The organism is Enterobacter sp. DC1 (genome assembly GCF_000568075.1).
GTDB lineage: Bacteria > Pseudomonadota > Gammaproteobacteria > Enterobacterales > Enterobacteriaceae > Enterobacter > Enterobacter asburiae.
The window spans coordinates 171559-228484 of record NZ_AZUA01000006.1 but is presented as its reverse complement, the minus strand read 5'-3'; the positions used below and the strand labels follow the sequence as shown (position 1 = coordinate 228484).

At 51.5% G+C, this 56926-nt stretch carries 55 protein-coding genes, 1 tRNA gene and 2 pseudogenes (1 of these 58 cut by a window edge); 42 read left to right on the top strand and 16 right to left on the bottom strand.

Going from position 1 to position 56926, the window contains the following annotated elements:
* Nucleotides 1-160: 160 nt before the first annotated feature.
* The 8 genes from P346_RS04930 (at nucleotide 161) to dinB (ending at nucleotide 7368) form a co-directional block, all read left to right on the top strand.
* Complete coding sequence (locus P346_RS04930; protein WP_032661707.1) at nucleotides 161-1504, top strand: Na(+)-translocating NADH-quinone reductase subunit A; 1344 nt, start codon at nucleotides 161-163, stop codon at nucleotides 1502-1504.
* 3 nt (nucleotides 1505-1507) lie between these two features.
* Nucleotides 1508-2743 (top strand): NADH:ubiquinone reductase (Na(+)-transporting) subunit B, encoded by a 1236-nt coding sequence (locus tag P346_RS04935; RefSeq protein ID WP_032661704.1) that lies wholly within the window; start codon nucleotides 1508-1510, stop codon nucleotides 2741-2743.
* On the top strand, nucleotides 2736-3530 hold the full coding sequence (locus P346_RS04940; RefSeq protein ID WP_032661702.1) for a Na(+)-translocating NADH-quinone reductase subunit C: 795 nt from the start codon (nucleotides 2736-2738) through the stop codon (nucleotides 3528-3530). The genes P346_RS04935 and P346_RS04940 overlap by 8 nt, the downstream gene beginning before the upstream one ends.
* Nucleotides 3523-4161: an NADH:ubiquinone reductase (Na(+)-transporting) subunit D gene (locus P346_RS04945; protein WP_032661699.1), complete on the top strand. Its 639-nt coding sequence runs from the start codon at nucleotides 3523-3525 to the stop codon at nucleotides 4159-4161. The genes P346_RS04940 and P346_RS04945 overlap by 8 nt, the downstream gene beginning before the upstream one ends.
* A gap of 6 nt (nucleotides 4162-4167) precedes the next feature.
* Complete coding sequence (gene nqrE / locus P346_RS04950; RefSeq protein WP_032661696.1) at nucleotides 4168-4764, top strand: NADH:ubiquinone reductase (Na(+)-transporting) subunit E; 597 nt, start codon at nucleotides 4168-4170, stop codon at nucleotides 4762-4764.
* Between the two features lie 10 nt (nucleotides 4765-4774).
* Nucleotides 4775-5998 (top strand): NADH:ubiquinone reductase (Na(+)-transporting) subunit F, encoded by a 1224-nt coding sequence (gene nqrF / locus P346_RS04955; protein WP_032661694.1) that lies wholly within the window; start codon nucleotides 4775-4777, stop codon nucleotides 5996-5998.
* On the top strand, nucleotides 5998-6201 hold the full coding sequence (gene nqrM / locus P346_RS04960) for a (Na+)-NQR maturation NqrM (protein ID WP_023615899.1): 204 nt from the start codon (nucleotides 5998-6000) through the stop codon (nucleotides 6199-6201). The genes nqrF and nqrM overlap by 1 nt, the downstream gene beginning before the upstream one ends.
* A 108-nt stretch (nucleotides 6202-6309) precedes the next feature.
* The gene (dinB, locus tag P346_RS04965) at nucleotides 6310-7368 is read left to right on the top strand and encodes a DNA polymerase IV (RefSeq protein ID WP_032661692.1); all 1059 of its coding nucleotides are present in this window, start codon (nucleotides 6310-6312) and stop codon (nucleotides 7366-7368) included.
* Between the two features lie 76 nt (nucleotides 7369-7444).
* Here dinB and pepD read toward each other — a convergent pair whose 3' ends face one another.
* On the bottom strand, nucleotides 7445-8902 hold the full coding sequence (pepD, locus tag P346_RS04970) for a cytosol nonspecific dipeptidase (protein WP_032661690.1): 1458 nt from the start codon (nucleotides 8900-8902) through the stop codon (nucleotides 7445-7447).
* A 260-nt stretch (nucleotides 8903-9162) separates the two neighbouring features.
* Here pepD and gpt point away from each other — a divergent pair, with 260 nt between their 5' ends.
* The 3 genes from gpt to crl all read left to right on the top strand — a co-directional run bounded on the left by gpt (nucleotide 9163) and on the right by crl (nucleotide 11429).
* Nucleotides 9163-9621: a xanthine phosphoribosyltransferase gene (gene gpt, locus P346_RS04975; RefSeq protein ID WP_010427903.1), complete on the top strand. Its 459-nt coding sequence runs from the start codon at nucleotides 9163-9165 to the stop codon at nucleotides 9619-9621.
* A gap of 104 nt (nucleotides 9622-9725) precedes the next feature.
* Entirely contained in the window at nucleotides 9726-10970 is a 1245-nt protein-coding gene (gene frsA, locus P346_RS04980; protein WP_032661687.1) for an esterase FrsA, read from the top strand.
* 57 nt (nucleotides 10971-11027) lie between these two features.
* A complete protein-coding gene (crl, locus tag P346_RS04985; RefSeq protein ID WP_032661686.1) occupies nucleotides 11028-11429 on the top strand; it encodes a sigma factor-binding protein Crl in 402 nt (133 codons plus the stop codon).
* Between the two features lie 160 nt (nucleotides 11430-11589).
* Here crl and phoE read toward each other — a convergent pair whose 3' ends face one another.
* A complete protein-coding gene (gene phoE, locus P346_RS04990) occupies nucleotides 11590-12642 on the bottom strand; it encodes a phosphoporin PhoE (protein ID WP_024909471.1) in 1053 nt (350 codons plus the stop codon).
* A 304-nt stretch (nucleotides 12643-12946) separates the two neighbouring features.
* Between phoE and proB the strand changes: the two genes are divergently transcribed.
* The 7 genes from proB to P346_RS05025 all read left to right on the top strand — a co-directional run bounded on the left by proB (nucleotide 12947) and on the right by P346_RS05025 (nucleotide 18703).
* On the top strand, nucleotides 12947-14050 hold the full coding sequence (gene proB, locus P346_RS04995; RefSeq protein ID WP_008501877.1) for a glutamate 5-kinase: 1104 nt from the start codon (nucleotides 12947-12949) through the stop codon (nucleotides 14048-14050).
* An 11-nt stretch (nucleotides 14051-14061) separates the two neighbouring features.
* A complete protein-coding gene (gene proA, locus P346_RS05000) occupies nucleotides 14062-15315 on the top strand; it encodes a glutamate-5-semialdehyde dehydrogenase (protein WP_032661683.1) in 1254 nt (417 codons plus the stop codon).
* Between the two features lie 111 nt (nucleotides 15316-15426).
* Nucleotides 15427-15502 (top strand) — tRNA-Thr (locus tag P346_RS05005).
* Nucleotides 15503-15668: 166 nt separating this feature from the next.
* On the top strand, nucleotides 15669-16883 hold the full coding sequence (locus P346_RS05010; protein WP_032661682.1) for a tyrosine-type recombinase/integrase: 1215 nt from the start codon (nucleotides 15669-15671) through the stop codon (nucleotides 16881-16883).
* Between the two features lie 146 nt (nucleotides 16884-17029).
* A complete protein-coding gene (locus P346_RS05015; RefSeq protein ID WP_032661679.1) occupies nucleotides 17030-17797 on the top strand; it encodes a hypothetical protein in 768 nt (255 codons plus the stop codon).
* Nucleotides 17798-17897: 100 nt separating this feature from the next.
* Entirely contained in the window at nucleotides 17898-18110 is a 213-nt protein-coding gene (locus tag P346_RS05020; RefSeq protein ID WP_032661677.1) for a helix-turn-helix transcriptional regulator, read from the top strand.
* Between the two features lie 20 nt (nucleotides 18111-18130).
* Nucleotides 18131-18703, top strand: coding sequence for a BRO-N domain-containing protein (locus tag P346_RS05025; protein WP_032661674.1), 573 nt, complete (start codon nucleotides 18131-18133; stop codon nucleotides 18701-18703).
* A gap of 48 nt (nucleotides 18704-18751) precedes the next feature.
* Here P346_RS05025 and P346_RS23615 read toward each other — a convergent pair whose 3' ends face one another.
* Complete coding sequence (locus P346_RS23615) at nucleotides 18752-18931, bottom strand: hypothetical protein (RefSeq protein WP_086519776.1); 180 nt, start codon at nucleotides 18929-18931, stop codon at nucleotides 18752-18754.
* Between the two features lie 129 nt (nucleotides 18932-19060).
* On the opposite strand from P346_RS23615, the gene P346_RS22720 reads away from it, so the two are divergent.
* The 10 genes and pseudogenes from P346_RS22720 to P346_RS23610 form a co-directional block, all read left to right on the top strand.
* Complete coding sequence (locus P346_RS22720; RefSeq protein WP_071531908.1) at nucleotides 19061-19249, top strand: host cell division inhibitor Icd-like protein; 189 nt, start codon at nucleotides 19061-19063, stop codon at nucleotides 19247-19249.
* Complete coding sequence (locus P346_RS05030) at nucleotides 19242-20117, top strand: tyrosine-type recombinase/integrase (RefSeq protein ID WP_032661672.1); 876 nt, start codon at nucleotides 19242-19244, stop codon at nucleotides 20115-20117. Before P346_RS22720 ends, P346_RS05030 begins: the two co-directional genes overlap by 8 nt.
* 115 nt (nucleotides 20118-20232) lie before the next feature.
* A complete protein-coding gene (locus P346_RS05035; RefSeq protein WP_020686326.1) occupies nucleotides 20233-20436 on the top strand; it encodes a hypothetical protein in 204 nt (67 codons plus the stop codon).
* A gap of 10 nt (nucleotides 20437-20446) precedes the next feature.
* On the top strand, nucleotides 20447-20761 hold the full coding sequence (locus P346_RS0121885) for a DUF4222 domain-containing protein (protein ID WP_032661669.1): 315 nt from the start codon (nucleotides 20447-20449) through the stop codon (nucleotides 20759-20761).
* Nucleotides 20758-22521, top strand: a complete 1764-nt coding sequence (locus P346_RS05040) for a DNA primase family protein (protein WP_032661666.1) — start codon at nucleotides 20758-20760, stop codon at nucleotides 22519-22521. Before P346_RS0121885 ends, P346_RS05040 begins: the two co-directional genes overlap by 4 nt.
* A 413-nt stretch (nucleotides 22522-22934) precedes the next feature.
* On the top strand, nucleotides 22935-23108 hold the full coding sequence (locus P346_RS23470; protein ID WP_014830800.1) for a hypothetical protein: 174 nt from the start codon (nucleotides 22935-22937) through the stop codon (nucleotides 23106-23108).
* Nucleotides 23105-23890: a hypothetical protein gene (locus P346_RS05045; protein ID WP_032661663.1), complete on the top strand. Its 786-nt coding sequence runs from the start codon at nucleotides 23105-23107 to the stop codon at nucleotides 23888-23890. Before P346_RS23470 ends, P346_RS05045 begins: the two co-directional genes overlap by 4 nt.
* 35 nt (nucleotides 23891-23925) lie before the next feature.
* Nucleotides 23926-24417 carry a DNA-binding protein gene (locus P346_RS05050; protein ID WP_032661661.1) on the top strand — a complete coding sequence of 164 codons (492 nt, stop codon included), beginning with the start codon at nucleotides 23926-23928 and terminating at the stop codon, nucleotides 24415-24417.
* Between the two features lie 517 nt (nucleotides 24418-24934).
* A complete protein-coding gene (locus tag P346_RS05055; protein WP_032661658.1) occupies nucleotides 24935-26482 on the top strand; it encodes an RNA-directed DNA polymerase in 1548 nt (515 codons plus the stop codon).
* A 397-nt stretch (nucleotides 26483-26879) separates the two neighbouring features.
* Nucleotides 26880-27304: pseudogene (locus P346_RS23610) on the top strand (tyrosine-type recombinase/integrase); the annotation flags it as partial.
* 169 nt (nucleotides 27305-27473) lie between these two features.
* On the opposite strand, the pseudogene P346_RS05060 reads toward P346_RS23610, so the two are convergent.
* Nucleotides 27474-27826: pseudogene (locus P346_RS05060) on the bottom strand (transposase); the annotation flags it as partial.
* 322 nt (nucleotides 27827-28148) lie between these two features.
* Here P346_RS05060 and P346_RS05065 point away from each other — a divergent pair.
* The 5 genes from P346_RS05065 to P346_RS0121880 are packed head-to-tail and all read left to right on the top strand — an operon-like array spanning nucleotide 28149 to nucleotide 33551.
* Nucleotides 28149-28670, top strand: coding sequence for a fimbrial protein (locus tag P346_RS05065; protein WP_032661653.1), 522 nt, complete (start codon nucleotides 28149-28151; stop codon nucleotides 28668-28670).
* A gap of 55 nt (nucleotides 28671-28725) precedes the next feature.
* Complete coding sequence (locus P346_RS05070) at nucleotides 28726-29397, top strand: fimbrial biogenesis chaperone (protein ID WP_032661758.1); 672 nt, start codon at nucleotides 28726-28728, stop codon at nucleotides 29395-29397.
* A 41-nt stretch (nucleotides 29398-29438) separates the two neighbouring features.
* Entirely contained in the window at nucleotides 29439-32012 is a 2574-nt protein-coding gene (locus P346_RS05075) for a fimbria/pilus outer membrane usher protein (protein ID WP_084492167.1), read from the top strand.
* 26 nt (nucleotides 32013-32038) lie between these two features.
* Entirely contained in the window at nucleotides 32039-33034 is a 996-nt protein-coding gene (locus tag P346_RS22990; protein WP_084492166.1) for a fimbrial protein, read from the top strand.
* Between the two features lie 13 nt (nucleotides 33035-33047).
* Nucleotides 33048-33551, top strand: a complete 504-nt coding sequence (locus P346_RS0121880; RefSeq protein ID WP_050597642.1) for a fimbrial protein — start codon at nucleotides 33048-33050, stop codon at nucleotides 33549-33551.
* 52 nt (nucleotides 33552-33603) lie between these two features.
* Here P346_RS0121880 and P346_RS23335 read toward each other — a convergent pair whose 3' ends face one another.
* The 8 genes from P346_RS23335 to P346_RS05110 form a co-directional block, all read right to left on the bottom strand.
* Nucleotides 33604-33897 (bottom strand): hypothetical protein, encoded by a 294-nt coding sequence (locus tag P346_RS23335; protein WP_152537871.1) that lies wholly within the window; start codon nucleotides 33895-33897, stop codon nucleotides 33604-33606.
* 175 nt (nucleotides 33898-34072) lie between these two features.
* Entirely contained in the window at nucleotides 34073-34771 is a 699-nt protein-coding gene (catA, locus tag P346_RS05080) for a type A chloramphenicol O-acetyltransferase (RefSeq protein ID WP_032661651.1), read from the bottom strand.
* Nucleotides 34772-34833: 62 nt separating this feature from the next.
* The gene (locus P346_RS05085) at nucleotides 34834-36765 is read right to left on the bottom strand and encodes a putative bifunctional diguanylate cyclase/phosphodiesterase (RefSeq protein WP_032661649.1); all 1932 of its coding nucleotides are present in this window, start codon (nucleotides 36763-36765) and stop codon (nucleotides 34834-34836) included.
* 17 nt (nucleotides 36766-36782) lie between these two features.
* The gene (locus tag P346_RS05090; RefSeq protein ID WP_032661646.1) at nucleotides 36783-37277 is read right to left on the bottom strand and encodes a molybdopterin-dependent oxidoreductase; all 495 of its coding nucleotides are present in this window, start codon (nucleotides 37275-37277) and stop codon (nucleotides 36783-36785) included.
* Nucleotides 37278-37943: 666 nt separating this feature from the next.
* Nucleotides 37944-38639 (bottom strand): potassium channel family protein, encoded by a 696-nt coding sequence (locus P346_RS22190; protein ID WP_050597641.1) that lies wholly within the window; start codon nucleotides 38637-38639, stop codon nucleotides 37944-37946.
* A gap of 445 nt (nucleotides 38640-39084) precedes the next feature.
* A complete protein-coding gene (locus P346_RS05100; RefSeq protein WP_032661641.1) occupies nucleotides 39085-40629 on the bottom strand; it encodes a DHA2 family efflux MFS transporter permease subunit in 1545 nt (514 codons plus the stop codon).
* Nucleotides 40630-40642: 13 nt separating this feature from the next.
* Nucleotides 40643-41785: an HlyD family secretion protein gene (locus P346_RS05105; RefSeq protein ID WP_032661638.1), complete on the bottom strand. Its 1143-nt coding sequence runs from the start codon at nucleotides 41783-41785 to the stop codon at nucleotides 40643-40645.
* Nucleotides 41786-41834: 49 nt separating this feature from the next.
* Nucleotides 41835-43322 carry an efflux transporter outer membrane subunit gene (locus P346_RS05110; protein WP_193743816.1) on the bottom strand — a complete coding sequence of 496 codons (1488 nt, stop codon included), beginning with the start codon at nucleotides 43320-43322 and terminating at the stop codon, nucleotides 41835-41837.
* Between the two features lie 188 nt (nucleotides 43323-43510).
* Here P346_RS05110 and P346_RS05115 point away from each other — a divergent pair, with 188 nt between their 5' ends.
* Nucleotides 43511-44155, top strand: a complete 645-nt coding sequence (locus P346_RS05115; protein WP_029739731.1) for a TetR/AcrR family transcriptional regulator — start codon at nucleotides 43511-43513, stop codon at nucleotides 44153-44155.
* A gap of 123 nt (nucleotides 44156-44278) precedes the next feature.
* Nucleotides 44279-44683, top strand: a complete 405-nt coding sequence (locus tag P346_RS05120; RefSeq protein ID WP_029739732.1) for a helix-turn-helix domain-containing protein — start codon at nucleotides 44279-44281, stop codon at nucleotides 44681-44683.
* 12 nt (nucleotides 44684-44695) lie between these two features.
* Here the strand turns inward: P346_RS05120 and P346_RS05125 are convergent, their stop codons facing one another.
* Both P346_RS05125 and P346_RS05130 read right to left on the bottom strand, forming a co-directional pair.
* A complete protein-coding gene (locus P346_RS05125) occupies nucleotides 44696-46480 on the bottom strand; it encodes a sensor domain-containing diguanylate cyclase (RefSeq protein ID WP_032661634.1) in 1785 nt (594 codons plus the stop codon).
* Between the two features lie 120 nt (nucleotides 46481-46600).
* On the bottom strand, nucleotides 46601-47710 hold the full coding sequence (locus tag P346_RS05130) for an AI-2E family transporter (RefSeq protein WP_032661632.1): 1110 nt from the start codon (nucleotides 47708-47710) through the stop codon (nucleotides 46601-46603).
* 167 nt (nucleotides 47711-47877) lie between these two features.
* Here P346_RS05130 and P346_RS05135 point away from each other — a divergent pair, with 167 nt between their 5' ends.
* The 7 genes from P346_RS05135 to tauD all read left to right on the top strand — a co-directional run bounded on the left by P346_RS05135 (nucleotide 47878) and on the right by tauD (nucleotide 54858).
* A complete protein-coding gene (locus P346_RS05135) occupies nucleotides 47878-48261 on the top strand; it encodes a GFA family protein (protein ID WP_032661629.1) in 384 nt (127 codons plus the stop codon).
* Nucleotides 48262-48514: 253 nt separating this feature from the next.
* Nucleotides 48515-49915 (top strand): S-methylmethionine permease, encoded by a 1401-nt coding sequence (mmuP, locus tag P346_RS05140; protein ID WP_032661626.1) that lies wholly within the window; start codon nucleotides 48515-48517, stop codon nucleotides 49913-49915.
* Entirely contained in the window at nucleotides 49902-50834 is a 933-nt protein-coding gene (gene mmuM / locus P346_RS05145) for a homocysteine S-methyltransferase (protein WP_032661624.1), read from the top strand. The genes mmuP and mmuM overlap by 14 nt, the downstream gene beginning before the upstream one ends.
* Before the next feature lie 611 nt (nucleotides 50835-51445).
* Nucleotides 51446-52408 carry a taurine ABC transporter substrate-binding protein gene (gene tauA, locus P346_RS05150; RefSeq protein WP_023293188.1) on the top strand — a complete coding sequence of 321 codons (963 nt, stop codon included), beginning with the start codon at nucleotides 51446-51448 and terminating at the stop codon, nucleotides 52406-52408.
* A gap of 10 nt (nucleotides 52409-52418) precedes the next feature.
* Nucleotides 52419-53186: a taurine ABC transporter ATP-binding subunit gene (tauB, locus tag P346_RS05155; protein ID WP_032661621.1), complete on the top strand. Its 768-nt coding sequence runs from the start codon at nucleotides 52419-52421 to the stop codon at nucleotides 53184-53186.
* The gene (gene tauC / locus P346_RS05160) at nucleotides 53183-54010 is read left to right on the top strand and encodes a taurine ABC transporter permease TauC (protein WP_032661617.1); all 828 of its coding nucleotides are present in this window, start codon (nucleotides 53183-53185) and stop codon (nucleotides 54008-54010) included. The genes tauB and tauC overlap by 4 nt, the downstream gene beginning before the upstream one ends.
* Entirely contained in the window at nucleotides 54007-54858 is an 852-nt protein-coding gene (gene tauD / locus P346_RS05165; protein WP_032661615.1) for a taurine dioxygenase, read from the top strand. Before tauC ends, tauD begins: the two co-directional genes overlap by 4 nt.
* Before the next feature lie 79 nt (nucleotides 54859-54937).
* Here the strand turns inward: tauD and P346_RS05170 are convergent, their stop codons facing one another.
* Both P346_RS05170 and hemB read right to left on the bottom strand, forming a co-directional pair.
* Nucleotides 54938-56638 (bottom strand): lysophospholipid acyltransferase family protein, encoded by a 1701-nt coding sequence (locus P346_RS05170; protein WP_032661612.1) that lies wholly within the window; start codon nucleotides 56636-56638, stop codon nucleotides 54938-54940.
* A 127-nt stretch (nucleotides 56639-56765) separates the two neighbouring features.
* Nucleotides 56766-56926, bottom strand: the end of a protein-coding gene (gene hemB, locus P346_RS05175; protein ID WP_024906774.1) for a porphobilinogen synthase. Its footprint extends 814 nt past the window's final position; the window shows 161 of its 975 coding nt (coding positions 815-975); its start codon lies beyond the right edge, outside the window; the stop codon is at nucleotides 56766-56768.

Sequence of the window (56926 nt, the reverse complement as noted above, 5' to 3'; positions counted from 1 at the left end):
AGTTTTACTTTATAAACCATCAAAATTGCGTTGGCTCCAGGAACTTTGCGCATTAGGTCGCAGTTTGGCGCGCGCGACGGCGGATTCCCTGCCCGCGGGAAGGGGAAAATGTTACACTTTGTGCCCACTGGATTGTTGTTCATGGAAACCTGCTAACCACATGTTTAAAATTAAAAAAGGACTTGATCTGCCGATTGCAGGCGTGCCAGCGCAGCACGTTTCGACAGGCGCAAGTGTCCGTCATGTCGCCATTTTGGGCGAAGACTACCTGGGTATGCGTCCTTCAATGCTGGTACAGGAGGGCGATCGCGTTATCAAAGGACAGGCACTCTTTGAGGACAAAAAAAATCCCGGCGTGATGTTCACGGCCCCCGCGAGCGGCACCGTTGTGGCCATCAACCGTGGCGAACGGCGCGTTCTGCAGTCGGTGGTTATCCGCATTGAGGGCGATGACAAGCGTGAATTTGCCCATTACGACACCGCAGAACTCGCGTCGCTGAACCGTAACGCCGTTCAGGATCAGCTCCTGGCGTCCGGTTTATGGACCGCGCTTCGTACGCGTCCCTTCAGCAAATCCCCTGTTCCGGGCACGGAACCCGCCGCGATTTTCGTCACGGCCATCGACACCAATCCGCTCAGCGTGGACCCGGAGCCGGTTATTCTGGCGCAGCGAAAAGCTTTTGATGCAGGACTCTCTATTCTTACCCGCCTCACGTCCGGAAAAGTGCACGTTTGCCAGGCTGGCGGCGGCAAGCTTGGCGGCCATCCGCTGGGGCAGGTCACGTTTAATGAGTTTTCTGGCCCGCATCCGGCGGGGCTGGCAGGAACCCATATTCACTTTCTTGAGCCAGTCAGCCTGACGAAACAGGTCTGGCACCTTAATTATCAGGACGTCATCGCCATCGGTAAGCTCTTTACTACGGGTGAACTCTGCGCTGAACGGGTAATCGCTATCGGCGGACCGCAGGCTTCAAACCCGCGCCTGGTGAAAACGCTGCTGGGCGCCGACATCAATGAACTGCTGGTGGGGGAAACGAAAGAGGGCGAAAACCGCCTGATTTCCGGCTCGGTCCTCAGCGGCCGCCATGCTGCCAATGCGCACGCGTACCTGGGACGCTTCCATTTGCAGGTCAGCATTGTGCAGGAAGGGCGTGAGAAAGAGCTGTTTGGCTGGGTTCTGCCAGGCGCAGAAAAATACTCCGTCACCCGAACCACGCTGGGCCACTTCCTGCGTAATAAGCTGTTTAGCTTCTCAACCAGCACGCACGGCGGCGAGCGCGCCATGGTCCCGATTGGCAACTACGAGCGCGTCATGCCGCTGGATATTCTGCCCACCGTGCTGTTGCGCGATTTGCTTGCCGGTGATACCGACGGCGCGCAGGCGCTGGGCTGTCTGGAGCTTGACGAAGAAGATCTGGCGCTCTGTACCTATGTCTGTCCGGGCAAATACGAATATGGACCGGTATTGCGCGAGGTGTTAACCCGCATTGAGCAGGAAGGATAACCGATGGGCTTAAAACACCTCTTTGAAAAAATTGAGCCGCACTTTACCGAAGGGAAGCTCAAAAAGTACTACCCGCTGTATGAAGCAACGACGACCATTTTCTACACGCCGGGGCTGGTGACGAAAGGGGCGGCGCACGTTCGCGACGCCATCGACCTTAAGCGGATGATGATCCTGGTGTGGTTTGCGGTCTTCCCGGCGATGTTCTGGGGAATGTACAACGTCGGCCTGCAAACTCTTCCGGCGCTGCACCACATGTACGATGCACAGCAGCTGGCGCAGGTGATCCAGTCCGACTGGCACTACCGTCTGGCCCAGTCGTTAGGGATGAGCTTCGCCGCAGACGCGGGCTGGCTGAGCATGATGACGCTGGGCGCGGTGTTCTTCCTGCCAATTTACATTACGGTATTTGTCGTGGGCGGCTTCTGGGAAGTGCTGTTTGCCATTATCCGTAAACATGAGATCAACGAAGGCTTCTTCGTGACCTCTATTCTGTTTGCCCTGATTGTTCCCCCGACGCTGCCGCTCTGGCAGGCGGCGCTTGGCATCAGCTTCGGCGTGGTGATTGCCAAAGAGATCTTCGGCGGCACCGGGCGGAACTTCCTCAACCCGGCGCTGGCGGGACGCGCGTTTCTGTTCTTTGCGTATCCGGCACAGATCTCGGGCGACCTGGTCTGGACGGCGGCAGACGGTTTTTCCGGCGCGACGCCGCTTTCACAGTGGGCGGCACACGGCGGCGAAACGCTGGTTAACAACGCGACAGGTCAGCCGGTCACCTGGTTTGATGCCTTTATTGGCAACATTCCGGGCTCCATCGGAGAAGTCTCCACGCTGATGATTTTGCTTGGCGGCGCGATCATTCTTTTTGGTCGCGTGGCCTCCTGGCGGATTGTTGCGGGCGTGATGATCGGCATGGTGCTGACCGCCACCCTGTTCAACCTTATCGGCTCGACCACCAATCCGATGTTCTCCATGCCGTGGTACTGGCATCTGGTGCTGGGTGGCTTCGCGTTCGGCATGATGTTCATGGCGACGGATCCCGTCTCTGCCTCGTTTACAGACAAAGGTAAATGGAGCTATGGCGTGCTCATTGGCGCGATGTGTGTCCTGATCCGCGTGGTCAACCCGGCGTATCCGGAAGGGATGATGTTGGCCATTCTGTTTGCCAACCTGTTTGCGCCGCTCTTCGATTATCTGGTGGTGCGGGCCAACATTAAGCGGAGGAAGGCGCGTGGCTGAGGTTAAAAATATCGACAGCATCAGCAAAACGCTGCTGGTGGTGCTGGTGCTCTGTCTGGTCTGTTCCATCGTCGTGGCCGGTTCTGCCGTGGGGTTAAAACCCCTGCAGCAGGAGCAACGCGCGCTGGATAAACAGCGCAACATTCTGGCCGTCGCCGGGCTGATGCAGGAAGGAATGAGCGCAGACGACGTTTCGGCCGTCTTTACTGAACGTATTTCGGCGCGTCTGGTGGATTTAAAAACGGGTGAACTGCTGGATAAAGACCCGGCAAAATTCAACCAGGCGCTGGCGCTGAAAGATCCGCAGATGAGCCTGACGCTGGAGGCATCGCAAGATCCCGCCGGGATCAAGCGTCGCAGCAACCTGGCCGAAATCTATCTGGTTCGCGATCCCCAAAAACGCATTCAGGAAGTGGTGCTGCCTATTTACGGTAACGGTCTGTGGTCAATGATGTATGCCTTTGTGGCTCTTGATACCGATGGCCGCACGGTCAAAGGCATTACGTATTACGACCAGGGCGAAACGCCGGGGCTGGGTGGCGAAGTTGAAAACCCTAACTGGCGGGCACAGTTTGTCGGCAAGAAAGTGCTCGACGATAACGGCCTGCCTGCGCTGAAGGTGATGAAAGGGGCGGCACGTCCCGGTGACGACTACGCCGTTGACGGGCTTTCCGGCGCCACGCTCACCTCAAAAGGCGTGCAGCACAGTTTTGATTTCTGGATGGGCGAGCTGGGCTTTGGTCCTTTCCTGAAAAACGTACGTGAAGGAGCGCTGAACAATGGCTGATACCGGTGAACTGAAAGAAGTTAAAAAGGTGCTCATTGGCCCACTGTTAGCCAATAACCCGATCACGCTCCAGGTGCTGGGTGTCTGTTCTGCTCTGGCGGTAACGACCAAGCTGGAAACGGCGGTGGTGATGACGCTGGCGGTAACGCTGGTCACGGCGTTCTCCAGCATGTTTATCTCGATGATCCGCCACCACATCCCCAACAGCGTGAGGATCATCGTTCAGATGGCGATCATCGCCTCGCTGGTGATCGTGGTCGATCAGCTGCTGCGCGCCTTCGCCTATGAAAACTCCAAACAGCTCTCGGTGTTTGTCGGGCTGATTATCACCAACTGTATCGTCATGGGGCGTGCGGAAGCCTACGCCATGAAAATGCCGCCGCTGGCGAGCTTTATGGACGGTATCGGCAACGGCCTGGGCTACGGCGTGATCCTGCTGACCGTGGGGTTCCTGCGAGAGCTGATTGGCAGCGGCAAGCTGTTTGGCATCACGGTGCTGGACACGGTGCAGAACGGCGGCTGGTATCTGCCAAACGGCCTGTTCCTGCTGGCCCCTAGCGCATTTTTCATTATCGGTTTGTTGATCTGGCTGATTCGTACGCTGAAGCCAGAACAGCAGGAAAAGGAGTAACCGACGATGGCTCATTACCTGAGTTTGTTTGTGCGCGCGGTGTTTGTTGAAAACATGGCGCTCGCGTTTTTCCTCGGCATGTGCACGTTCCTTGCCGTGTCTAAAAAGGTCTCCACGGCATTTGGCCTGGGCGTGGCGGTTACCGTTGTGTTGGGGCTTTCGGTTCCGATTAACAATCTGGTGTACAACTTTGTGCTACGGGACGGCGCGCTGGTGGAAGGAATCGATCTCAGCTTCCTGAACTTCATCACCTTTATCGGGGTGATCGCGGCGCTGGTGCAAATCCTCGAGATGATCCTCGATAAGTATTTCCCGTCGCTCTACAACGCGCTGGGGATCTTCCTGCCGCTGATCGCAGTGAACTGCGCCATCTTTGGCGGCGTCTCGTTTATGGTTCAGCGTGATTACAACTTCAGCGAATCCGTGGTGTACGGTTTTGGTTCCGGCATCGGCTGGATGCTGGCGATTGTCACCATGGCGGGGATCCGCGAGAAAATGAAATATGCCAACGTGCCTGCGGGTCTGCGTGGCTTAGGGATCACCTTTATCACCACCGGCCTGATGGCGCTGGGCTTTATGTCCTTCTCCGGTGTGCAGCTATAAGGGCTAACAGATGGAAATTATCCTTGGCGTGGTGATGTTCACGCTGATTGTACTGGTGCTGTCAGGGCTTATTCTGGCGGCGCGCGCAAAGCTGGTGAATTCCGGCGACGTGGTCATTGATATTAACGACGAGCCGCAGAATCAGATCCGCACGCCAGCGGGAGACAAGCTGCTCAACACGCTCTCCGGTAACGGCATTTTTGTCTCCTCAGCCTGCGGCGGCGGCGGTTCCTGCGGGCAGTGCCGCGTGACGGTAAAAGAGGGCGGTGGCGATATTCTGCCAACCGAGCTGGCGCATATCACAAAGCGTGAGGCAAAAGAGGGCTGTCGTCTGGCCTGCCAGGTCGCGGTGCGTCAGAACATGAAGATTGAGCTGCCGGAAGAGATCTTCGGCGTCAAAAAATGGGAGTGCGAGGTTATCTCTAATGATAACAAAGCCACCTTTATTAAAGAGCTGAAGCTGCGGGTGCCGGAAGGGGAAGATGTTCCGTTCCGCGCCGGTGGATACATTCAGATTGAGTGTCCTGAGCATACCGTGTCCTATGCGGACTTCGACGTGCCGGATGAATACCGCGCCGACTGGGACAAATTCAATCTCTTCCGCTTTGTATCAGAGGTAAAAGAGCCGACGCTGCGCGCCTACTCGATGGCCAACTACCCGGAAGAGAAAGGTATTATCATGCTCAACGTGCGTATCGCCACGCCGCCACCGAATGTGCCGGACGCGCCGCCGGGCGTGATGTCGTCATACATCTGGTCTCTGAAGCCGGGAGATAAGGTGACCATCTCCGGCCCGTTTGGGGAGTTCTTCGCGAAAGATACCGACGCGGAAATGGTCTTTATCGGCGGCGGTGCCGGTATGGCCCCTATGCGCTCGCACATCTTTGACCAGCTCAAGCGGCTGGGTAGTCAGCGTAAGATCAGCTTCTGGTACGGGGCACGCTCGCTGCGCGAGATGTTCTATGAAGATGAGTTTGAACAGCTGGCGCGTGAAAACCCGAACTTCACCTTCCATATGGCGCTTTCCGATCCGCAGCCGGAAGATAACTGGACGGGCTATACGGGGTTCATCCACAACGTGCTGTACGAAAACTACCTCAAACAGCACCCGGCGCCTGAGGACTGCGAGTTCTATATGTGTGGTCCGCCGATGATGAACGCCGCCGTGATTAAGATGCTGAAAGATCTCGGCGTTGAAGATGAGAACATCTTGCTCGATGACTTTGGAGGCTGATGATGCTGACGTTTCTGGCAACCTTTGTGGTTTTTGTGCTTGTCATCTTCGGCATGTCGTTAGGCTGGATCGTTAAGCGGAAAAGCATTCAGGGCAGCTGCGGCGGTATTTCCTCTATTGGGATGGAAAAGGTCTGCGACTGCCCGGAACCGTGTGATGCGCGGAAGAAAAGGATGGCCCGCGAGCAGCAGCGCATTATTTAATTTTTTGTAGGCCGGGTAAGGCAAAGCCGCCACCCGGCGTTCTCACATCTGCTTCTCAATCCTCATTTGTTTACTGTATACTTATCCAGTAATGAGTGAGGGCTTACTATGCGCAAAATAATCCATGTCGATATGGACTGCTTTTTTGCCGCAGTGGAGATGCGTGACAACCCGGCGCTGCGGGATATTCCCATCGCCATTGGCGGCAGCCGCGTTCAGCGTGGTGTCATCAGCACCGCCAACTATCCTGCGCGCAAATTTGGCGTGCGCAGCGCGATGCCGACGGCGATGGCCTTAAAGCTTTGCCCTCATCTCACGCTTCTGCCCGGCCGGTTTGAAGCCTATAAAGAGGCTTCCCTCCATATTCGGGAAATCTTCTCCCGCTATACCTCTCTGATAGAGCCGCTGTCGCTGGACGAAGCCTATCTGGATGTGACCGACAGCGTGCACTGCCATGGCTCCGCCACGCTGATGGCGCAGAAGATCCGCCAGACGATTTTCAACGAGCTGAATCTGACGGCTTCGGCGGGCGTCGCGCCCGTTAAATTCCTTGCCAAAATCGCCTCCGATTTAAATAAGCCCAACGGTCAGTTCGTCATCACGCCTGACGAGGTGCCGGCGTTTTTGAAAACGCTGCCGCTTGGCAAAATACCCGGCGTGGGAAAAGTCTCCGCCGCAAAGCTGGAAAGCATGGGGCTACGGACCTGCGAAGACGTGCAGCGAAGCGATCTCGCGATGCTGCTCAAGCGCTTCGGGAAGTTTGGCCGCGTACTGTGGGAGCGCAGCCAGGGGATTGACGATCGCGATGTGAACAGCGAGCGGCTGCGGAAATCCGTCGGCGTTGAGCGCACACTTATTGAAGATATTCATGACTGGTCCGAATGCGAAACCATTATCACGGAACAGCTTTACCCGGAGCTGGAACGACGCTTAAGCAAGGTGAAGCCGGATCTGCTCATCGCCCGTCAGGGTATCAAATTAAAATTCAACGACTTCCAGCAGACCACGCAGGAACACGTCTGGCCGCGTCTGAATAAAGAGGATCTTATCGCGACGGCGAAAAAGGCATGGGAAGAACGCCGGGGCGGGCGAGGGGTGAGGCTGGTGGGGTTGCACGTTACGCTGCTGGATCCGCAGTTAGAGCGTCAGCTGGTATTGGGATTGTAAAAAAGCCCGGTGCGCTACGCTTACCGGGCCTACGTTTTTCACCCTCTCCCTGTGGGAGAGGGCTGGGGTGAGGGTATTACTTAACAGGGATCGCTTTCAGCAGTTCAGTCAGCAGCGTCCAGTAGTGACCGACGCTTTCGATATGAACCTGCTCATCCGGCGAGTGCGGACCGGTAATGGTTGGCCCGATGGACACCATATCCATATCCGGATACGGTTTCTTGAACAGGCCACATTCCAGACCGGCGTGGATCACCTGGATGTTCGGGGTGCTGTTGAACAGACGCTGATAGGTTTCACGCACCAGCGCCATCACCGGAGAACTTGCATCCGGCTGCCAGCCCGGGTAGCTGCCTTTTGCAGACGTTTTCGCGCCCGCCAGCGTGCCCAGAGATTCCAGCATGCTCACCACGTACTCTTTACCGCTGTCGATCAGCGAACGGATCAGGCAGATGATTTCCGCACTGTCGTCGCTCATGGTCACCACGCCCACGTTCAGTGAGGTTTCCACCACGCCTTTTGCCACGTCAGAGTTGCGGATCACGCCGTTTGGCGTCGCGTTCAGCAGCTGAACGAAGGCGTCACGAGACTTCGCGGTCAGCGCGGCTTTATCCGTTGATACGGATTCCAGCACCACGGTCAGGTTTTTCTCTTTCGCCGACAGTTCGTTCTTCAGGATATCCAGGTATACGGTGGAGAGTTTTTTCAGCTCGTCCGCTTTTGCCGCCGGAACCGCTACGGTGGCGAAGGCTTCACGCGGGATCGCGTTGCGCAGGGTACCGCCGTTGAAGTCTACCAGACGCAGATCCAGCTCGGCCGCATGGCCTGCCAGGAAGCGCGCCAGCAGCTTGTTGGCGTTACCCAGACCCAGGTGAATATCGCCGCCGGAGTGGCCGCCTTTCAGCCCTTTCAGCGTCAGCTTGAAGGTCTGGAAGCCAGCAGGGATCGCTTCGCGCGACAGCGGCAGGGTAGAGATGAAATCAATCCCGCCCGCGCAGCCCATGTAGATCTCGCCTTCTTCTTCAGAGTCGGTGTTGATCAGGATGTCCGCCTGCAGCCAGTTCGCCTGCAGACCGAACGCGCCGTCCATGCCCGCTTCTTCGGTCATGGTCAGCAGCACTTCCAGTGGACCGTGCTCAACGCTGTCGTCGGCCAGCACCGCCAGCGCAGAGGCCATACCGATGCCGTTATCCGCGCCCAGCGTGGTGCCGCGTGCTTTCACCCAGTCGCCGTCGATGTACGGTTGAATCGGGTCTTTGGTGAAGTCGTGAACGGTGTCGTTGTTCTTCTGTGGCACCATGTCCAGGTGCGCCTGCAGCACAACCGGTTTGCGGTTTTCCATGCCTGCGGTAGCCGGTTTGCGGATCAGAATGTTGCCAACCTGGTCACGTTCAGCATGCAGACCTTTTTCCTTCGACCAGCCCATAATATGTTCGGCAAGCTGTTCTTCGTGGTAGGAAGGGTGTGGAATGGAGCAGATTTTCGCAAAAATATCCCACAGCGGCTGCGGAGATAATTGAGACAGTTCAGACACGATAAGTCTCCTTGTCGAGGCGCTGCAAACAGGGTTGCAGGTCACAGGGTTAGCAGGTTAATAGTTACCACAAGTCAGGCTTGCGAGATGAAACTGAGAATACCACTTTCTCTGCTGGCTGGTAGCATAAAGCATGTAAAAACTCAGGCAGAGGGCGCTAAACACTGGTTTTTAGTGCGTCAGATCTCTATAATCTCGCGCAACCTATTTCCCCCTCGAACACTTTTTAAGCCGTATAAAAACAGGCTGGGACACTTCACATGAGCGAAAAATACGTCGTCACCTGGGACATGTTGCAGATTCACGCACGCAAACTGGCTGCGCGTCTGATGCCTTCCGAACAGTGGAAAGGCATTATTGCCGTCAGCCGTGGCGGTCTGGTACCGGGGGCGCTGCTGGCACGTGAGCTGGGTATTCGTCATGTCGATACCGTTTGCATCTCCAGCTATGACCATGACAACCAGCGCGAGCTGACCGTGCTGAAACGTGCGGAAGGCGACGGTGAAGGCTTCATCGTTATTGATGACCTGGTAGATACCGGCGGTACTGCGGTCGCTATCCGCGAAATGTATCCGAAAGCACATTTCGTCACTATCTTCGCGAAACCTGCTGGTCGCCCGCTGGTTGACGATTACGTGATTGATATCCCGCAGGATACCTGGATTGAACAGCCATGGGATATGGGCGTGGTCTTCGTACCGCCTATTTCAGGCCGTTAATACCAGTACGTAACTTTACACGCCCGGCTATGTCGGGCGTTGTTCTTTTTGGCCTGCCACGCGTTACAATAGTCTTCATATGACGTATTCATGGAGGCAACGCAATGACGCAGGCGAATCTCACCGAGACTCTCTTCAAACCCCGTTTCAAACACCCTGAAACGTCGACGCTGGTTCGTCGCTTTAATCCGGGTACCCAGCCTGCCGTCCAGTCCGCGTTAGACGGCAAAAACGTGCCTCACTGGTATCGCATGATTAACCGCCTGATGTGGATCTGGCGCGGTATTGACCCCCGTGAAATCCTTGATGTGCAGGCACGTATCGTGATGAGCGAATCTGAACGGACCGACAGCGAGCTTTACGATACGGTGGTGGGCTACCGTGGCGGCAACTGGATCTATGAGTGGTCGAAACAGGCGATGCTCTGGCAGCAAAAAGCCAGCCAGGAAGAGGACGCCACGCGCAGCGGCAAGCACTGGCTGCATGCGGCCAATCTCTACGCCATTGCCGCGTATCCACATCTGAAAGGTGATGAGCTGGCGGAGCAGGCCCAGGCGCTGGCGAACCGTGCTTATGAAGAGGCGGCGCAGCGTTTGCCGGGCCAAATGCGCGAGCTTGAGTTCAGCATTCCAGGCGGCGCACCCGTCACAGGGTTCCTGCATATGCCGGAAGGCGGCGGCCCGTTCCCGACCGTGCTGATGTGCGGGGGGCTGGATTCGCTGCAAATTGATTATTACAGCCTGTATGAGCGTTACTTCGCACCAAAAGGGATCGCGATGCTGACGCTTGATATGCCCTCAATCGGTTTCTCATCCAAATGGAAACTGACGCAGGATTCCAGCCTGCTGCACCAGCATGCGCTCAAAGCGCTGGAAAACATTCCGTGGGTTGACCACACCCGCGTGGCGGCATTCGGCTTCCGTTTCGGCGCGAACGTCGCGGTGCGTCTGGCTTATCTTGAATCTTCACGCCTGAAAGCCGTCGCCTGCCTCGGCCCGGTCGTTCACGCCCTGCTCAGCGATCCTGCACGTCAGGGGAGCGTACCTGAAATGTACCTTGATGTGCTGGCCAGCCGTCTTGGCATGCATGATGCATCAGACGAAGCGCTGCGCGTTGAGCTCAATCGCTACTCGTTAAAAACGCAAGGATTGCTGGGACGTCGCTGCCCAACGCCGATGCTGTCTGGGTTCTGGAAAAACGATCCGTTCAGCCCGGAAGAAGAGTCGCGATTAATCACTTCGTCATCTGCGGATGGCAAATTGCTTGAGGTGCCGTTCAGCCCGATCTATCAGAATTTCGACAAATCACTGAAAGAGATTACGCGCTGGATCGCTCAGAGATTGTGTTAATAGATTGCTAAATTTCGCTGGTTTGGTAAAACAGTGGCTTCACAAAAGGAGATCGCAATGACGTTACCGAGTGGACACCCGAAAAGTAGACTGATTAAGAAGTTTATGGCTCTCGGCCCGTATATTCGAGAAGAGCAGTGTGAAGAGAATCGCTTTTTTTTCGACTGCCTGGCTGTATGCGTCAACGTGAAGCCTGCACCCGAAAAACGTGAATTCTGGGGCTGGTGGATGGAAATGGAAGCAGAGGAAAAACGCTTTACGTATAGCTACCAGTTTGGCCTGTTTAATAAAGACGGCAACTGGCAGGCCACCTCTATTAAAGATCAGGAAGTGATTGACCGCCTGGAATATACGCTAAAAGAGTTCCACGATAAGGCTCGCGCACTGCTGGCTAGCCTGGATCTCAAGTTCGAACCCGCGGATGACTTTTCCAGCGAAGCGGTGAAGCTGACTGCCTGATGGTGTCACAGCGCCGGGTGGCGGCTTCGCCTTACCCGGCCTACAAAAACTGATGGTTTTCTCCCTCTCCCTGTGGGAGAGGGCCGGGGTGAGGGCACCAGACCGCATGAATCCCCCAACAAAAAAACCGGCATCAAGCCGGTTTTTTTATTTCGCATCATCAGAACTGGTAGGTCATACCCAGTGCAACGATGTCATCGCTGCTCACGCCCAGTTTATTTTTGTCGTCAATCTGGTTGATTTTATAATCAACAAAGGTGGACATATTTTTGTTGAAGTAATAGGTCGCGCCAACGTCAATATATTTCACCAGATCTTCGTCGCCAATACCTTCGATATCTTTGCCTTTAGACTGGACATAGCCCAGGGAAGGGCGCAGACCAAAGTCGAATTGATATTGCGCGACAACTTCAAAGTTCTGCGCTTTATTTGCAAAGCCGCCGGAAATTGGCGTCATATTGCGGGTTTCAGAATACATTGCAGCCAGATAAATATCGTTTGCATCATATTTCAGACCGGTTGCCCAGGCTTCTGCTTTCTGGCCCTGGCCACGCGCCAGCAGGTTCTGAGCGTTGGTGCGGTCAGAGTTGGTGTAGGCACCGCTGACGGCGAAATCGCTGCCGCCGAAGTCATAGGTCAGAGAGGTACCAAAACCGTCACCGTTCTGTTTCTTGGCGTCACGGTTTTCGTTTTTCCCCTGGTACTGCAGCGTCATGTCCAGACCGTCAACCGCGCCGAAGAAGTCGGTGTTGCGGTAGGTCGCAAGGCCAGTAGCACGCTTGGTCATGAAGTTATCGGTCTGCGCGGAAGAGTCACCGCCGAATTCAGGGAACATATCGGTCCATGCTTCGACGTCATACAGGGCACCCAGGTTACGGCCGTAATCCAGTGAACCAAAGTTTTTCAGCTTCAGGCCAGCGAACGCCAGACGCGTCTTCTGAGAAGAGTCGCTCTCAGCTTTGTTACCTGCAAATTCAGATTCCCAACGACCATAGCCCGTCAGCTGATCGTTAATCTGAGTTTCGCCTTTAAAACCGAAACGAACGTAAGTCTGATCGCCATCTTTGGTGGCATCATCACTGATGTAGTGCATGGCTTTCACTTTGCCGTACACGTCCAGTTTATTACCATCTTTATTATAAACTTCAGCTGCGTGAACGGATGCAGAAGCCACTACGCCCATAACCATTAATGCCAGAGTGCTCTTTTTCATTTTCGATCCTGTCTTATAAACGCGCTAAAAAATTCGCTGGACGATAAGCTCATGCTTAAGTCCCGTGAAAAAACAGAAAGGGTTTTATCGTTCTGGAATGAAACTTTTATGACAAACTAAGAATAATTTTAAAAAACTGTGATTTATTATTTCGGTAATAAAAGTGTCAAACTTTCCCGCTAGGCTTCCTGATCCCGCGCAACAAAGTGTTTCGCGATGTGCTAAGGCAGTTGGCAACGGGGCTGACTCCTGTTAAAACGTTCGTTCGACATTACTTTCCCTTATCGTTGAACGGCAGAGAATCATGAGTGACAGCCAGACGCTGGTGGTAAAACTCGGTACCAGTGTTTTAACAGGCGGATCGCGCCGCCTAAATCGCGCCCACATTGTTGAGCTTGTACGTCAGTGCGCTCAGCTGCATGCCGCAGGGCATCGTATTGTGATTGTGACCTCCGGGGCGATTGCCGCCGGGCGTGAACACCTGGGTTATCCCGAACTCCCCGCGACGATCGCTTCCAAGCAGCTGCTGGCCGCCGTGGGGCAAAGCCGACTCATTCAACTCTGGGAACAGTTGTTCTCCATCTATGGCATTCACGTCGGGCAGATGCTGCTGACGCGTGCGGATATGGAAGACAGAGAGCGCTTCCTGAACGCCCGCGATACCCTGCGCGCGCTGCTGGACAACAATATTGTTCCGGTCATTAACGAGAACGATGCCGTTGCTACCGCTGAAATCAAAGTGGGTGATAACGATAACCTCTCGGCGCTGGCCGCGATTCTGGCCGGTGCCGATAAATTACTGCTTCTGACCGATCAGCAGGGGCTGTTCACCGCCGATCCGCGTTCTAACCCGGAAGCCGAGCTGATTACCGACGTTCACGGTATCGACGATGCGCTGCGCGCCATCGCCGGTGACAGCGTTTCAGGCCTGGGAACGGGCGGAATGGGGACCAAGCTGCAGGCCGCTGACGTAGCGTGCCGCGCCGGTATCGACACCATTATTGCAGCGGGCAGCCGCCCCGGCGTGATTGGCGACGTGATGGAAGGCATCTCCGTCGGCACCCGCTTCCACGCCCAGGAATCGCCGCTGGAAAACCGCAAGCGCTGGATATTTGGCGCACCTCCTGCTGGCGAACTCGTCGTCGATGAAGGGGCAACCGCCGCGATTCTGGAACGAGGAAGTTCATTACTTCCTAAAGGAATTAAAAGCGTGACAGGCAACTTCTCCCGTGGTGAAGTGATCCGTATCCGTAACCTCGAAGGCCGCGACATCGCCCACGGCGTAAGCCGCTATAACAGCGATGCCCTGCGCCGCATCGCGGGTCACCACTCGCAGCAGATCGACGCCATTCTGGGCTATGAATATGGCCCGGTTGCCGTGCATCGCGATGACATGATTATTCGTTAAGGAGCCAGAACATGCTGGAACAAATGGGCGCCGCCGCGAAGGCCGCCTCTTATAAACTGGCGCTCCTTTCCAGCCGCGAGAAAAACCGCGTGCTGGAAAAAATCGCTGATTATCTGGAATCCCAGTCTCAGGAAATTTTGCTCGCCAACGAGCAGGATCTGCTGGAAGCGCGTCGTAACGGCTTGAGCGAAGCGATGCTCGACCGTCTGGCGCTGAATCCGGCACGCCTGAAAGGCATCGCCGACGATGTGCGTCAGGTCTGCAATCTGGCTGACCCGGTAGGGCAGGTCATCGACGGCGGGCTGCTCGACAGCGGTTTACGCCTTGAGCGCCGCCGCGTGCCGCTCGGCGTTATCGGCGTTATTTATGAAGCCCGTCCAAACGTGACGGTGGATGTTGCGTCCCTGTGCCTGAAAACCGGTAACGCCGCTATTCTGCGCGGTGGGAAAGAGACATGGCGCACCAACGCCGCGACGGTGAAAGTCATTCAGCAGGCGCTGGAAGAGTGCGGATTACCGGCGGGTGCCGTACAGGCGATCGAGAGCCCAGACCGCGCGCTTGTCAACGAAATGCTGCGCATGGACAAATACATCGACATGCTGATCCCACGCGGCGGCGCGGGCCTGCACAAGCTGTGCCGCGAGCAGTCGACGATTCCGGTGATCACCGGCGGTATCGGCGTGTGCCATATCGTGGTCGACGACAGCGCTGAGATTGAACCGGCGCTGAAGATTATCGTGAACGCGAAAACCCAGCGTCCAAGCACCTGTAACACCGTAGAAACGCTGCTAGTGCATCAGGATATTGCGAACACCTTCCTGCCGGCTCTGAGCAAACAGATGGCAGAGAGCGGCGTGACGCTGCATGCTGACGCCAGTGCGCTCGCACTGCTTCAGAATGGCCCGGCTAACGTTGTTCCCGTAAAAGCGGAGCAGTACGACGACGAGTTCCTGTCACTGGATCTGAACGTGAAAATCGTTGCCGATCTCGACGACGCCATTGCGCACATCCGTGAACACGGCACGCAGCATTCTGACGCGATCCTGACGCGCACCCTGCGCAATGCCGATCGCTTCGTGAACGAAGTGGATTCTTCAGCGGTATATGTGAATGCCTCCACCCGCTTCACCGACGGCGGCCAGTTCGGCCTCGGCGCTGAGGTGGCGGTCAGCACGCAGAAACTGCACGCGCGCGGTCCGATGGGTCTGGAAGCGCTGACTACGTACAAGTGGATCGGCTTCGGTGACGATACGATTCGTGCGTAAATAATTACGGGTGATGCAAAAATAGCCGTTTGATTCAAAAGGGCATTGACGCATCACCCGGATAGATCTAACCTTTTGCCCCGTGGTTACCCTCGTAACCGGCCTCTCAGGGCCGATATAGCTCAGTTGGTAGAGCAGCGCATTCGTAATGCGAAGGTCGTAGGTTCGACTCCTATTATCGGCACCATTCTAACGTCTCCCCAAGTCTACTAAAGTTCACTGAAACCCTTTATACTCTGCGCTTTACAGCCCCTTTTAGTATTTCTCCGTCTACTAAAGTTCCCTGAAATCTACGGTCGTTTGGGGGTACTTATGGGGGTATATGCTGTTCGGTCTAGAGGAGGTACCCCCAAGTGAAACTAAACGCCCGGCAGGTGGATGCCGCCAAACCTAAAGATAAGCCTTACAAGCTGGCTGATGGTGGTGGTTTGTATCTCCTGATTAAACCTAATGGCGGCAAATACTGGCGGCTCAAGTATCGTGTAGCCGGCAAAGAGAAGCTGTTAGCGCTTGGTGTGTATCCTGAAGTCACATTGGCCGATGCTCGGGCAAAACGTGAAGAAGCGAAAAGGGGTATCGCTGGGGGTATCGATCCTATGGAAGCGAAACGGGAGGAGAAGATTGCCCGTGAAATTCAGTTAAACAACACCTTCAAAGATATTGCCCTTGAGTGGCACAGCAGCAAACTAAAAAAATGGTCTGCTGGTTATGCTTCAGACATCCTCGAAGCCTTCAATAAAGATGTGTTCCCATACATTGGCAAAAAACCAATAGCCGAAATCAAACCGCTTGAACTGTTGAATGTGCTACGGCGCATTGAAGGGCGCGGCGCTACCGAAAAGGCAAGAAAAGTTAGGCAGCGCTGTGGGGAAGTTTTCCGTTACGCAATAGTCACCGGTCGAGCTGAGTATAACCCCGCCCCGGATCTCACCAGCGCGATGCAAGGGCACGAGTCCAATCATTTTCCTTTCCTCACACCTAAAGAATTGCCTGATTTCTTCAATGCGTTGTCAGGATATTCAGGAAGCGAGTTAGTAGTTTTGGCTGCTCGTTTGCTGATTATCACCGGATTGCGTCCCGGCGAACTCCGTGGGGCATTTTGGGATGAAATCAATATCATTAAGGCGGTCTGGGAAATACCCGCCTCACGCATGAAAATGCGTCGCCCTCATGTGGTGCCGTTGTCCAGGCAAGCTCTTACGCTTATTGGTCAGATCCAAGAGCTAACAGGCAATTACCCGCTTGTGTTCCCAGGCCGTAACGATCCGCGAAAAACAATGAGTGAAGCCAGCATAAACCAAGTCTTTAAGCGGATTGGCTATAACGGAAAAGTCACCGGGCACGGTTTCCGGCACACCATGAGTACCATCCTGCACGAACAGGGCTACAACACCGCGTGGATAGAAACGCAGCTGGCACACGTCGACAAAAACTCTATTCGAGGCACGTACAACCATGCGCAGTATCTGGATGGTCGCCGCGAAATGCTCCAGTGGTATGCCGACTATATGGAAGCGTTAGAAAACGGCGAAAATGTCGTGCATGGAACGTTTGGGAAAAGCGCTTAACTGTATGTATAGACAGTGCTAATTGACAGTAGTAGACTTCTGTAGACGTATAAAGAATAAGGCTATGTCTAGGCTGATCCCCGAAAACCCGTACACCTCTGCGGGCTGACGTAGCCGCCAAAATTAGAGGACGCGAGGCGGCGTTAATGGTCAACTACGATAAAGAAAATTGTGAACCATTTCAGCGGTATTTTGCATATTACACCGTAGAACAGATGGCAATGTTGTGGTGTGGAATTGAACCAAATGACTTTAACGAAGTAATAGGTGAATGTACGTATCCTCGTAGGGCAATCCCTAAGCATCCGTATATATCATGCCTTGAATTTAGAGCCGCAGCCATAATGGACGCCATCGAAGCTAAAGAGGTGGCTGTGGGGCGTGATGGTAAATGCCATGCAATTAGTGATGATCACATAGCGCCTGAGCGGCGTACTGTGCTTCTCAAAGATTTTAAAGAGTGGTTAATCAAGACCTTCCCTAACGAGAAGCCAAAACTGATTTTTGATGAAATTGAGAGAAATTCTCATTCATCAATTACCGTCGAAGTTTATCAAACACTTCTCGCTGACCGTGATCATCTCCAGGTAAGGATTAACAACGCAGAAGAAGTGTTTAAGAAACAAAAAAGAGAATTAGAAGCCCTTAAGGGGGAAAATAGTTCGCTCAAACACATGGTCGATAATGGCGTAGGCGGCATGGATGCACGCAGCGAGCGGTCGTACTTAAATGTAATTGGTGGGTTGTTATCGATTATGTTAGGAGAGTCGCCTGGCGGGCAAAAATATTCGGTGTTTAATAATCAAGCGGCTATTATCAGCGCATTGCTTGGGCATCATGAAGGGAAGTACGGTATCAGCGCTACAAACCTTGATAAAAAATTTGCTGATGCCAATCGGAGTATAAAGGAGTAACCCCTATAGGGGGAGCTTTGCCCCCTATAGCAATGATTTGTTGTGCCCTATGTTTTCTAATTGCTCCTGTAGACGTCAATCAACTACAGGAGCAGTTAGAATGTCTAATACACTGATTCGCCTTCCCGAAGTTCAGCGCCGCACCGGCTACAGTAAGGCGTGGATCTACCGCCTTATTAGCCAAGACCGTTTTCCTTCAGCCGTTAAGATAGGCTCTCGCGCGATTGCATTTGTCGAAAGCGAAGTTGACGAATGGATAAGCCAGCGTATCGAAGAACGTGATGCGATAATTTCCACAAAACCTCAACTGTAACTTAGCCCGGGAAATTTATTATGACTAACAAAAATGCCCTAGCCGGGCAGGGTTTCGCTCAACCTGAAAACAGCAGCGATGATATTTCGGTCATTAAATTTGAGGCCGCGAAAGTCCGTATTGTTAAGATCAACGGTGAACCGTGGTTCGTTGCAAAAGATGTTTGCGCGGCGCTGGAACTATCCAATTCGCGCATGGCGTTGCAAGCTCTGGATGATGACGAGAGAAATACCGTAACTTTAACTTACGGTATTCGCGGGAACCCAAATCATAGCGCTGTCTCTGAATCTGGTTTCTACAAGCTGATCGCCCGCAGCCGTAAAGCTATTACGCCGGGCACATTCGCCCATCGTTTCAGTAATTGGGTATTTCGCGAGGTTATCCCTTCTATCCGCAAAACTGGCTCTTATGGTGTGCCGTTCGCGTTCCTGAACGACTTTAGCCGGCGCATGGCGGCTTATCAGCAGGAGGCTAGCAAACGCGGGTATAAGTTGCAGCAGTGTAAGGGGGCAAAAGAAGCTCTTGAACAAGAGGAGGTTCAGCTGTGGCGTAAGTATCAACCCGAGTTACTGAAGGAAGATAGCGATGAATAAAAAGGCAGGAAGAAGCCGGGATTTTTACCCGGCAGAGAGCATGCTTAATCAGCCCTTTGGCTCGATACCACGCTGCTGGAGTTCCTTGCGAATAATTCTCTTAAGCCATGCGGCTAGAGACTCATCACCATCTTGCTGTTGCGCTCGTTCCATCATCTCTCGAAGCTCTGGATCAAGCCGAAATTGGAATGGAGGATTGCCTCGTCTCTCGTTTTTGTGTGTTGACACGTCAATTACACCCGATGTAATGTGTTTATGTGTAATGACACATTACACACAGGAAATGAAAAAGACAACGCCCCGAAGTGCGGGAACACTTTCAGGGCGTCTAACCAAAACGTTAGTTGAGGTAACATTATGGCTTGCACTAAGTCTACCCAAACACGCCCTGAATTTACATGGCGTTTTCTCACCTTGGGTGAATTCACAAATCAGATCGTCAATGTTACTGCTTCCACCGAGCGCGAAGCCCGCGAAAAAACGCCAGAAGGATGTGTCTGTATTCTGGCGTGTCGTTTTCGCGTTGAGGAGGTACAGCATGTTTAACCTCCAGACCCTGACAGCAAAAGCACGCGAACTGCGCGGTAACGTGGTAAAAGCCACTACCACGAAGGGCACCCGCACCATGACCCCCGTTTACGAACGGGAAGAGCAGCGCAAACTGCGTGAACGCATCCAGCAGACTCAGCCGGACTGGGTTTTACTCTGGTGGGATATTGCGACCGTTACCGGCTGGCGTACCAGCGACGTGTGCAACTTCCGTTACTCCTGCATCAACTGGGAAACCGGCATTGCCACAATCATCGTAGCGAAGCAGACCAAAGCAGCGGAAGCCAGAGCGACCCGTAAGGGGATCGAGATTGTTCGCCAGCAGCGTAAGGACGCTGCCCGGCTTGCTGGCGATCACATTGCCTACATGCACTGGGATAGCGTGAACTGCGACGAACTGGCCGCCGGCATGACGGAAGAAGAACAGGCGATCGTGTTTGAGCTGGTGGCAAAGGCTGAAGTTAAGCACGATACCAAACAGCTGCCGCCGGGCATCATCAAGCGGCTGCGTGAACGCATGGAGCGCAATCTTATCGGGGACGACCTGGTATTTTCCCGCAGCCAGATTGAAAGTAACCGTTGCCAGTCTCTTGAAGGTAGCGTGAGCCGCCAGACAATCTGGAAGAAACTGCACAACGTCATGGTGTGGTTTACGCGCGTCGTAAACACGCGTCTGCGCCTGAGTGCCTACTCCAGCCGCAAAATTGCCGCCTTTAATCTCATGTCCGCCGGCGGCGAACAGGGTTTGCTGGTCGCCTCTGAAATGCTCGGGCACAGTAACCCGGCAATCACCCGAACTTACCTCCAGTTAGGCAGTAAAGCCTCCGCCATTCAATCCCGTCTGGCCATGGAGGTATCTGTATGACAACGGTTATCCCGATTTGCCGTCTCAGCGCTTTTCTAGATCACGTATCTGAGCAATTAAATAGTGCGCGATATTGTTTTACCAGCCAGTCATTAAGGGACGGGGAGGGGAAATTATGACTCCTGTTTACGATCTGGTTCGCCGGGCCGACGGCAAAAACGTTTTCAGTTTCCCGGCCGGCGGCCGCTATCTGGTGGACACGTCAAATGGTCTTCAGTCGATGCGCCCCCTTATGGACGACGAGATCATTTTTACGGTGGAGAGTGCCGCGCGCTTTCTGCGGAAAATTGGTTATCAGGTAATCCCGCCAGCGGCGTGAGGTAAAAAATATGACGATTAAAAATTCCGGCTTAGCTGCTGGTGGCCGCGCTCACCCTGAAATCAGGCCGGGCGATAAATGGAAGGACAGTCGGGGCAACATCGTAATTATCGAAAGTTACCGATTCGACAGAGTGACATATTGCCGCGAAGGGTACAGCTCACCGTGTTTTTGCACGCCAGAAAGACTGGTGCGGGAGTTTGAATTTGTTTCTTCCGCGCCGGGCACCGGTGGAACAGATATCGATCGAATTATGCGGGTGCAGGGCATCGAACGAATTCGGGTTATGCGGGAAATCATCAGGGAGCGAGGGAACAGAAAATGAAGAATGCACCAAACCTTAAAAAGCAGCCGGCGGATCTCATGGAGGAGTCAATCATCTTTGCCGGCGCTGATGCCTGGACGTTCGCCAAAGCATGGCAGGAAATGAACCCGATTGGCGACACGGTGCCTCCGGTTGTGCTGGATAAAAAGCAGCTGGCGGAGCTGGAGAATATCCGCATTGTGGATGATGGCCGGCTCTATGCCCGGGTTTGCCGCGGCGGGCATCTGACCGAACGGCAGATAACCATTCTCGCGACAAAGCTGGCGGTGGCCGGCGTGGAGCGCGCGCAATTCTACTCTGAAGGTTATCAGCTTCTGGAGGACTGGACGCCACAGCTGCCGCGCCTCAAAGCCGATGCGGAAGCCGGCAAAAGCATGGTGATCGGCAAACCGCTGACGGATGTAAACCTTCGCGACCTGGCTGATAACGAAAAGGCGCTCATACTGGCCGCACGTTACACCGGCATTGCGATCCATGAAAACAGCGAAGGCGTATACGTCTACCGTTCGGGCATCTGGGAGAAAGCGTCACTGCTTGAGCTGAGCCGCGAAATGGTGGCTATCTACAACGAGAACAAAACCAACTTCAGCAAGCGCGCGATCAACAACGTTATCGACGCCCTGAAAATCGTTATCCCGGTAATGGGGGAGCCGCGGCGCAGCCTGATCCCCTTTGCTAACGGCGTCTACGATATGGAAACCGGCGTTTTCTCCGAACACAGCCAGGATAACTGGCTGACCAACCATAACGGCGTGACCTACACGCCGGCGGTGCCGGGCGAAAACCTCCGCGACCACGCGCCGAACTTCCATAAGTGGCTAAGTTACGCATCAGATAGAGACGCAATTAAGATGCAGCGCATCGCTGCAGCGCTCTTTATGGTGCTGGCGAACCGGTACGACTGGCAGCTGTTCCTCGAGATAACCGGGGAGGGCGGCAGCGGGAAAAGTGTCTTTACCCATATCGCCACGATGCTGGCCGGCGCGCATAACACCGCCAGCGGGAACATGGCGGCGCTCGACAGCGCGCGTGGGCGGGCGCAGTTCGTCGGCAAGAGCATGATAACGCTTCCTGACCAGCCTAAATATTCAGGAGAGGGCACGGGGATAAAAGCGATAACCGGCGGGGATGCGGTGGAGATAGACCCGAAACACGAGCACCAGTACACAGCCGTTCTGCGGGCGGTGGTTGTGGCCACGAACAACACGCCGATGATTTTCACCGAACGTGCCGGCGGGGTATCCCGGCGCCGCGTAATTTTCCAGTTTAACCGGCGCGTCAGCGAAGAGGATAAAGATCCAGACCTGGCAGAAAAGATATCCTCTGAAATTCCGGTAGTGGTTCGCCGGCTGCTGGCGAACTTTGCGAACCCGGAAAAAGCGCGGGCGCTTCTGCTGGAGCAACGGAACAGCGAAGAAGCTCTGGAGGTGAAGCAGAAAACGGACCCCCTGTACGCCTTCTGTGCGCATCTGGAGCGCCTGGCTGATTGCGTGGGAATGCTGGTGGGCAACCGTAACCCGCCTCATCGCCCCCGCATGTACCTCTATCACGCTTATCTGAAGTTTCTTGAGGCGAACGGTTTCGAGAAGCCGCTGACGCTGAATAAATTCTCTGAGGGAATGGAAAGCGCCATGCGGGAGTTTAATCATGAGTACCGCAAGGAGAGAAAGACCCGCGGCGTGGTGACGAACGTCGAACTTTCAGAGAGTGCGGAGGACTGGCTGCCGCAGGCGCACCCGTTAGCTGAGGAAAAAAGATGAATGTTTAGCTAAATATGGCGAAAGGTGTTCATAGTGTTCATTGATTGGTTAAAGTTCAATAAAATCAATAAGATTGACTATGAATACCTTCGTGTAAGGTATTCATAGGGTATTCATAGTGTTCATAGGTCACTTTAAATATGTGCTCATAAAGTAAACAGAAATATGAACACCATGAACACTTATAACCCCTGTATGTAGACCGGTGTTCATAGGTTAATTTATTGTTTTGTATGTGATTTATCGCCTTTGTGAACACCATGTATACCTTGAGGGCAAATTCTTTAAAACGCATCCACTCTTTTCACGTTGTGGACCCCTGCTATTTCATTAATATCGTTTCATAAATCGCAATTGATCATTTGGTTGTTGCGATTAATGGAACTTTAACGGTCGCTATAACAGGGGGCATCATGAGCAAGGTTAACGTTAAGCCCGTTCTGCTGAACGGGGAACAGATTCAGGCTCTGAAAACCATTCAGGAGAGGGAGCGCCAGAAATCGGGCATGGGGATCGCGCCGTCAATCCATGCTGTTGCGCGCAAGGTATTTGATGCGGGGCTGTCAAAAATGGAGGCAGGGCAATGAGCTACTCAATCAAAATTGGGAAACACAGCATCGAGCTGGCGGGTTATGCCGGTAAGGTTGTTGCGCCAAATACTCAGATGGCCACTTTATTCCGTGGTATGGCGGTCGAACTCACCAGCCTGAGGACAACGGCGCAGCAGGCCGAAGCTGAGGCGGATTTGCTGGACGTTATCCGCAACGATCCGGATCTGAACGAACAGGCAAAAAATCGCAGGGCAGGTGAAGCCCGGAACCCGGAAACGCTCAAAGACTTTACCCGCGGGGTGGCAGCTGTAAGCGAGCAGGCCGCAAACATTCTCGATTACCTGAAGAACAAGCTCGCTCCGGTTAATCCACTGGCATCTGATGATGTTCAGGGATTCATGCGTGACAGTGAAATGCGCCTGGCATTCGCCCGACTGGATCGCCGCAGCCAGGAAAAAATGCTGCTGTCGATGCACAGTGGAAAGCATCAGGAGCTGGCGGACGCCTTACTAAGGGCGCACGCTGTGTGTTCGGGACTGGATACGGAACAGCTAAAACGTCTCGGCTTCTCCCGTATTGCATCAGAGAACGGGCAGGTGATTAACGCGGTTGCCGAGCTGGTCGACGCGGTAAGGAAGGACGTCGCACAAATTACAGCTGTCCGAACCTGGTATAACAATCTCGTTTACGGGAAGAACGACGATCCATCAGAAGTTCTGCCCCGCATGACCGGCCTTGATCAGTTAAGCGAACATGTCAGCGCGATGCTCAAAGGCAGCCAGCGGCAGACACATTCAGAAGAGAAGCAGGCCGCCTGAGAGCGGCTTTTTTCTGCCCGGAGGGAAACATCACGATGCTGTTAAGTAAATCAGCCTACGCCAGGCATATGGGCGTCAGCCGGCAAACTGTTTATGGCTGGATAGCCCGCGGTGAAATTGTAATTTCAGGCGATAAGGTGGATGTCGAAGCATCGCAGGCTAAACAAAATTCTGCTGGTGCTGGCGAACACCAAACTGAAATGACGTGGGCGCAGGCCGCCGCGTGGGTATGGGGGCATGACGGCGGGAAAGAGCTGCCGGCTGATATTAATGCTGGCCAGCGAATAGAGGCAGCAGCCGCTGAGCTGGGTTTTGATGTTCAGCACGAGCCCGATGAACCATTGCTGATTCTCTTCCGGCCGGATGAAGAAACCCACAGCTTCTATGGCAAAGACCGTGCAGCAGGCGCTTTACGGTTTCTTCGTTCCGAGCTGGCTTACGTTGCCACAATGCACCCCGATACGCTGGATGACTGGAACAAAACTGGTTTAATGTCACTCTGCCTGCTGGACGGCGAAAAACTGTAAACCCCCCAGCCCCTCAAACTTGACACTTTTTCGCGAGAAACTGGGAAAAGTGTCAACCCAACCTAACGGATCCTGACGCCCACGAACAGCTGTTGCAGCAGAAGTGTAAAGGGCTGGCGTTGAGATTTGTTGAGCCTTAGCTGTTAGCTTTTGTTAATCCTGATGCGAAGCAGGGCAGGTGTCCGCCTGTTATGGTTTGTTATGCTTTACTAGGGAAAACTAGGGGGAAAGTGTCAACCTCTCCCCCTTTAGAAAACTTCAGGTACAACTCGTTGGTTGCATCTGTCAAAACCTGTCATCCGCTGGCTATACCAGCGGGAATTTTTGGCTCTAAACGCTCTAAGTTACAGTTGATGTGATCAGTTAATTTTATCTGATCCGTCCAAATTTAACTTAAGTTCCACTTTAACAAGAGACAACCTAACAAATCGGAGGTGAATTCTTTGTTGATTTGATAAATGAAATGTGGCATGAATGTTTTTTTATTTGAAATTTCAACGATAAAGGATCTCGTTTTATGAAATTAATTACTGACATGGAAGCTGATGAAGCTAAGGACTTTTTCTTAAAACATAATAGCTATTGCAGTTTTCCACTGCCCGTTTACTTTGACTTTTCCCCGCTTTTAGATGCAGTAGATAAATCACTTAAAAGAAAACGAAATGGCATCAAGGATATTGGATATAAAAAAGCATGTGAATACGAGGATGTTAATTACACTCTCCAAACTAATAAGGATGGTCATTATTCGTGGAGGCCATTTGATTTAATTCACCCAGCAATATATGTTCATCTGGTAAATAAAATAACCGAGGAGGATGCTTGGGAGTTATTACTTGAGCGATTTTCTGTTTTTAGTCTCAATGATAAAATTACCTGTGCAAGTTTACCGAGAGAGTCTGATAATGAAGATGTTTCTGATAATGCTGAAACAGTGTCAGGATGGTGGCGAGATGTAGAACAAGCATCTATCAATAAGGCCTTAGACTTCAAGTATTTATTTACTACAGACATAGCAAATTTTTATCCATCAATTTATACGCATTCTATTCCTTGGGCAATACATACAAAAGAAGAGGCCAAAGGTATTAGAGGTGATGATGCGAATCTCGGAAATCGCATCGATCACGCATTAAGACAGATGCGTTGGGGGCAGACAAATGGCATCCCACAAGGTGCCGTTCTGATGGACTTTATTGCAGAAATAATCCTCGGTTACGCTGATGAATCTCTAACAGAGAAGTTAGAAGAAGAAGATATTACGGAATATAATATTATTAGATATCGCGATGATTATAGAATTTTTACACAAAGTAAAGAGGATGCTGAGGCAATAGCGAGACACCTAACTGTAATTCTACAAAAATTGGGTCTTCAACTTAACGCTTCTAAAACATCGCTTTCCGAGGATATAATTCTCAATTCGATGAAAACGGACAAGCAAGAAGCTTTAATGCTTTTTGGAAAAAATGTGTACGCCACAACTATTCAAAAAACGCTGTTAAAACTTTTAATTTTTTCACGGAAGTATAAAAATTCTGGGCAACTCCCTAAATATCTCTCTAAAATAAATAAACGTTTGGAACGGATGAATGAATTAAAAGAAGATGTTTTACCGATAATAAGTATAATTACAGACATAATGGTTAACAATCCACGAACTTTTCCATCATGTGCACTAGTTCTTAGTAATGTACTGAAATTTGTGGAAGAAAATGATCAAAAAATTGAGCTGTTATCACAAATCAGAAGTAAATTCGAGCCTGTCTTGGGCACCGGGATTTTAGATATCTGGTTGCAGCGAATTTCTTATCACATTGATAACTCGATAGATTATGATGAGAAGCTTTGCTCTGTCGTATCTGGTGAGTATGATGAGCCTCATGAGCAAATATGGAATTCAGAATGGATTACCGACAACAATTTTAGAAATGTCGTTTTAGCTACAGAGTTTATCGATTCAGATGAGCTTGAAAACTGTGAGTCAGTAATACCAGAAGATGAGGTTGTACTTTTCCCGTATGACCATGAGTTTGAAGATGAAGATCTCGATGATGAAGATTAAACATTATAATATGTTATGAAATTGCTGGAGTAATTCTAGTTAAGGGGTATATCCCCTTAACTAGAATACTGCGGGGGATATACAAAGTGGTCTGGGGGTACTTTTGGGGGTATGTTAAAAGGTGTTACGATAACAAACTCATTATAAATCAAGGCTATAATGTGTTATGATGTGTTCCTATTATCGCACCATTTCAAACTCTTCCCAAGCCTACCGAAATCAAGTAAAAGCTAATATAGTGCGGTTTAAAGTCCGTATTATACCCCTGTTATCAACTGGACTTACCCGGAATCAAGTTTTAGTTGGAGGCATTCTATGTTCGAGCCAGGGATATTACCCAATGAGGCTTAATGCGTGATAGGTTGATACTACTAAACCCAGAGAGAAAGCATGCCAGCTGGCGGATGGTGCTGGTTTATTTCTTAAGATTGTCCCTTCGGGTTCCAGATACTGGAGGATAAAATATCGTTTCAATGGAAAAGAGAAGCGTATGGCTTTTGGTGTTTATCCAGCAGTTTCCCTTGCACAAGCGAGGGCGCTACGTGATGAAGCCAAGAAAAAAACTGGCCGAGGGTATCGAACCATCTTTTGCCAGGAAATAAGAAAATCGTGTTCGCGATGTGCAGCTCAACAACACGTTTCAGACTGAGGTACTTGAATGACACGGAATGAAGGTGAGCCGGCGTTCAAAAGATAAGCCTCTGACAATATCGAAGCCTCCAATAAAGATATTTTCCCCTATATAGACCAGCAGTCGGTGAATGAAATCAAGCCCTTGCTTTGCTGAATGTACTGCGTCGAATGGAAAGCAGTGGAGCGACATCGTTATTGTTGCCGATAGTAAATCTTGCCTACTCAAAGTTAAGCTTCTAGTCACTCAAGTAATTGGAGAACAAATATAAGTCCGATTCGAGTTCTTTCTTCTCGTTCATCTGTTGATTCACCGCAATCTTCTGGAGGAGGATTCAGGTCCCTGATCGGTTCTTATCGTAGCCAGACCTGTAAGCCTGCATGCACGATATTGCGACAGACCGGTCGCATCACACATCAATACCACAGCTTCCCGCTTCTTGTCTGTCGTCAGTACTTTCGAACTTGAGCCACCTGAAGTGCCTCCTTATCCAACATGGCTTCGACAAGCAGCTTCTTGAGGCGGGTGCTCTCCTCTTCAAGCGGCTTTAGCCGCTTCACCTCAGGAACTTCCATGCCACCAAACTTCCTGCACCGGGTATAGAAAGTGGCGTCTGAAATGGCATGCTTGCGGCAGAGTTCGTGGGCATAAATCCTGGCTTCGGCATCTCGGAGAATACTGATGATCGGTTTGTCTAAAATACGCTTCTTCATAGGCTTGCCCTCACGTTGCTGATAAAGACATTACTAATATCGTGGTGTGTTAATCAACCGGGAGCAGATCATTAAATGTCATGTTATTTAACATTAATCAATTAGATCTATGAAAATTGAGTCCTATTTTGGAACTGAGATTATTTGAAAGTCATCTTCTCGATTTGTAATATCTTTCCTAGATGTTACCTCATGATGTGTCAATATTTAAGCCGGAATGAGGTTATATCATGAAGAATGATCTTCATTATATTGAGCATAAGCATCATGTACCTATGATCAATATTTCAGTCCATCTCTCATTAACGTTTAACTGGATGTTATGATGTTTAAGAAAACTACTTTAGCCGTCTTTTTTATGCTACCTATAATTTCTGCCTATGCAGTTGATGGTTCCGTTAATTTCACCGGTGAAATTGTGGATGCTGCCTGCAAGGTAGATGTGGGTGCAAGCAGTGCTCTTTCCGTTGACCTTGGAAAAGTGCAAAAATCAGCACTTACCGGGGACGGCAGCACTGCTTCTGCAACTAAATTTACCTTAAAACTGTCTTCTTGTCCTTCAACTATTACCAAAGCAGCGGTAAAATTTGCCGGTACGCCTTACGATAACGATGATTCTATTCTTGCATTAACCAGCGGTACGGGTGTTGCCACTGGTGTGGGTATTCAGTTACTGGATGCGGGAAATGCTGTTTTGCCTCTTTTCACCGATTCCACTTCTTATACACTCGTAGCAGATGACGAAAACGATCTTGATTTCTATGCTCGTTATATTCAAAAAGGTACCACTGTAGTGGCCGGTAAGGCCAATGCTACTGCTAGTTTTACTATTGACTATCAGTAATTTTCCTTTTCTAGCAGGGCTTAAAGTCCTGCTATTATTTTTTAGAGTTATTTATATGAAAGTATTACGTACTTGTCTGCTAACAGGATTGTTACTTACTATGGTTGGCGCTCAAGCAGGTGTTGTTGTCGGCGGCACTCGCTTAGTGTATGACGGTGCGAAGAAGGAATCTTCTATTAACGTCAATAACCCAGATGAAACACCATACCTTATTCAGTCTTGGGTTGAGTCGCAGAGTAATAGTAGTACAGCAAATATTCCTTTTATAATTACTCCACCACTTTTTCGCCTGGATGGAGAACAACAAAATGTTTTACGTGTTGTAAAAGTCGGTAACCTGCCAGAAGACCATGAGTCTTTGTACTGGTTGAATGTGAAATCTATTCCATCAGGGAAACAGATGGAAAATACACTTCAAATTGCAGTGCGTACACGTATCAAATTAATTTATCGCCCTTCAGCACTAAAAAACAGTGTGCCAGAAGACCAAACTGACAAATTGATCTGGACTAAAGATGGCAATCAGTTACGTCTTAAAAATCCAACGTCATATTACATGAATTTTAACGAAATCAGTGTTGGTGGTAAGAAACTAGATAATGTCACTTATATTCCTCCGGGAGACACGATTACATTTACATTACCAAATAAAGATAATGTTGTTAAATGGAAAATTATAAGTGATTACGGTTCAATTGGCCCAGTCCACGAATCAAACATTAATTAAATGTCGGTTTTATTTATAAATCGGTTAGAAATGATTAATTTATGAGAATAAAAAAACCATTTTATTTTGTTCCAAAGCTGTCTTCTGTTTGTCTTCTTTCACTACTTTCTCCAGCAATTGCAATGGCGACTGATAGTGCGAAATCAATTGAAAACGGGGAGGTTTATTTCAATCCGGATTTATTGAATGTTGGAAGGACAACTCAGGAACATATTGATCTCTCTGTTTTCGAACATGGAGCTCAGGCCCCTGGGAAATACCGCGTTGACATAATATTAAATGATGAAAAAGTAGATGCTCGTGAAGTGCTTTTTCTTCTAAACAATAAGGATGGTAAAAATACTCTACAGCCATGCCTGAGCGTAAAGGAACTACAGGGATATGGTGTAAAAACTTCACTTTTTGCATCGGTCACAGATCCTAATGCTGAGTGTTTTGACATTAACAGTATCCCGCAGGCTGATGTTAAATTTTTATTTAATAGTCAGAAACTCCTGTTAACTATTCCCCAGGCGTTGATGACCCCGAAAGCGCGTGGTTACGTTGACCCTGTATTATGGGACGACGGAATTAATGCAATGCTGTTGAATTACAGCATTGCTGGTGATCAAACCAATTATAAAAATATATCTGGGCATGATAGCAACAGTCAGTACGCTAATTTACGCCCGGGGCTGAATATCGGACCATGGCGGTTTCGTAATTACTCCACCTGGAACCGTGATACTGAAGGGAAAAGTAACTTCGATAGCATATATACTTACATTCAACGGAATGTTGTAAGCCTAAAAGGCCAAATGACGATCGGTGATAGTAGTTCCCCGTCAGATGTATTTGACAGTGTGCCGTTTCGCGGGGCACAACTTGCTTCAGATGACGAAATGTACCCTGAAAGTCAACGTGGCTATGCCCCAATTGTGCGGGGAATTGCACGTACCAATGCTCAGGTGGTGATACGTCAGAACGGTTATGAAATTTATCGTAGCTATGTCACTCCTGGCGCATTTGAGATTACCGATATGTACCCAACCGGCGGGTCTGGTGATCTCGATGTTACCATTAAGGAGTCTGATGGTTCTGAACAACATTTAATTGTACCGTTTGCTTCTTTGCCAGTTTTGCAACGTGAAGGACATCTGAAATATAGCGGCACTGTTGGGCAATATCGCTCATATAGTGACAGTGTTGATAAAACGCGTTTCCTTCAAGCAACGGGCATTTACGGTTTAGCGCAGGGTATTACTGTTTATGGTGGTATACAAGCTGCAGAGCATTATCGGAGTATGGCACTGGGCGTGGGTAAAAATATGGGCGATGTGGGAGCATTGTCAGTTGATACCACAGTGGCCGATTCAGAAATAAATGGCAGTGATACCAGTCAGGGTACATCCTTTCGTATGAGGTACAGCAAAGACATTACACAGACTGGTACTAATTTGGCTATAGCTGGTTACCGCTACTCGACAAGTGGTTATTATACGTTGGGTGAAACGCTGAATACCTGGAGCAATGACAATAACAACAACAATGTTAACCGAGCCCGAAATAGAGAAGATATTACTATTACCCAGACACTAGGCGAAAATATGGGTAATATGGCGCTTTCGGCCGTTCACGAAGATTACTGGGATGCCGCAAGAAGTAACGAATCCTATAGTGCAGGATATAACAATTCATGGAAAGATATTAACTATAGTATTAACTATACATACAGTCGTAATGGGACTATTGATGGTAGCAATGACGGGACTACGATTTATGATAAAAACCAAATCTTATCTCTGAACATTAATGTCCCGTTCAGCAATTTCATGCCCAACCACACCATCAATGCCAGCTATGGCATGACTGGTACAAAAGGAACTGGCACCAGTCATACTGTGGGTTTGAGCGGTACCATGCTGGAAGATAATAATCTGAGCTGGAACGTACAAAACGGCTATGCCACTAATGAAGTCAGTTCTACCGGTAGTTTGAACGCTGATTATCGCGCTACTTATGGAGAAGTGAATGGGGGCTATAGTTATGACCATGATAGTACCCGTCTGAATTATGGTGTATCTGGTGGTGTTGTCCTGCATAACGATGGATTAACACTAAGCCAGCCGCTGGGTGAGACTATCGCTTTGGTGAAAGCACCTGGTGCGGCGGGTGTAAAGGTCAGTGGACAAACGGGTGTAAGAACTGATTTCCGTGGCTATACGGTAGTACCTTATGAAACCGCATACCGCAAAAACAGTGTTCAATTAGACACAGAATCTCTCGGAGATAATGTTGATTTAAAGCAGACTAATAAAACCATAATCCCTACTCGTGGTGCCGTCGTGCGTGCAGAGTATGTTGCTCGTATTGGTGTCAGGGCTCTTGTCACTTTAAAATTACCTAACGGTACATATGTTCCATTCGGTGCTACGGTGAAAATTGACAATGACGATTCTGGAGAAGGTTTTATAGTCGGAGAGCAGGGTGAGGTATATATTACCGGGCTTCCTGAGGAAGGCGTTCTTGTGGCAAATGATGGCGGTAATGAAGGTAATATATGTAAGACAAGTTATGCAATTAAAAAAGAAGATGTCAGTATAACTCTTCCACGATTAAATTTAACTTGTAATTAACAACCCGACAATATTGGTTATTACTAATGAAATTAAATGCGACATATTCATTGCTTATGAGGCGTGCCTTCACAATTATTTTTTTTGCATCAATTAATGTGTTTGTTTCGACATATTGTTATGCAGATGGATGTACTTCTTTTACACAGCAAAGTGAATCGATTAATTTTGGTGATGTTACTGTTCAGCCCGGTGCGAAAATTGGGGATGTAATTTTCAAAGGAATATCTAATCCAGCCGGAGGATTCACAACAGGATGCAGTGGTACAATTACCTTTCAAGATCTTTTAGTCTATTCGAGCAAGCTAAGCTCTTATGGAAATAATGTATACGATACCAATATTAGTGGCGTTGGTATAAGGGTTTACGATGCGTTAACTCCAGGATATATTGCAAAAAATCCAGCGGCAGTTTATGGGTTTTCTAATGTATATCCATATGTCGTGTATACAAATAATGGTGGGCTAACGTTTGAATTAATCAAGACAGGGCCTATTGTAGGGGGGCAGTTTAGGACAGGTCTGGCAGTCACGTATAGATTTATCAAGACCGATGGAACTTATTCTGATACTGGGTTAGATATTTCAGTGAGTGGCGGTTCGATAAGCGACACTACGTGTAACGTTGGTAGCAAAAACATAACTATTCCGTTTGGAACACTATCAGCTGATATTTTTACAGGGGTAGGAAGTACAAGTTCGCCACAAAAACTTTCACTTGATATGCAATGTACGCCGGACAGGAATTTAACAATGAATCTTTCCGGCACTCAAAGTGCTGACGTATCAGATAATTCCGTCCTTGCATTAACAGGTGCTGGAGGTGACGGTGTTGCTACAGGATTAGGTGTTCAGATTTTATTAAATGAACAACCAATGAAATTGAACGAACCCACCGCTATTGCAACTGGTTCTGGTGATATGTCTAGTGTTAATTTTGGAGCAAGATACTATCAGACAAAAAACATAGTCTCGGCTGGTGAAGCGAATGCTACCGCCACCCTCAATATTACTTATTATTAAAAGAGAGCAATGCATGAGGCAACTATTAATTTTTGTTGTGTTCTTTTTAAGAATATTTGAAGCCAATGCGGCGGGAACTTCGGTTAATATCAACATTACCGGGAAAATAATAACACCTCCTTGTGTTGTTGATACAAATACCGTCAACCAGACCGTGGACTTGAAAAAGGATTATGTTCATAATCTGACAGCGGGCAACGGGAGTAGCTGGACATCATTCCAGCTTTCCTTAAGTAAATGCCCCACTAATTGGACTAGCGTGACAGTTGCGTTTACTGGCACTCCAGCCGCTGATGATAGTTACTTTGCCAATAGCGGCACTGCAAAAGGAGTTGTTTTACAGATTAGCGACAGTGGGCATAAAACAAGCTATGGTAATGGTGATAAGATAACTGAAACGGTGGATGAAACCCGTAATGTAACATTCCCACTTGAGGCAAGAATGTATAGCCCTGATGGTCAGGCAACGGGAGGGAGTTTTAACGCATTAGTACAAGTCGACTTTACTTATCAATAAACGAATACAATTGAATGCATAATCAATCTGAATGAAATTATCTAGCTATGGCTTATTGAACCACAGAAAGATATTCATCCTGTGCCAGTAGCGTGATCACATCGCCAGCAATTTCGTGTCGAATTCCTGGCGTTTTACTTGTGCGATGTGCAGCGACAGTTAGGGGATGCCAATTGAAACTGGCTGCAATCTGTCTTACCTCATCAACAGCAATGAATGTGTCATTTTGAGCGTAAGTATTGAGCGGACTGTATCGAAGGAAACCCGCTCTGCGGCAGTTAGTGGCACAGCTTTTTTTAAGCTCGGTGATTATGATTCGCTGCGCTTCAGCACCAATTTTGCTCACTACCTCGACGATCCCAGTTTGTCCAAAAAGCTTACCTCGTCACTTCGGGTATTATCATCTTTGTATCTTAAAGCCGGAATTGCATTGGTTCACTGTCCTTTGGGCATCAGGAAAAATGTTCTGCACTCGTTTTGTCAGTGCAGCCGGGATGCTCAATCCTGGCATTTTTAAATCTTCAACCAGCGACGTTAGGTTCATTAGCCATATGTTCCTCTGGCTGCCGCGACAAACCATCACACATCTCCTGCAGCTCATTAAACATCCTTGCCACATGGAAACCATCGCACACCGAGTGATGTACCTGCACCGCTAGCGGCAACAACACTTTCCCATCCTGCTCGTAGTATTTTCCAAACGTGAACATAGGGGAAAAGAAGTTCTTCATGTGCGCAATGTTCATCGTAAAGTTCGTAAACGTTACCCAGGGAATAGACGATACGAAAAAGACATTTTCCCGGGACTCTTCCTTCGGCCAGTAAGAAAGGTTATTGCCATAGCGGGCAACGTCTCCCGCATACGTATTCTGGAAGTGCTGAATATTGCCGTCGAAGTGGCTCCACAATGATGAAAAGGTCTCTGTTTCAGGGTGGAAAATGGTATAGCTGGGATGAATTTCATTCCATATGACAAGCTCATTGTCCTTCATGGCCATACGGAATTCCGGATGCCGGTTCATGATTTTAGAGAGGAGGAAAATAATCGTCGGGTAAAACTTCCAGCCGACCTCTTTGATATGTTTTCGCAGCGCGGTGATGTCGATCAGAACCGTTTGGTTAATTGTACACTCAGCGAATGACTGGAATACCTCAAAATGCTCTTTCCTTGGCCAACGAGATAAATCAACAGGCGTGTAGTCCGGGGCTGTTTTTTTCATTGTTTAACCTTTGATTATCAATCGCCTAAAGGGATTTGGGCCAGAAAAGCCGCGCAACCATTTCAACCGTATCTAATCTTCCTGTCAATCTCAGCCTGTGGTTTTCCGAACAGATATCCCTGCACGAGATCGCAGCCAAGCGCCTGAAGACGTTCAAGCTGCGCTTCGGTTTCCACACCTTCCGCAATGACCCTCATATTGAGGCTCTTCGCCATGCCGGTAATCAATTTAACGATATTAAGGGCATCATCCTGCGTGGATATCGGGTTCACAAAGGATTTGTCGATTTTAATTTTATCAAAATTCAGTTCACTCAGTCTGGAGAGCGACGAATAACCCGTTCCGAAATCATCGATTGAAATTCTTACACCCAGCGCTCTCAGCTTTTTGAGAATAGTGATCGGCGTGTTGCTGTCGCTGAAGAGCGATGACTCCGTAACCTCTAATTCAAGACGGTTTGCCGGAAGCCCTGTCTCCTTCAGGATGGACTGTACCATCGTCGTAAACGATTTCGTGCCCAGCTGAACGGGTGAGACGTTCACAGAGATCCTTGCCGGAACCGCCCAGGAAACCGCTTCCCGGCAGGCAAGCTCAAGCACATTTTTGCCGATCTGGTTGATCATCCCCGTTTTTTCAGCGACAGAAATAAAGTAATCAGGTGACAGAATCCCCTTCACCGGGTGTATCCAGCGAATAAGCGCTTCATAGCCGTAAATTTCATTGCTGAATGAATCGACAATAGGCTGGTAATAAACAACGAATTCATGGTTATCGATCGCCAGTGCCATATCATGTTCAAGGGTTCGGCTTTCCTGTAACTTTTGCAGCATCCATTGACGGAAAACTTTTATCTGCTGTGAACCCTCTTTTTTGGCTTCGTAGAGCGCCAGATCGGCAAATTTATAAAGGTAGTCAGAACGCCGTTCATTATCAGATAAAACGATACCCACACAGGTGGCGATTTTTATCAGCTGGTTATTAATCGTATAGGGCTGGCTGATATATTCGCTGATTTCTTTGGCGCGCGAAACGGCTGCTGTTTCGGTGAGGCCACTGGACAGCAGGGCGAACTCGTCTCCGCCCAAGCGGTAAAACGTATCAGTGGCGCTGCTCATTGAGGTGAGGCGTCTGGATACCTGATTCAACAGCAAATCTCCGGCATCATGGCCATAGGTATCGTTGACCTCTTTGAAGCGGTCTAAATCAAATAACATCACCGTGACGGGGATGTGGTTTTTATCGGCCTGAAGATTAATTTTGTTGAGATCGTCCCAGAAGAAAAGGCGGTTTTTCATGCCGGTGAGGGAGTCATGATAAACATCATACTCCAGCTTAGCGTTCTGAATTTGCAGCTTTTCTTTTGATATCTGAAGTTCGTCAGCAAGGCTTTTAACCTGCATGTGCGCTTTGAGAATGTTTTTATTCTGGTAGATCATTAAGAAACCAAGAATAAAGCTTAATATCACCAGCAGTAATGAAAGCGCGGAGTAAATATAGTAAAGGATCTGTATTTTATGGTTGGATTCATTAACCGTGTTAATATCTTTCGTCAGTGCCGTGGCTGAAAGCTGGCTAAGAGGTGCATCGAGATCATGCATATTTGTCAGGTATGCCTGTAATTCTGGGTGGCTCATTTTTTCAAGATGGCTATCCAGATAGGTCAGTATTTTCTCTAAGCGCAAAGCAAGCTCCTGATGCGCTTTATCGCTGTCAATATAGCGACCTAAATCTCCACCCTTCATTAAATCGCTCTGGCTGAGCATAATTTCGAGACGCATGCGGACCTGGTCTATCGTAACGTCATCGGTATCGGTTGCGTATAGACCAAGCCATGATTCAAAACGGTAATACTCTGATACCAGTTGTGCCACGGACCAGGACTCAGTGTATTGAGTCAGTTTTTGCAATTCCTGCTGTCGATCGTAAACAAGGAATGCAATATATCCTGTCGTGATAAAAAGAGAAAAAATGATACCAACCAGTATCCTGTTCATTATGTTCTCCTGAACGACTACTCAATCTTCATTTTGCTAACCTGCCATGCTGAACGCGAGTAATAAATTTGATTATTCAACTCAGGAAGACTGTCATAGGGGTATACAATGAAAGATGGACCTTTATCGCGAATGCGCATATATTCGCCATTGATCTTTAAGGCAAGTATGGCGTTGTATTTTTTAAAGTCGCTGAGAGGGATCACGGTAGAGTAATCATTGAGCGCAATAACATTAACGTTAGTTCCCTTCGCACCCACATACTCCATGAGTTTGTTCATTGGAACACCCTCAAACTTCGTACGACCATTATACCAGGGAGATGTCGTCTCGAAACTCACTACTCCGAGTTTTTCAAGGCTGGCGAGATCAAACACTGCTTTTCCATTTTCATTGGTATTTTCTATATTACCGTAAATCGTTAAAATGGGTTTACCAACTGGTTTTGGCAGTTCGCCAGCCCAGGTTACACTTTGTACGAGACAGCATAACAGCAGTAGGGTTAATCGCATTTTGACCTCCACCTTTTGAACACAAGTATAAGAATTATAATTTAGATATCACACGAGTTTATATATTTTGTTGAGGAGTAATGGTTTTTAGAATTTTTACTGATTTAATTTCAATAAAATCAATCACTTAGTGATTTATGTTGAGAGGGTGTAAGACAGTCTGACGACGCTTAACTTTTTGATAAAAGCTAAAGTTGCTTGCATAAGCTCTCTTGTGTTTAAAAAATGATCGCTTTAATTGATTGTAATCCTCTTACCCCACTGATTTTACCCGTGATGAAACGGCGAGTGTGCAACTGCTCAGCATGGGTATCGCCCTCCTGGAAGTGGCGCGGCCAGCGCTGTGCACAATTCGTCCACCTCAAGTGAAAATCCGCACGTTCCGCTGCTCCCGACGGGATGAATACTATCCTGCCGGTTTGCGCAGGCAACACGCCTGCTAAAAACGCTAACGCCTGCAGAATGAGCTTTTTCTTATGCCATGGCAGAAAATGTAAATAATGAAGAGAAGGGGTTGTGAGATATTATCGATGAGATCGTCAGTTTACGGTTTCAATCTGTGTCTGAATAATTGCCTGATTTTTGGACGCTTCTTCCACTGGGAAGCGTCCACTTTTTTCTGCCAGCAAAATGATATATATCCGGCATGTTAAAAATAGCGTTTATTCACTTTTTTGACGCAGGAGTCCTCTGTGCTATATGTAAACCGACTAAAATAGCGATCATTGTTCCCATATAGAATTGCCCCATCACCGCTTCAAGCATCGCCAGATTACGTGCAAAAGGATGTATTGCCAGAATATCTCCATAGCCAAGGGTGGTTAGCGTGGTCAGGCTGAAGTAAAGCATCGTTTCAATTGAGTTATCGTCCGATATTCCTGTACATGCATCTGGAATGAATCCCACCAGTAAACAGTCCAGCAGCGCAAACAAAAGTGAGATATTCAGATAGATCACCATGGCGCCGCGAATGCGATGAAGCGTCACAACACCCTCATCGAAAACCTGTTTGGCTACAATCCAGCTAACATTAAGACAGAAAAAAATCCCTGACAGGAGAACCAGTACCCCTGTGGTTTTGTGCGTGGTCGTTGTTGACCCGAAGGCCAACCCGACCAGACAAAAAGTAAAACTCAGGATAGCCAGATACCTTTTTATATCCTTCGAAACAATGAATACCGAAATCAAGGCCATTGCTGAGAACAACGCATTGTTTAGCCAGTGATAGTTTTTATGTTCGCTCTCCGTAACGGGTGAAATGATAAAAATGGTTAAAACCTGTAGTATTAGAAGAATGGTGAGACAAACATCCTTATAATCGCTATTCTTTTCAATTAGACATTGAAAGTCACTCATTTTCATGATGTTAACCTGAATTTAGCGTTTTTATATATGTCACATCCGGAATATTAATCAGCCGGGAAACGGCTTGCGGCCTATAACGTTACTTGCCTGATGGTTTCAAAGCAGAAAGCCCGTCAGCCATGTTCTGTCAGGATGATTCTCAGGTAATTGTTCAAGGATATGAATTAACGTATTCTGGTTGTCCTGTCCGCTGTTGATAAACCTAAAGAAATTGCTGTCACAATTGCTTTTGTGATATTGCATTTTATAGAACTCTTTTTTCCTTAAAAAAGTACGTTCTAGCCAGTTGAACTTTTTTATTTCCCTTTCAAGGTATTTCATTTCGGAAATTGAAAGGAATATTTTTTTGTACAGAATATCCCGACTGCCCGGCGTATATGATTTACTGTCCATCAGATTTTCTCTGTTTTTTTGATACTCACGTCCTTGTGCTGAATAAATATCAGTGTCCTACAGAAGCGGCATCTACTACTCGCGAAGGTTTCGGTGCTAATGCAATCGCAAATGAAGCGATAAAAAATATCACGCCGATCGACATCATCAGATTATTGGTCGAAAGCATCATGCTCTGGCTGTTTACCATTTTGTCAAAAAGCTCGCGCACAAATTGCCCACCTTGCTGAGGAGCCGAACTGATGTAATGCGAAAGATCGCCAGTAGGGTCGACGACGGACGCCAGTTTGTCATGTGCTATATAGCGCTGGTCCTGCCATGACGTCGTCACGAGCGAGGTGGCAAACGCACCCGATAACGTTCGAACAAAGTTCATTAGCCCCGCGGCTGAAGCCATTTCCGTTTCATCTACAGAGCCCATTGCAAGCCCGGTAATCGGGACGTAGTACAGCGGCATCCCAACGCCCATGAATAACAAAGGTACGCAGATGGACCAGTAGTCCATATCGGTCGTCGCATAGGATCGCCAGAAGGTGTCGAGACCCAGCCAGGCGCAGCCAAAGAAGATAAGAATGCGCGGATCGATTTTGTTGGAGAGGTTAGCGGCAACCGGAGAAAATACCACCTGCAGAAGTCCGCCCCAGGCCACCACAATCCCTGCCCATGTTGTTGTATACCCTAAGTTATATTGTAGCCACAGCGGCGTGAGGACATTCAGACCAAAAAAACATCCAAACGCGAGTGCAAGCACAAACATGCTGGCCGAAAAACCGCGATGGCGGAACACTCTGATATCGACGATCGGATGCTCAGCGGTCAGCTCCCAGATGCAGAAACTTAAAAAGCCGATACAGGCAATAATCGCCAGAACCCAAATTTCTTCTGAGGCAAACCAGTCAAGGTCTTTCCCTTCATCGAGCATGATCTGCAGGGCACCAACCCAGATCACCAATAAAATAAACCCAACGATATCAATAGAGTTATTAACCAGCGTATCTTCGAAGATTTTTAGTACTGACCACGCGACCAATGCGAAAGCAATGGCCATCGGAACGTTGATGATAAACACCCACGACCAGCTGTAATGATCGCAAATCCAGCCACCCAGCACAGGACCTATTACGGGCGCGAGCAATGTTGTCATCGCCCATAATCCCGTCGCCTGCATGGATTTTTCTTTCGGGAAAATACGCAGCAGTAGCGTTTGTGATAAGGCCATCAGGGGGCCTCCCGCCATGCCCTGAAAAACCCTCATCAGCAGCAGCATTCCCAGCGAGGTGGAAAGACCACAAAGCAACGAGAAAACGCCAAACATGAACACGGAAACGCAGAAAACGCGCACGCCGCCGAACCGTGTGGTTAACCATCCTGATAGCGGCACCGTAATGGCTTCAGCCACGGCATAGGCCGTGATGATCCAGGTTCCCTGGCTGGTTCCTGCGCCCAGGGCGCCAGCCATGTTGGGTTGAGTGACGTTTGCAATGGTCATGTTGAGCACAGCTAAAAAGTTAGCCATTGCAAGTACCAGGGCACCAATCCATAACATACCGCCTTTCAGCGAAGGCGGCTCATTATCGATAACTAATGTAGACATGGCCTGGTTTCCGTTATTCACTTTTTAAGTTAACTGTCGCTTTCATGGACAGACCAACCCGCAGCGGATGTGTCGCAAGCTCATCAGCATTGAGTTTGATGCGCACGGGCAAACGCTGAACAACCTTAATCCAGTTACCCGTTGCGTTCTGCGCAGGAATAATTGAAAACGCTGCGCCGGTGCCGCCATCAAAGCCTTCTACGGTTCCATGGAAAGGTACGCTATCGCCATACAGATCGCTTACCAGTTCTACCTTCTGTCCCACTTTCACATGCTGGAGCTGAACTTCCTTGAAGTTGGCATTGACGTGAATTTGCTGCACCGGCACCACGGACAATAACGGTGTGGAAGGCTGGACGCGTTGTCCAAGCTCGACCTGGCGACGAGCAACCACGCCATCGACAGGCGAACGGATCACGGTTCTTTCCAGATCCAGTCTGGCCTGATCGCGCTTGGCTCTGGCGAGAGCAACTTCCGGGTTGGTCTCGGTATTTGCATCCTCAATCATCACGGCATTCGCCTGTCTTGCGCCCACGGCAGCCTGTCTTGCCGCATCTGCTTGCGCCACGGCGGCTTTAGCGGCATTCAGGTTTGCCAGTGCGGAAGCGTAAACGTTTTGAATTCGCGTCAGTTCGTCGCCTGAAATCGCGCCCGTCTGCATTAAGGCTTCGCGTCGCTTGAGGTCAACCGTCGCGCGCTGGAAGTCAGCGTTTGCGGCATCAACCTGGGCCAGCAGGCGTTTTTGCTCTTTCTCATTCGCTACAACTTCTGCGCCGAGTTTTGTGTCGGTGGCCTTATATCCATTTACCCGCCGAATGGACAGGTTCAGGTTTGCTTCCGCCTGATTAAGGGCTAACTCTGCGTCAGTAGGATCCAGCTGGATCAGAACATCGCCTTTTTTTACCACCTGAGAATCCGTGACCAGGATGGCACTGACCGTGCCGGTGATCGCGGAAGAGAGCTGAGCGGACTCAACGTCGGTATAGGCGTTATCGGTTTCAACATATCGGGAACCCACTAATTCCCAATAGGCGAACGAGCCAGCGCCAGCCAGCGCGATGCTTAATGCAAGGTAAGAGAATAAACGTTTTCTTTTTTTCTTTTTGATATCGGATGATTCAATATTTTGATTTTCAATAGCTGCAGAATGACTCATTTTATTTCCTTTCTTTCCACTATTTAGTTATTAACCTGGTGTTAAAAAATCACTGTTTGCTCGAGGTATATCCGCCGCCCAATGCGCGCGCTAATGCGACGTCAATCGTAAAGGCACGGGAATTTACATCGGCTAATTTTCTGCGGGCAGCGACCAGCTCATCTTCCGAGGACAAGACGTCGAGATAGTCAGCAACCTTTCCTTCATACCTTTGTTTGGTGAGGGAATACGCCTTTTCTGCCGACGTGACTGCGCCCTGAGAATAAAGCATCTCGTCTTTCAGAGATGCTCTGCTGGTGAGCGCATCGCTCACTTCCCGAAGTGCATTCGTTAACGTGTCGTTATAAACCTGCACCGCAATGTCATATTCACCGCTGGCGTATTTCAAATCACCCTGGAGCTTCTGCGTATTAAATATTGGCAATGATATGGCCGGGCCAAAGCTGCCAATTGCTGAGCCACTCCGGGTAAGGTTGTTAATACCCAGTGACTGGAAGCCGGCAAAGGCAACCAGATTAACGCTTGGGTAAAAACCAGCTTTTTTCTGTTTGATTTGCTCTGCTGCCGCCTCGGCGCGTAAACGTGCCGCGACAATATCAGGACGTCGACCAATCAGATCCAGCGCAATATTCGGAGGAAGTTCCTCATGCGCTAAAAGCGTTGCCTTAGGCGCGGTGATTGCCAGCGATCTGTCAGGCCCATCGCCGATCAGTGCAGCGAGCTCATGTTTTTTGATCGCAATAGCTTCATCTATTGCCACCAGGTTTGCTTTTGCGTTGAGTTGACGCGTCTCAACCTGTTGAAGGCTGGATAAATCTTCAAGCCCCGCGTCATGTCGTTGCTGGAACAACGCGAGCGTACTGGTTCGTATAGTGAGGGTGTCGTTAAGCGTTTCGCGAACGGTGTATAAATGCGCCAGCTCCGCGTAAACGGTCACAATAGAAGAAGAGAGCACCAGTCTTGTTTGTGCTTCTTCCGCTACAGCCGCCATTTCACCTGACGTTGCAGCCGCGAGCGCGGCGCGGTTTTTACCCCAAAAATCATTTTCCCAGCTCATATCAAGCGTGGTGCGCCCATAGCTGTTCCAGTTTTGAGGCGTTGCGCTTTCAGGCGTCACATAGTTGTAACTCATTTTGTCCCGCATAAAGCTGGCGTTTGCGGTGACCTCAGGGAAAAGCGAACCGCTCGCGCTTTGCGTCATCGCCTGCGCCTGCTTCACGCGAGCTTCGGCGATGTTAAGGGTAGGGGAATTTTTAAGCGCGTCATCAATCAGCCCGTTGAGCTGCTCGTCACCGTATTTCTTCCACCAGTAATCTTTCGGCCACTGGCCGTTCTGATGAGGGAAGCTTTGATCGCTTTTAAGTTGTGAGACCGTCTTCATAGACGGTGGGGTGCCAAGATCGGGGATTATGGCGCATCCGCTCATACTGATGGCGGAAATGACAACACAGCCCATCACTATGCTGGACCGGGTTAAACCGGAAATACGACACCCCGGGAGTGTCTCCTGAAAACCTTTCATCAGTACGCTCGTCATGCTGTTCATTGAGTAGTCCAAATACAGTACCGTACGGTACGGTACACTTTATATCTTGACTTCTGAGCGCCGTCAAATGAAAATGTACTCGTCAGTACGATTACGAACCCTACTATCTGACGTGATTCCGAAATCAGAGAACAAAAAGTGTTGGCCCCGGCCAGACACCTAAACTAACGAGGAAACATATGGATAAAAGAGCGCTTAAACGGCAACAGATCCTGGAGGTCGCATCCGGGCTGTTTCGACAAAAGGGATTTGATGCCACGTCTATCTCAGAAATTAACGCGATTGTTGGTGGCTCAAAATCGACAATTTACAGTCACTTTTCTTCGAAAGAAGAGCTATTTGTAGAATGCATGTCTTCAGAAACTGAACAGTATATAAAAAGCATGACTATTGAAACTGCGGGGCAGGTGCGCCTTTTCAGAAAATCACCACAGCTGGTTATCGAGCAATTTGCCGTTGCCTTTTTACGTTATATTTGCTCTCCGGATATTGTGGATTTGCAAAGATTAATGATTTCCGAGGCCGGAAGATCGGGTATCGGAGAATTATATTATGCGCGAATGCAAAAACTGCGTTCAAACGTTTCGGCGCTTTTTACCGATTTAATGAATCAAAACATCTTAAGAAAAGATGATCCTGTGCTGGCGGCTGAGTATTTTCGTTCTCTTCTCCAGGCCGACATACTGGAGCCTTTGCTTTTAAAAGCAAGAAAGGATCAGCCTGAAGAAAGTGAAATCGTCATGAAAGCGCAGGCCTCCGTTAATGCGTTTATGAAACTGTATGGTCCTGAAAAAATTGAGGATGTAGCAAAGACATCTCTCTAAAATACAGTAAGTGTTCTTTCACCCTATTATTAGGGTGATTTTTCTTTTGGGAATATTTATTTTCAATTGTCATTGGATGACTTTGCCAGCGGCCTTCTTGTAAATAAAATTTCGTGGATACTTATGTGTATAAAGTTTACTCTCTTAAAAGATCGTGAAGCTGTAATTAAGTCTCTTACTCACTGGATTGACTCGAATTTATACCGGCCCATTACCGTTTTAGATGTGGCGCGGAAATCCGGTTATTCATTGGCTTACATTCAGCGAAACTTTCGCCAGGAGTGTGGCATAAGTATAGGTCTCTATATTCGAAGCCGGAAACTTGAAAAAGCCGCGCATATGCTCAGACATACGCAGCTCTCTGTTTCAGATATATTCACGATGTTAGGATACGAGGAGCCGTCAACGTTCAGCAGAGCGTTCTCGAATCAATATGGACTCTCCCCAACCAAATACCGCGAGCAGGCTAAAAAAAGTCACTACATGAATGGATTGTCGATGTTGATTACTGAAGTGACGCGCGAGTAAACCGATACTCCGCTAACCCGCCTCCAGCATCCCAAAACTCACAATCCGCGCACGGCCCAGCTCTTTCGCCCGGTACAGAGCCACATCCGCGGCGCGCAGCAGGTTGTCAGTCTGGGCATGTTGCGGGTAGTTGGCAATCCCAATCGACACGTCTACCGGTCCAATCTCGGTCAGCCCGTAACGAAGCGACAGCTCATGCACGCTATTGTAAATCTTCTGCGCGCAGGCGTGCGCCTCTGGTTCATCGGCACCGGGAAGCAGCACCAGAAACTCCTCGCCACCGTAGCGGAATGCCAGTCCGTTGTCATGGGCGGCCCGCTGAACAATTGACGCCACGCTTTTAATCACCTGGTCGCCCGCTTCATGGCCGAAGCGGTCATTGATGCTCTTGAAGTGATCGATGTCGATCATCATGCAGCTTAACGGCTCGCCGGTGCGCATCGCCTGTGCCGTTTGGGTTTGCAGGGTATCTTCCAGATGATGACGATTACGCAGGCCGGTGAGCGGGTCGAACAAGGCTTTCTCCAGCAACGCGTCGCGCAGGCGTTGGTTTGCCAGCGCCAGACCGAGCGCTTCGGCCATCAGTTCCAGATACGCGCGGGAAGGGGCGTTGTCCGCCGTGATGTTCTGGAAGGAGAGCAGGCCAATGGCCTCGCCCTGGGCGATAAGCGGCACGCACAGGGAACTTTCCGCCTGGGTGGCCGGAAGGTGGTAGCAGGCGATATCCGGCTCACCGTTTACCGGCGGGTGGCTCTGCCCGCGGCGCACGGCCCAGCACTCGTCAGGGTGGAAGCTCGTCTCTTCACCAACCGGTGAAAGCCATTGCGCGACGCAGCGCATCTGCCACGGCTCGCGGTCAAGGACGTAAAGTCGGCCCGCGATCCCCGGCGCGATATTAGGCGCAAACAGCTCCGCCACGTTAATCACATCGTTAAAGTTCTCACACCCCTGCAGCCGCTGGGTCATGCGCGCCAGCAGCTCGCGGATGGCCCAGTCGGCATCGCGCTCTCTTTCCAGACGCTGTCGCGCAAGGCCGTTTTCGCGGAAAATGCGGATCGCCTGGGCCATGTCGCCAATCTCATCAATCTGGTTGAAATTGGGCGTTTCAACCGCGTAATCCTGGGATGCCAGGCGGTGCACCACGTCGCTCAGGCGCACCACGGGACGCAGCACGCGGCGCTTCAATATAAAGCCGAGAACAAACAGGAACAGCAGGGCGGTCAGGCCGACCATCAGCTCAGAGGCCGTACGCAGCGCTTTCGATTTTTTTGTCGCGTCCTGAACGGAGGCGATGACGCGCTTGTCGAGTATCTGGCGGAAGTGATCGATCTGGTTCTGCGCGCGCTCCAGCTCCTGCTCATAGGGCGCACCGTAGAGCAGGGCAACGGCCTGTGCGTCTTCTCCTCGTTCAAGGCTGGAGAGGGCGGTCTGCTGCTCGTCCTGCAGTTCATCGATTATTTTTATGCCTTCGCGCAGCAGGGACAGCTCATCATCCGACGCGCCGTTGTCCCGCAGTTTTTCAAGCCGGAGTTCAACGCTCTTCAGGTTGTTTTCTGACTGGCTATATTCCTTTAACGTTTGCGGATCTTTTTTGATGACGTAAAGGCGTGCTAAATCCGACTGCGCCCAGGCATCGGTTTCGATATCTTCCGTAAGCGCATCAAAACGCTGGCGTTGCTCAACGGCCTGACGTTCAGCAGTATCAGCACTGGACGCCATCAGCATGATGATGCCGGAGGCGATGGTCAGGCAGACCGTGGCACCATAGGCCCAGTTTGTTATCGTCGCGATTCGCACCTGATGATCCTTTTACGACATGAGTAGGATGGCGTTCTTTCAAATTATAGAAAACGTTTGATTTAAGGCGAAAAAAAAGGCGGCACAGCGCCGCCTGGTGTGGTCTTTATCGTCACATCCTCACAATTCTGGAGGATTTTTTCCTTCTTCGATGAAGTCGGGGTCCAGCTCTTCGGCGTTACCTTCGTGATCGCGCCCTGAGAAGAGGTTCCAGCAGGCGATAAACAGCGCGGCAATGAGCGGCCCAATCACAAAGCCGTTAATGCCGTACAGCTCCATGCCGCCGAGGGTGGAGATCAGAATCAGGTAGTCCGGCATTTTGGTGTCTTTCCCGACCAGCAGCGGACGCAAAATGTTGTCCACCAGCCCGACGATAATCACGAAGAAGCCGACAATAAACAGCCCTTGCCACAGCTGATGGGTAGCGAACAGGAAGATGGCGGCGGGCACCCAGACAATCGCCGAGCCGATGGCGGGCACCAGCGAGAGGAAGGCCATCAGCGCGCCCCAGAGCACGCTGCCGTCAATACCCGCAATCGCAAACGCAATCCCGCCGAGTATGCCCTGAACCACCGCCACCGCCGCCGTACCTTTTACTGTGGCACGCGACACGCCGACGAATTTGGCGAACAGGTGCTGCTTGGCGAAATCAGACAGCGGCAGGGAGTCGAGGATCTGGCGCACCAGATACGGGCCGTCTTTCAGCAGGAAGAACAGCAGATAAAGCATGATGCCGAAGCTAATCGCAAAGCCAAACGTGCCCTTGCCAATCAGAAACGCGCTGCCGGCGAGATACTGTCCGCCCTGCAGGGCGACGTCGGAGAGTTTTTTCTGGATCTGCGCTGCGTTGGTCAGGTTGTGATCCGCCAGGAAGCCGCTGGCCCAGTCAGGCAGATGGTTGAAGATGCTCGCCACCACTTCCGGAAACTGGGTATTGTTCTCCTGGAGCTTCGTGTACACCATGTTCAGCTCAATGGCGAGCGAGGAGAGGATCACCATCAGCGGGATAAAGACGATCAGGCAGATAATGCCAATGGTCAACAGCGAGGCAAGCCCGTTGCGATCCCCCAGCGCGGCGCGCAGTTTGTTTTTCACCGGGTTAAAGATGATGGTCAGGATGGCGGCCCACAAAATCGCGGAGAAGTAGGGCGACAGCACATCGAAGAAGGCCCAGGTGACGAGGGCGAGAATAAAAATGAAGAAACCTTTGGTCAGTCCATTAAAGCGCATAGTGATTCCTGGTAACGAATAAGCAGTGTCGACTATAGAACTGATTTGAGGATTTACCAATAATTCTGCGGCTGGCGTGCCGGGCGATGGCTTCGCCTGACCCGGACTATAAAATCTCAATAATGTGTTATGTTTTGATGAGATTTTAAACAGCTCAGGACGACAGCATGGAAAAGGTCTTTTCAGGCGGGTGCTTATGCGGCGCGGTTCGCTTTACCGCTGCGAACGGGGGCAATGTGCACACCTGTTCGTGCGATATCTGTCAGAAGCACACTGGCGCACAAACCGTCGTATGGATTGAGTTCCCGGCGGAAAACGTGCAGTGGACCGGTCCGGGCGGACGTCCGGCGACATGGCGATCGTCGGACTACTCCAGCCGGGCGTTTTGCTCCACCTGCGGCAGTTCTATCGGCGCGATTGATGATTCACCCACCGTTGCCTTATTTACCGGCGTGTTTGACGATCCGGATCAGCCGGAGTTTGCCCCGGAAAATCACTCCTTCGATGACATGATGCCTGCCTGGTGGCGACATACCATGAGGGAAGCGTAAAAGTATGATCCGAGGGTTCGTCGATACCACTTTCGCCTGACCGAGAATCTCAGTTATTCACGCCATGCTGTAAGCATCTGCTTGCGGAGGTGCTTATGGCCTGGCGTCCGATTCTTTATGTGATCCTCACAACCCATCCCCGACTCAGCGCGCGGCGCGCCCGTCTGCGTCTGGTCATCTAGCTTTTTATTAACAATCGCGGTATAACACACCTTCTTTGGATGTTTAGATGTCCATACGTATAGAAGGTAATATGCAAACACAACAAGAAAATGGGCAGCTTAAGCGCACCATGAAAACACGCCACCTGATTATGCTCTCGCTGGGTGGCGTGATTGGGACAGGGTTATTCTTCAATACCGGATACATCATTTCCACAACCGGGGCGGCGGGCACGCTGCTGGCGTACCTGATTGGTGCCCTGGTGGTCTGGCTGGTGATGCAGTGTCTGGGCGAGCTTTCCGTGGCGATGCCGGAAACCGGCGCGTTCCACGTCTATGCCGCCCGCTATCTTGGCCCGGCGACGGGCTACACCGTGGCGTGGCTCTACTGGCTCACCTGGACGGTGGCGCTCGGCTCGAGCTTCACCGCCGCGGGCTTCTGTATGCAGTACTGGTTCCCGCAGGTGCCCGTCTGGGCCTGGTGCGTGGTCTTCTGCGCGGTGATTTTTGGCCTGAACGTCATCTCCACGCGCTTCTTTGCTGAAGGCGAATTCTGGTTCTCCCTGGTGAAAGTCATCACCATCATCGCCTTTATTATCCTTGGCGGGGCGGCGGTCTTTGGCTTTATCCCGATGCAGGACGGTTCCCCCGCGCCGGGCTTAAGCAACATCACTGCCGAAGGCTGGTTCCCGCACGGCGGCCTGCCGATCCTGATGACCATGGTGGCGGTGAACTTTGCATTCTCCGGTACCGAGCTTATCGGCATCGCGGCGGGGGAAACGGAAAATCCGCACAAGGTGATTCCGGTTGCGATCCGCACCACCATTGCGCGCCTCATTATCTTCTTTATCGGTACCGTGTTCGTGCTGGCGGCGCTGATCCCGATGCAGCAGGCGGGCGTGGAAAAGAGCCCGTTCGTGCTGGTGTTTGAAAAGGTCGGTATTCCTTACGCGGCTGATATCGTTAACTTCGTGATCCTGACGGCGATCCTCTCGGCGGCGAACTCGGGTCTGTACGCTTCCGGGCGCATGCTGTGGTCGCTGTCGAATGAGAAAACGCTGCCGCGCTGCTTTGCCCGCGTGAACAAAAACGGCGTGCCGCTGACGGCGCTGTCGGTCTCTATGCTCGGCGGCGTGCTGGCGCTGTTCTCAAGCGTCGTGGCGCCGGACACGGTGTTTGTCGCGCTCTCGGCGATTTCTGGCTTTGCGGTGGTGGCGGTCTGGATCAGCATCTGCGCGTCGCACTTCGTTTTCCGTCGTCGCCATTTGCAGTCCGGCCAGCCGCTCTCTGCGCTGCAGTACCGCGCGCCGTGGTATCCGCTGGTGCCGGTGCTCGGTTTTATCCTCTGCGTGGTGGCCTGTGTCGGCCTGTGGTTTGACCCAAGCCAGCGCATAGCCCTTTATTGCGGGCTTCCGTTTGTCGCCCTGTGTTATGGTGCGTACTACCTGACCCGAAATATGACATCGCAGGAGCCTGAACATGTCGCAGAATAACCCGCTTACCGCCATCCTTGAAAAACAGCCGTTTGTTGTGCTGGATGGCGCGATGGCGACGGAGCTGGAAGCGCGCGGCTGTAACCTGGCAGACAGCCTCTGGTCTGCCAAAGTACTGGTGGAAAACCCTGAACTTATTCGCGAAGTGCATCTTGATTACTACCGCGCGGGCGCGCAGGTGGCGATCACCGCCAGCTATCAGGCCACGCCTGCGGGCTTTGCGGCGCGCGGTCTGGACGAAGCGCAGTCCCGAGCGCTGATCGGTAAAAGCGTAGAGCTGGCGCGTAAGGCGCGCGAAGCGTATCTGGCCGAAAACCCGCATGCGGGCACGCTGCTGGTAGCGGGATCCGTTGGGCCGTACGGCGCGTATCTTGCGGATGGATCAGAGTATCGCGGCGACTACGTGCGCAGTGCGGAAGAATTCACCACCTTCCACCGTCCGCGCGTGGAAGCGCTGCTGGACGCGGGCGCTGACCTGCTGGCCTGCGAAACGCTGCCTTCGTTTGTGGAGATTAAGGCGCTGGCGGCGCTTCTGGCCGGGTACCCCCGCGCCCGGGCGTGGTTCTCGTTTACCCTGCGGGACAGCGAACACCTGAGCGACGGTACGCCGCTGCGTGAGGTGGTCAGCGCGCTGGCAAACTCTCCGCAGATTGTCGCGCTGGGCATTAACTGCATCGCCCTGGAAAACACTACGGCGGCGCTGAAGCATCTGCAAAGCCTGACGTCCCTGCCGCTGGTGGTCTACCCGAACTCGGGTGAGCATTATGATGCGGTAACCAAAACCTGGCACCACCACGGTGAAGCGTGCGAGACGCTGGCGGGATATCTGCCGCAGTGGCTGGCTGCTGGGGCTAAGCTGATTGGCGGATGCTGTCGGACCACGCCGAAAGACATTGCTGAGCTGAACGCGCAGCGCTGATGCCCTCACCTTGCTCCCCTCCTACGGGGCTGAGGGATCACCACATAATCATACCTCCACGGACGGCGCCCTCTCCCTCAAGGGAGAGGGCTGGGGTGAGGGGAACATACGGCTGTGGTGGTCATTCCGTTCACTTCATGTTCCTTGCTACTTTGTAACGACATCGCCTGTGAACGTGCCAGGGCGGCTCAATCGCCGCCGCCCTGGCGACCCGGGCTCCCGGCGGTAAATCGCCGCTTCGCGGTGCCCCTCAGCTTATTCCTTCAGGCTATCGGGTCGGGCATGAGCCTGCATCCCTGCAGGCCACGCCCTCTCGGCGCATCCCTGCGCCTCGCCCCGGCCTTACGGAAACGCTTCGGCGATTTACAGCCGGACCGAAACATCGCTTTAAGCCATTCATTTTTTAGATACCACATGCATCGCTTCAGGTGAAAAAATTACTGGGGAACCCTCTCCCACGGGGAGAGGGGAAAAACGAACCGCACAAAATTCACTATCCTTTCCCGCTTTTTATCTAAAAACGAATCGTTATGAGCGATTCATTTTTATTCCTTTATCAAAATTCCCGCGCCGGAAATACTGCCCTCATAACAACAAGGGGAGCAGGCACTATGGCAATTTCATCGCGAATCACACTTCTCGGCGCACTGGCGCTGTGGGCATTTCAGGCGCAGGCGGTGGACGTCACCGTCGCGTATCAAACTTCTGCGGAACCGGCGAAAGTCGCGCAGGCGGACAACACCTTTGCCAAAGAGAGCGGCGCGAAAGTCGACTGGCGCAAGTTCGACAGCGGGGCGTCCGTTGTGCGTGCGTTAGCCTCCGGCGACGTGCAGATCGGCAATATCGGCTCCAGCCCGCTGGCGGTTGCGGCCAGCCAGCAGGTGCCGATCGAGGTTTTCCTGCTCGCCTCGCAGCTCGGTAACTCTGAAGCGCTGGTGGTGAAGAAAAACATCACCAAACCGGAAGATCTGATCGGCAAACGCATCGCCGTGCCGTTTATCTCCACCACCCACTACAGCCTGCTGGCGGCGCTGAAACACTGGGGTATCAAGCCGGGTCAGGTACAAATTATCAACTTGCAGCCGCCGGCGATTATCGCCGCCTGGCAGCGCGGGGATATTGACGGGGCCTACGTGTGGGCACCGGCAGTGAACGAACTGGAAAAAGACGGCACCGTGCTGACCGACTCTGAAAAAGTGGGCCAGTGGGGCGCGCCAACCCTCGACGTGTGGGTCGTGCGCAAAGACTTCGCTGAGAAACATCCTGAGGTGGTGAAAGCCTTCGCCAAAAGCGCGATTGACGCCCAGCAGCCGTACATCTCTAACCCGGATGAATGGCTGAAGCAGCCCGCCAACCTGGAAAAACTCTCCCGCCTGAGCGGCGTGCCGGAAGCGGACGTGCCGGGACTGGTGAAAGGCAATACCTATCTGACGCCCGCGCAGCAGGTACAGCAGCTGACCGGGCCGGTGAACAAAGCGATTGTCGATACCGCCACCTTCCTGAAAGAGCAGGGCAAAGTGCCTGCGGTAGCGGCGGATTACAGCCAGTACGTGACCGATCGTTTTGTGAAATAAGGAGTCCGCCATGCTGAATATTACGAACCTTTACGCCGATTACGGTGGTAAGCCCGCGCTGGAGGACATCAACCTGACGCTGGACAGCGGTGAGCTGCTGGTGGTGCTGGGCCCGTCCGGGTGCGGAAAAACCACGCTGCTGAATCTGATCGCCGGGTTTGTCCCTTATCAGCATGGCACCATTCAACTGGAAGGCAAAAAGGTGGAAGGCCCGGGCGCCGAGCGCGGCGTGGTCTTCCAGAACGAAGGATTGCTTCCCTGGCGCAACGTGCAGGAAAACGTGGCGTTTGGGCTACAGCTGGCGGGCGTCAATCGCGAAAAGCGGCTGGAAACGGCGCGGACGATGCTGAAAAAAGTGGGGCTGGAAGGGGCGGAAAAACGCTTTATCTGGCAGCTTTCCGGCGGCCAGCGGCAGCGCGTAGGTATTGCTCGCGCGCTGGCCGCGAATCCGCAGCTGTTGCTGCTGGACGAGCCGTTCGGGGCGCTGGATGCCTTCACCCGCGAGCAGATGCAAACTCTGCTGCTGCGCCTGTGGCATGAGACGGGCAAGCAGGTGCTGCTAATTACCCACGATATCGAAGAGGCGGTGTTTATGGCGACGGAGCTGGTGCTGCTCTCGCCCGGGCCGGGCCGCGTGCTGGAGCGTTTGCCGCTGGATTTCGCCCGCCGCTACGTCGCAGGAGAACCCGTGCGCAGCATCAAATCCGATCCGCTCTTTATCGAACAGCGTGAATACGTCTTAAGCCGCGTGTTTGAACAACGGGAGGCCTTCTCATGAGCATCGTCTTCAGTGAAAAAACGCGCCGCGCGCGTCTGGCGCTGCGCTGGCCTTTCTCGCGCCAAATCACGTTGAGCGTCGGTACGCTGCTGGTGCTGCTGGCGGTGTGGTGGGCGGTTGCTGCCCAGCAGTGGGTCAGCCCGCTGTTTCTGCCGCCGCCGGGACAGGTGTTGGCCAAACTCATTACCATCGCCGGGCCGCAGGGCTTTATGGATGCCACGCTCTGGCAGCATCTTGGGGCAAGTCTGGCACGTATTCTGGTGGCGCTTCTGGCTGCCGTCATCATCGGCATTCCCGTGGGTATTGCGATGGGGCTGAGCCCGACGGTGCGCGGCATCCTCGACCCGCTGATTGAGCTTTACCGCCCGGTGCCGCCGCTGGCCTATCTGCCGCTGATGGTGATCTGGTTCGGCATCGGTGAAACGTCAAAAATCCTGCTGATTTATCTGGCGATTTTCGCCCCGGTTGCCATGTCGGCGCTGGCGGGCGTGAAGAGCGCCCAGCAGGTGCGGATCCGCGCGGCGCAGTCGCTGGGAGCCAGCCGCACGCAGGTGCTGCTGTTCGTGATTTTACCGGGCGCGCTGCCGGAAATTTTAACCGGGCTGCGCATCGGCCTCGGCGTGGGCTGGTCCACGCTGGTGGCGGCAGAGCTGATTGCGGCCACGCGCGGCCTTGGATTTATGGTGCAGTCGGCGGGAGAGTTCCTGGCGACTGACGTGGTGCTGGCAGGGATCGCGGTGATCGCCGCGATCGCCTTTGGATTAGAACTGGGGCTGCGCGCGTTACAGCGCCGCCTGACGCCCTGGCATGGAGAAATACAATGAGTGAACGTCTGACCATTACCCCGCTGGGGCCGTACATTGGCGCGCAGGTGTCGGGCCTGGATGTGACCCGTCCGCTGAGCGATAACCAGTTCGAGCAGCTGTACCACGCGGTGCTGCGCCATCAGGTCGTTTTCCTGCGCGAACAGGCGATCACCCCGCAGCAGCAGCGCGCGCTGGCCCTGCGCTTTGGCGATCTGCATATCCACCCCGTCTATCCGCATGCGGAAGGGGTGGAGGAGATTATCGTTCTGGACACCCACAACGATAACCCGCCGGATAACGACAACTGGCACACCGACGTGACCTTTATCGAGACGCCGCCCGCCGGGGCGATTCTGGCGGCGAAGCTGCTGCCGGAAACCGGCGGCGATACGCTGTGGACCAGCGGGATTGCGGCGTATGAGGCGCTCTCCGCGCCGTTCCGGACGCTGCTGAGCGGGCTGCGGGCGGAGCACGACTTCAAAAAATCGTTCCAGGAGTACAAGTACCGTAAAACGGAAGAGGAACATCAGCGCTGGCAGGAAGCCGTGGCGAAACATCCTCCGCTGCTGCACCCGGTGGTGCGGACCCATCCTGTCACGGGCAAGCAGGCGCTGTTCGTGAACGAAGGGTTCACGACGCGCATTGTGGACGTGTCCGAGAAAGAGAGTGAGGCGCTGCTGGGATTCCTGTTCGCGCATATCACAAAGCCGGAGTTTCAGGTGCGCTGGCGCTGGCAGGAGAACGACCTGGCGATCTGGGATAACCGCGTAACGCAGCACTATGCCAATGCGGACTATCTTCCGCAGCGCCGGATTATGCAGCGGGCGACGATTTTGGGGGATAAGCCGTTTTACCGTGCGCCTTGATTGCCGGGTGGCGGCGTTGCCTTACCCGGCCTACGTTCCATTGTAGGCCCGGTAAGCGTAGCGCCACCGGGCAACGGGGTTAAAGGTGCGCCTCAATATACCGCTGATAGCGGTTCGCCTTCAGGTAACACAAATCCACCAGCACCAGCCCGTCGACGCAGTCGTTAAATGCCGGGTCGCTGCCAAAATCAATAAACTGCACGCCGCCGGGCTCGCAAAGCTCGGAATACTGCTTGTAGAGCGGCGGAATGCCGCAGCCCAGATTGCCGAGCAGGGATTTCAGCTTTGTCAGATCGTCCACGTAATCCACGCCGCCAAACTGCGCGAGCACGTCCGGCAGCGATGCGGGATACGGCTGACGTGACGCGGCCAACGGATGCGATGCCGGGAACCACAGGCGGTAAAAGGCCACCAGCAGATCCCGCGCGGCAGGCGGTAAGCCGCCGGAAATCGAGACCGGGCCAAACAGATAGCGATAGTGCGGATAACGCGCCAGGTAAGCCCCAATGCCGGACCATAAATAATCCAGGCCGCGGCGTCCCCAGTAGCGTGGCTGAATAAAGCTGCGCCCCAGCTCAATGCCGTGTTCCAGCACGTCCTGCATTTTGTCGTCGTAGTGGAACAGGCTATAGCTGTACAACCCTTCCAGACCGCGACGTTCAACCTGTCTGGCGGTCGGCATAAAGCGGTACGCGCCGACGATCTCCAGATCCTCATCATCCCACAGGATCAGGTGCAGATAATCATCATCGTAGCAGTCGGTGTCCCGGCGCTTACCGCTCCCTTCCTCCACCGCGCGAAAAGCAATCTCGCGCAGGCGGCCCAGCTCGCGCAGCAGCGGGGCGTCTTCCTGACCGTTGCGCTGCCAAAGATAGATGGTTTTACCGTCGCTGGTATTGCCCAGACATTCGGCCTGCGCCAGCGCGCGTTTCAGGGTGGCCCGGTCTTCCGGACGGGCAATGGCGCACTGGGTTTTAAAGACGCCAGGCAATCCCTTGCCAAGACGCATCACGTGCTGACGGCACTGTTCGGCCATCTCACGCGACGAAAGGGTGGCGCTATGCCAGTGATGCCAGGCGATCTGCTGGCCGATTTTAATCGGCAGCTGGCTGTGGCGGCGGCGGAACATCTGCTGCATCAGCAACAGCATGGACAGAGTTGGCGACACCAGCGTGCTGGCATAGAAGAACAGGCTGTTATGCGCCTGAATATGCACCGGCAGCAGCGGGGCGCGCAGCTTGCTGGCGAGTTTGATAAAGCCAGAGTGCCACTTTTTGTCGCGAATGCCTTTACGCGTGGGGCGGGAAACTTCTCCGGCCGGGAAGAAGATCAGCACGCCCGCGCTTTGCAGATGCTGTTCCATCTGCACCAGGGATGATTTCGCCGTCTTGCCGCCCATATTATCCACCGGAATAAATAGCGAGCTGAGGGGCTCAAGGTGGGTCAGCATCCTGTTGGTGACGACTTTAACATCGCGTCGCACGCGGGAAACGGCGTACATCAGCGCCAGCCCGTCCAGCGTGCCCGTCGGGTGGTTAGCAATAATGACCAGCGGGCCATGTTCGGGGATTTGTTCAAGATCGCGGGCGGAAACGGTGCAGAGAATATCAAGGTGTTCCAGAACTTGCTCCACCATATCCAGTCCTTTCAGGTGGCGGTGTGCTGCTGCAAATTGCTGAAATTCGTCTTCGTAAAACAGTCTTTTTAACAGACTTTTTTGCCAGGGTGCTGGCCTCGCCTGAGGCCAAAGATCGTCGAGAACGCTATCGAGGCTAAACATGATTACTCCTCCTGCCGTCTTGCGAAGACAGTAGAAGGCGCAGATGTCGGTTGTATTGCAGTTTGGTGAAGATTAGCGCAGAGAGCAGGCCGGGTAAGGCGAAGCCGCCACCCGGCGCTAAAGCGGATTAACGCAGGATTTTCTTCTCGGCCAGATCCAGCGCGAAGTAGCTGAAGATCAGATCCGCGCCTGCGCGTTTGATGGCGCCGAGGCTTTCGAGGACCACTTTCTCTTCGTCAATTGCACCGGCCAGCGCGGCGAATTTGATCATCGCGTACTCGCCGCTGA

What these genes read in the sequence shown, in the direction of transcription:
- tauD (WP_032661615.1), top strand. Translation starts at nt 54,007, where the DNA reads ATGAGTGAACGTCTGACCATTACCCCGCTGGGGCCGTACATTGGCGCG.
- tauB (WP_032661621.1), top strand. Translation starts at nt 52,419, where the DNA reads ATGCTGAATATTACGAACCTTTACGCCGATTACGGTGGTAAGCCCGCG.
- P346_RS05070 (WP_032661758.1), top strand. Translation starts at nt 28,726, where the DNA reads ATGAAAGTATTACGTACTTGTCTGCTAACAGGATTGTTACTTACTATG.
- gpt (WP_010427903.1), top strand. Translation starts at nt 9,163, where the DNA reads ATGAGCGAAAAATACGTCGTCACCTGGGACATGTTGCAGATTCACGCA.
- P346_RS04945 (WP_032661699.1), top strand. Translation starts at nt 3,523, where the DNA reads ATGGCTGATACCGGTGAACTGAAAGAAGTTAAAAAGGTGCTCATTGGC.
- P346_RS05065 (WP_032661653.1), top strand. Translation starts at nt 28,149, where the DNA reads ATGATGTTTAAGAAAACTACTTTAGCCGTCTTTTTTATGCTACCTATA.
- P346_RS05085 (WP_032661649.1), bottom strand. Translation starts at nt 36,765, where the DNA reads ATGAACAGGATACTGGTTGGTATCATTTTTTCTCTTTTTATCACGACA.
- P346_RS05040 (WP_032661666.1), top strand. Translation starts at nt 20,758, where the DNA reads ATGAAGAATGCACCAAACCTTAAAAAGCAGCCGGCGGATCTCATGGAG.
- P346_RS05105 (WP_032661638.1), bottom strand. Translation starts at nt 41,785, where the DNA reads ATGAGTCATTCTGCAGCTATTGAAAATCAAAATATTGAATCATCCGAT.
- frsA (WP_032661687.1), top strand. Translation starts at nt 9,726, where the DNA reads ATGACGCAGGCGAATCTCACCGAGACTCTCTTCAAACCCCGTTTCAAA.
- P346_RS05110 (WP_193743816.1), bottom strand. Translation starts at nt 43,322, where the DNA reads ATGACGAGCGTACTGATGAAAGGTTTTCAGGAGACACTCCCGGGGTGT.
- P346_RS05135 (WP_032661629.1), top strand. Translation starts at nt 47,878, where the DNA reads ATGGAAAAGGTCTTTTCAGGCGGGTGCTTATGCGGCGCGGTTCGCTTT.
- phoE (WP_024909471.1), bottom strand. Translation starts at nt 12,642, where the DNA reads ATGAAAAAGAGCACTCTGGCATTAATGGTTATGGGCGTAGTGGCTTCT.
- nqrE (WP_032661696.1), top strand. Translation starts at nt 4,168, where the DNA reads ATGGCTCATTACCTGAGTTTGTTTGTGCGCGCGGTGTTTGTTGAAAAC.
- P346_RS0121880 (WP_050597642.1), top strand. Translation starts at nt 33,048, where the DNA reads ATGAGGCAACTATTAATTTTTGTTGTGTTCTTTTTAAGAATATTTGAA.
- P346_RS05120 (WP_029739732.1), top strand. Translation starts at nt 44,279, where the DNA reads ATGTGTATAAAGTTTACTCTCTTAAAAGATCGTGAAGCTGTAATTAAG.
- proB (WP_008501877.1), top strand. Translation starts at nt 12,947, where the DNA reads ATGAGTGACAGCCAGACGCTGGTGGTAAAACTCGGTACCAGTGTTTTA.
- P346_RS05015 (WP_032661679.1), top strand. Translation starts at nt 17,030, where the DNA reads ATGGTCAACTACGATAAAGAAAATTGTGAACCATTTCAGCGGTATTTT.
- crl (WP_032661686.1), top strand. Translation starts at nt 11,028, where the DNA reads ATGACGTTACCGAGTGGACACCCGAAAAGTAGACTGATTAAGAAGTTT.
- P346_RS05170 (WP_032661612.1), bottom strand. Translation starts at nt 56,638, where the DNA reads ATGTTTAGCCTCGATAGCGTTCTCGACGATCTTTGGCCTCAGGCGAGG.
- tauA (WP_023293188.1), top strand. Translation starts at nt 51,446, where the DNA reads ATGGCAATTTCATCGCGAATCACACTTCTCGGCGCACTGGCGCTGTGG.
- P346_RS05050 (WP_032661661.1), top strand. Translation starts at nt 23,926, where the DNA reads ATGCTGTTAAGTAAATCAGCCTACGCCAGGCATATGGGCGTCAGCCGG.
- P346_RS22990 (WP_084492166.1), top strand. Translation starts at nt 32,039, where the DNA reads ATGAAATTAAATGCGACATATTCATTGCTTATGAGGCGTGCCTTCACA.
- tauC (WP_032661617.1), top strand. Translation starts at nt 53,183, where the DNA reads ATGAGCATCGTCTTCAGTGAAAAAACGCGCCGCGCGCGTCTGGCGCTG.
- nqrM (WP_023615899.1), top strand. Translation starts at nt 5,998, where the DNA reads ATGATGCTGACGTTTCTGGCAACCTTTGTGGTTTTTGTGCTTGTCATC.
- proA (WP_032661683.1), top strand. Translation starts at nt 14,062, where the DNA reads ATGCTGGAACAAATGGGCGCCGCCGCGAAGGCCGCCTCTTATAAACTG.
- P346_RS0121885 (WP_032661669.1), top strand. Translation starts at nt 20,447, where the DNA reads ATGACGATTAAAAATTCCGGCTTAGCTGCTGGTGGCCGCGCTCACCCT.
- dinB (WP_032661692.1), top strand. Translation starts at nt 6,310, where the DNA reads ATGCGCAAAATAATCCATGTCGATATGGACTGCTTTTTTGCCGCAGTG.
- P346_RS05090 (WP_032661646.1), bottom strand. Translation starts at nt 37,277, where the DNA reads ATGCGATTAACCCTACTGCTGTTATGCTGTCTCGTACAAAGTGTAACC.
- P346_RS05115 (WP_029739731.1), top strand. Translation starts at nt 43,511, where the DNA reads ATGGATAAAAGAGCGCTTAAACGGCAACAGATCCTGGAGGTCGCATCC.
- nqrF (WP_032661694.1), top strand. Translation starts at nt 4,775, where the DNA reads ATGGAAATTATCCTTGGCGTGGTGATGTTCACGCTGATTGTACTGGTG.
- P346_RS05045 (WP_032661663.1), top strand. Translation starts at nt 23,105, where the DNA reads ATGAGCTACTCAATCAAAATTGGGAAACACAGCATCGAGCTGGCGGGT.
- P346_RS23470 (WP_014830800.1), top strand. Translation starts at nt 22,935, where the DNA reads ATGAGCAAGGTTAACGTTAAGCCCGTTCTGCTGAACGGGGAACAGATT.
- P346_RS05030 (WP_032661672.1), top strand. Translation starts at nt 19,242, where the DNA reads ATGTTTAACCTCCAGACCCTGACAGCAAAAGCACGCGAACTGCGCGGT.
- P346_RS22190 (WP_050597641.1), bottom strand. Translation starts at nt 38,639, where the DNA reads ATGAAAATGAGTGACTTTCAATGTCTAATTGAAAAGAATAGCGATTAT.
- P346_RS05055 (WP_032661658.1), top strand. Translation starts at nt 24,935, where the DNA reads ATGAAATTAATTACTGACATGGAAGCTGATGAAGCTAAGGACTTTTTC.
- P346_RS05035 (WP_020686326.1), top strand. Translation starts at nt 20,233, where the DNA reads ATGACTCCTGTTTACGATCTGGTTCGCCGGGCCGACGGCAAAAACGTT.
- P346_RS05130 (WP_032661632.1), bottom strand. Translation starts at nt 47,710, where the DNA reads ATGCGCTTTAATGGACTGACCAAAGGTTTCTTCATTTTTATTCTCGCC.
- mmuP (WP_032661626.1), top strand. Translation starts at nt 48,515, where the DNA reads ATGCAAACACAACAAGAAAATGGGCAGCTTAAGCGCACCATGAAAACA.
- P346_RS05075 (WP_084492167.1), top strand. Translation starts at nt 29,439, where the DNA reads ATGAGAATAAAAAAACCATTTTATTTTGTTCCAAAGCTGTCTTCTGTT.
- P346_RS05025 (WP_032661674.1), top strand. Translation starts at nt 18,131, where the DNA reads ATGACTAACAAAAATGCCCTAGCCGGGCAGGGTTTCGCTCAACCTGAA.
- P346_RS05100 (WP_032661641.1), bottom strand. Translation starts at nt 40,629, where the DNA reads ATGTCTACATTAGTTATCGATAATGAGCCGCCTTCGCTGAAAGGCGGT.
- P346_RS04935 (WP_032661704.1), top strand. Translation starts at nt 1,508, where the DNA reads ATGGGCTTAAAACACCTCTTTGAAAAAATTGAGCCGCACTTTACCGAA.
- P346_RS04930 (WP_032661707.1), top strand. Translation starts at nt 161, where the DNA reads ATGTTTAAAATTAAAAAAGGACTTGATCTGCCGATTGCAGGCGTGCCA.
- P346_RS22720 (WP_071531908.1), top strand. Translation starts at nt 19,061, where the DNA reads ATGGCTTGCACTAAGTCTACCCAAACACGCCCTGAATTTACATGGCGT.
- mmuM (WP_032661624.1), top strand. Translation starts at nt 49,902, where the DNA reads ATGTCGCAGAATAACCCGCTTACCGCCATCCTTGAAAAACAGCCGTTT.
- P346_RS05020 (WP_032661677.1), top strand. Translation starts at nt 17,898, where the DNA reads ATGTCTAATACACTGATTCGCCTTCCCGAAGTTCAGCGCCGCACCGGC.
- catA (WP_032661651.1), bottom strand. Translation starts at nt 34,771, where the DNA reads ATGAAAAAAACAGCCCCGGACTACACGCCTGTTGATTTATCTCGTTGG.